Genomic DNA, 57671 nt, shown 5'->3' with positions numbered 1-57671 from the left:
GACGCGGCCGCCGCCGTCCTCGGGTGCGCGCATCTTGTGGGCCAAGTGGAGCAGGAAGAGCATCTGACCGTCCGAGGTCGCGGGGAGTCCCGGCGCGAAGCGGCCGTAGGGGCCGGCGGAGTCGCGCTCCTCCTTGACCGCCTTGGCGTACTGCTTCCAGTCCACCCCATAGGGCGGGTTGGACATGCAATAGTCGAACTGACGGCCCTTGAAGGCGTCGTCGGTGAGCGTGTTGCCGAAGGCGATGCTGGTCGCGTAGTGGCCCTTGGCGAGCAGGTCGGACTTGCAGATGGCGTACGACTGCGGGTTGTACTCCTGACCGTACAAGCTCAGCTTCGCCCCGGGATTCTGGGCGAGCAGGTGCTCCTCTGCCAGGGAGAGCATGCCGCCGGTGCCGGCGGTGGGGTCGTACAGCGACCGGATGATGCTGCCCTCACCAAGGTCGACGTCCTTCTCCGCGAAGAGCAGGTCAACCAGCAGCCGGATCGCGTCGCGCGGCGTGTAATGGTCTCCGGAGGTCTCGTTCGCGGCCTCGTTGAACTTGCGGATGATGTATTCGAAGGCGTCGCCCATGTCGGAGTTCGACACCACATCGGGGTGGAGATCGACGGCACCGAAGGACTTGACGATCTCGCGCAGAAGCCCGGCCTTCTCCAGGGCCAGGATCTCCTTCTTGAAGTCAAAGTACTCGAACACGTCCACGTCGGCGGAGAACCGGTCGATGTAGTCAGCGAGGTTGTCCGTGAGCCCATCCGCATCGGCCAGCAGGTTCGAGAACTCGTAGTTGGAGGTGTTGTAGAACGTCCGCCCCGTGGCCTTCTTGACCTCAACCTTGAGCCGGTTCGGGTTCTCGTACCTCGCAGCCAGCTCCCGTACCGCAGCGCGGTCCGGCTCAAGTACGCAGTCGAGCCGTCTCAGGATCGTGAACGGGAGGATCACTGTCCCGTACTGGTTGGGGCGGTAGGGGCCCCGAAGCTGGTCAGCGATTGACCAGATGAAGCTACCGAGCGTGCTCACAAAGGTTCCTCACGAGAAACGTCTAGCAGTGGCGATCACTTTGCCAGAGGCAGCAGCCAGCGTCCCGTGCTTCAGCTATCGGCCCCCCTCCAAGGGCTGAAGCGCTGACCTGTACCACCATCTCCGGGCTTCCTGGCGTTGATCCAGTCATCCCGGAACTTGACCCGCCGGAGCCTGCCGCCCTGGGGACCTAGGAGGACGTGACCGTCACAGCCAGGCTTGGCGTAAGCGTCCAGGTGACGTTTCACGTAGGGCAGCAGTTCGGTCGGGAACGTAACCGGCGGACACCGTGCGCATCGGTGGTCTCAAAGTCGATAGCAGCCCAGGTGTCGCTCAAGGGATGCCTTCCCCGGATGCCCTCCCCTGACATGGGCAGGTTCCGTGAGAATAGCGTTGCGAACGGTCGCTTCGAGCAACGGGGCCATGAGATCGCGCATCAGGCCTTCTTGAGGCCCATCGGAGCCAGCGCTGCCCTTGTGGACCATCCGTGGACAGGCGCCAACTGTTTCGCGTCAATCAAGCCTCTGACCAGCATTTTGTCTGTGAGGCAATAAGGCCTCCGGAGCCGTGTGCGCAGGTTCGAATCCTGCCGGGGGCACCCTGTATGAGGTGCCCAAAGACCCCGTCATCAGCGGAAACGCTGCGGTCGGGGTCTTCGCGTTTGTGACGGCGTATGCGGCGCTGAGCCACCCTGGGGCGGGGTCTGTGCACTGTTCGTGGACAGGATCTTGGGGCAACCGTCCAGGTCAATCTGGAGTATCGCGATTGGCAGCCGGCCGCGAGCACGGGCCGTCATCGCCCCAGGGGCGGGCGTCCGTGGTTCCGGGCACTGTTCGTTCTCGGCACGCAGCCTTGTCGACCACCGCCAGAGATCGGGCAACTGCTGGGGCGAACAGGCAAGATCCTCGCGCGTGGCGAGCACACGCCGGAGGAGATGTGCGCCGAATCCTCGACGAGGTCGTTCCCGAGCAGCCCTCAGCTCACCCAGAACTGGGGCACCCGGCACACCCCCTCCGGCAAGACCATCGGGGCCCAGCAGCGGCGCTCTGAGCGGGCGAGCGGCGTGGGCATGCCTAGCCGAACCCGGGCCGACCAGGATGCCCCGGCTGTCGGTCCCAGTGATGTGCCTCCTCGCCGGGGAGCAGTTCCGCTGCCTGGTGCTGGGTGTGTGCGGCTGCTATTTGGGCCTCTGCCACTACGTCTCCGCGTTCGCGCACCAGGTCTTCATATATCGGCAGGTGCTCGTTGTTGGCGGGCGTTCGTGTCACTTTGCCGTTCCTCCGCTGGGTAATGCCGTCAGGACCTGTTCAGCCGGGCGGCAATTCCGTGCCCCAGCGCCAGATAGAGGACGGCCGGAAGACCGTAATTGAGGACGACCCGTAGCCCCTCTGTGTCCATCGTGAAAATGTCCTGTGCCCATCCGGAAAGCAGGTCGGCGGAGCCGTGGACGAACTCCACGAAGGCGTTCCCCTGGTTCGCTTCGAGCAGGTACAGCGCGATCCACAGGCCGAGCAGACCGGCCGCGACATCGGCGATCGTGCAGATCGTCAGGGCCGCTCTCCGCGCCGTGGCCTGGTTGCGCGCGGAGCGGTCGGGGGCCTGTGCGTGTGCGTGCTGGTCATACGGCTGGTATCCGGAAACCGGGTCGGTGTTCACGAGAAATCCGATCTGACGCGTTACTGGGGACGACAGGTCGCTCCACGGTGCCGGGAATTCGGCTTTGGTGGGGTGACTCGCTTCTGTCTAGTTCTGCGCCAGAGGAACGTGGCCGTGTTACACCACGTACCGGGGTGTCCCAAATATGGCGGCCTATTAGGGCACTTGCCTAAATGTTCATGCCCGAGGGCACATTTGCGGATGCAGCGCCGCGGGAAGGGGACCGCTGGGCTCAGACCTGCTCGCCGGTCGGCAGCATCGCCCAGACCGTCTTGCCCATCGGGTGCCGTCGGGTCCAACCCCAGTGCTCGGACAGGGCGTCGATGATGCGCAGCCCGCGGCCGTGCTCGTCGAGCGGGTCGCTGGTGTGGGGGTACACGGGTGGGTGGTCGCTCGGGTCGATGACCGCGCACACCAGGTGGGCGGGGCGGCGGAGGCTGAGCTTGAGCCAGACCTCGGGCTCGGCCGAGGGATGCGGCCCCGAACGGGCCGGGCAGTGCGGTACGGCGTGCAGTACGGCGTTGGCGAGCAGTTCGGTGACCACCGTGAGGGCGTCGGGGCCGCAGTGGTCCAGCTCCCAGGCGTCCAGAGTGCGACGGACGAAGTCGCGGGCCTGACCGCAGCCCTGTTCGGCGCCGACGAGGCGCAGGGCGACGGCGCGAGGTGAGGTGCGCGGGGCTTCGGACCTGGTGAGGTGACGCGGGCCCGGAGTGCCGCGGTGCGCTTCCGGCGTCACGGTCGACCCCGCAAGCGGCGCAGCGCCACTGGGCAGTCGGAGGCCTTCGTACGCAGGTAAGGACACGACGTCTCCCTGATACACGGTCAGGACGGGGCGTCTGCGCTGCACTTGACGCCGAGGGCTATTATCCACGCCGATGGCGTCTCCGTGCAATTTCACGGGAAATTGCGCGAGTGGTGTCGACGCAGAGCACGTGGTGCGGTCCGGGTCCGCTGGGGCGACGGGGCGTACGCGTGGCGGAACGTGAGCAAGGAGAGTGCAGTGCCAACAGCATCGAACGGCATGCGGGCCAGCTCGTTGGGCGTCCGCTGGATCAAGAGCCGGCACAGCAATGCCGAGGGCAACTGCGTCGAGGTGGCCGCCCTGAGCGACGGCAGCGTCGCGATGCGCAACTCCCGCCACCCCGACGGACCGGCCCTCGTCTACACGCCCGCCGAGATCGCGGCCTTCCTGGCGGGCGCGAAGGAAGGGGAGTTCGACCACCTCGTGTGAAACAGGGCGCTCGCCCGGGAAGATGCGACCGGCGAGGGCGAAACGCCGCCGCCAAGCGGAAGTTGAGCCTTCCACTTCCCGCGGTTGCGGCGGCACGGGGCGGCGGGATGCGATAATGCGGTCTGTCGTATGCCGGTCTACGGGGAGTCAGGATGTCCGCCGAGTCACCTCGCATCTCCCGCCTCGAACCCTATCTGGACCGGACCGAGCCCGCGCCGACCCTGCTGAAGATGCTGGTCGGCGTCCAGTTGGCGGGTATCCGCGAGGACCTCGGTCTGTCCCAGGACCAAGCGGCGCGCGCCGTGGGATTCAGTCCCGCGAAGCTGTCGCGCATCGAGGCGGGCAAGAGCCGTCGGCCGCCCACGGAGGCGGACGTGCGCTCCCTGCTGGAGCACTACCGCGCCGAGGAGTACGAGGCCTCGGTGCTGCTGCAGTTGCTGCGCCGAGCCGGTGAGCCGGGATGGTGGCAGCGCTATGACAAGCGGCTGATGCCCGAGTGGTTCGACCGGCTGGTCGGGCTCCAGGAGGCCGCGTCGGCCATCCGTACCTATGAACTCCAGCATGTGCCGGGCCTGTTGCAGACCGAGGACTACACCCGGGCCGTCGTCGAGCGCGGACTGCCGAACGCGCCGGCGCGTGAGACACAGCGGCGGGTGGAGCTGCGGATGCGGCGACGGGAGCTGCTGCACCGTCCGGACGCGCCTCAGCTGTGGGCGATCGTCGACGAGTCGGTGCTGCTGCGGGTCCTGGGCAGCCGTGAGGTGATGCGGGCGCAGCTGGAGCACCTCGTGGAGATGGCCCAGCGGCCCCATGTGACCGTACAGATCGTGCCGCTGGACGTGACCAACGCCATGGCGCCCGCCATGCCGGTCACCTATCTCCGGTTCGGCGGCATCGAGCTGCCCGACATCGTGTATCTGGAGCACATCAAGAGCGCGGCCTTCCTGGAGGACCGCGACGAGACCGAGGAGTACCGGCTCGCCCTGGACCGGCTGGGCGACGAGGCCCTCAACCCGCGCGAGTCACTCGACCGAATGCGCGCGACGATGGAGCGGTACTCCCCCGCGGCTACCTGAGCGCGGTACTTCCCGGCGGCCTCCTGAGCGCCGTACTCCCCCGCGTCGCTAGGGGAGTCGGCCCACGCCGCCGAACTCGATCCACTCCTGGGTGAGCTGGCGCGGTGCCACCTCGGTGTCGGGGCGCCAGGTGGACACCTCCACCAGGCCGGGTTCCAGGATCTCCAGGCCGTCGAAGTACTCCGCGACGTCCTTCTCCTCGCGCACCCGGCCCCAATGCCCCTGGGTCGCCTGGTTCATGAAGTCGGTGACGAAGTCGCGGACCTTGGGGTCCTCGCTGACCAGCTGGCACATCACCATGAAGCTGCCGGGCGCGAGGCGCTCGCGCACCCGGCGGGCCACGGCGAGCGGACCGTCCGTGTCGCTGTCGGGGATGCAGTGGAACACCGAGTTGAACAGCACCGCCACCGGCTGCGAGAAGTCGATCAGGCGCTCGGTGTCGGCGTGGGAGAAGATGCCGTCGGTCTGGCGCATGTCGGCGTGGATGACGGCGGTGTTGTCGTTCTGGTCCAGCAGGGCGCGGCCGTGGACCAGGACCATCGGGTCGTTGTCGACGTACACCACGCGCGAGGACGGGTCGATGGCCTGCGCGACCTGGTGGACGTTGTTCTGGGTGGGCAGGCCTGAGCCGTGGTCCAGGAACTGGCGGATGCCGTAGTCGCCGGCCAGTGTCCCGACGACCCGCTGGAGGAAGCGCCGGTTGTTCAGCGCGAGGGCGCGGGTGCTGGGGACGACCTTGTCCAGCTCCTCGCAGGCGGCACGGTCCGAGGCGTAGTTGTCCTTGCCTCCGAGGTAGTGGTCGTACATGCGCGCGGCGGTGGGGACCGTGGCATCGATCGACGTGGACAGCTTTCCAGGCTCCATGGCTTCCCCCAGGGGCAGGACGGCCGAGGAGATCACCTGGCCGACAACACATCCTAGGGAGAGGGCAGTTGGTGGGCCAGTCCGTCGGTCAACCACCACACGAAAGACACCCCTGACGGGGAGTCCACCCGGGTCAGTTGTCCGAGACCGTGATCATCGATGTGTCGTCAATTGTTCGTAGGTGTCTACGAGGTGCACGCCACGTGTTCCGGTTTGGTGTATACGACAAGCCATTTCGAACTAGGGTTGTCGACCGGAAGCCACATTCGACGGGGGTACGCACGTGGCCGAAGCGGCGCGCTCGCAGGACGACACCGCGCACGAGGGGGGCAGGGCCGGCCGGTTCACCGGCATGGGTCCCTTCATGCTCGTCTGGAGCGGGCAGGCGGTATCCCTGGTCGGCAATTCCGTCCTGAGGTTCGCCTTCGTCTTCGAGACCTGGTCGGCCACCGGCCGGGCCACCGCGCTGACCACGCTCTCGCTGTGCGCGCTGCTCCCCCAGGTGCTGCTGAGCCCGCTCGCCGGAGCCTTCGTCGACCGCGTCAGGCGGCGTACGGCTCTGCAGCTCGCGGACGGTGGCGGACTGCTGGTCGTGGCGCTGCTCGGCGTCCTGCACTTCACCGGCGGACTGCACACCTGGGAGGTCTACGGGGCGGTCATGCTGCTCGGCTGCGCAGCCGCCTTCCAGTTCCCGGCGCTGGGTGCCGCCGTGCCGCTGCTGGTGGACAAACGGCAACTGCAGCGGGCGAACAGCCTGTTGGCGAGCGCCAAGAGCACGGCGGACGTCGGCGGTCCGGCGCTGGGCGGCCTGCTGGTGGCGCTCTCCGGGCTCGGCTTCATCATCGTCGCCGACCTGGTGAGCTTCGCCCTCGCGCTGGCCGCGATCCGGTTCGTACGGCTGCGGGGGGACACCGGTCCCGGGCAGAAGCCGGCCGGCGCCCCGCGCAAGAGGCTCCTCACCGAGGCCGTCGAAGGGATGCGCTTCCTCTTCCGCCATCCGAGCCTGCGCGATCTGATGCTGGCCTTCTGTCTGGTCAACCTGGTCATGGTGTTCGGCTTCGCCGCCGTACAGCCCATGGTGCTGGCCCGGTCCGGCGGCGAGACCTCGGCGCTGGCCAGCGTCAACACCGCGATCGGGATCGGCGGAGTCGCGGGCGGGCTGCTGATGGCGGCCTGGAGCGGGCCGAAGAACCGGGCCCGGGGGATGCTGCTCGGGATCATCGGCATGTGCCTGTCCGCCCAGGTGGCGATGGCGCTGGCGGGCGGGGTGGTCGGCTGGTGCGCGGCCATCCTCGTGGGCGCGGCGCTGATGCCGATGATCAACGGCGTGATGCAGGCGATCGTGCAGACCAAGGTTCCGCAGGAGTGGCACGGCCGGGTCTTCGGTGCGGTGGTGTTCCTGTCGCAGATCTCCGTCCCGCTGGCCACCGCGATCTCCGGACCGCTCGCCGACCATGTCTTCGAACCGCGGGCCGCGGACGGCACCGGCATCTTCGTCGTGCTCGGGCCGCTGGTGGGGGACGGGCCGGGCAGCGGGATGGCCGCCATGCTGCTCATCGCGGGCCTGTGCGGCATCACGGTCGCGGTGCTGTGCATGTCGCGGCGCACCGTACGGGACATCGACTCGCTGCTGCCCGACGCGGCGGCCGACTCCCCGGAACCCACCGACTCCGACGAAGACTCCGGGCGCCCCGGCGATCCCGAGACCCCGGAGAACCGCGACAAACCCGACAACCCCGAGAACAAAGCACTCGTGGAGGGCTGACCGTGACCACCAATCCGTTCGAGGACGAGAACGGGACCTACCTCGTTCTCACCAACGCCCAGGGCCAGTTCTCGCTCTGGCCCGACGGGATCACCGTGCCGGACGGGTGGGACGTGGCGCTGACCGCGAGCAGCCGCGCCGACTGCCTCGCCTTTGTGGAGGACCGCTGGACGGACATATGTCCCACCCGCACGGCCGCAGATGCCTGACAAGGGGGCAACGGGGGCGTTGCACGGGGTGCATGAACTCTTCGAGGAACAGGTTCGGCGCACACCGGCGGCGACCGCGCTGGTGTCCGCTGACGACCGGCTGAGTTACGGCGAACTGGACGCCCGTGCCGCCCGGTTGGCCGCGCTGCTCCGGGAGCACGGGGTGCGGCCGGGGACCCTGGTCGGCGTGCATCTGGAGCGGTCCGCCGAGATGGCGGTGGCGCTGCTTGGCACGCTCAAGGCCGGCGCCGGCTACGTGATGCTCGACCCGGACTTCCCGGTGGAACGGCTGCGCGGGATGGCGGCCGACGCCGGGGTCGGCGTGGTGGTGTCCCGGCGCGGCAGCCGTCAACCGATCGACGTCGCCGAGTCGATCGAGGTCGAGGACGCCGAGCGGGTACGGCCCCTGCGGTCCGGCCAGGTGGCGATACGACCCCACGACCCCGCCTGCGTGATGTTCACCTCCGGCTCGACCGGCCGCCCCAAAGGCATCGTCGCCTCCCACGCGGCGATCACCGGGACGCTGACCGGGCAGGACTTCGCCTACTTCGGGGCCGGCGCGGTGTGGCTGCAGTGCTCCCCGGTGTCCTGGGACGCGTTCGCGCTGGAGCTGTGGGGCCCCCTGCTGAACGGCGGCCTGTGCGTACTGCACCCGGGGCAGCGCCCCGACCCCGTGGTGATCGCCGGCCTGGCCGCCCGGCACGCCGTCACCTCCGTCTACCTCTCCGCGTCCCTGTTCCACGTGATCGTCGACGAGTACCCGCGAGCCCTCGCCGGCGTCCGCGAACTGATCGTCGGCGGTGAGCCGATGTCCCCCGCGCACGCGGCCCGCACCTTGGAGCGCCACCCCGGGCTGAGGCTGAGCAACGGCTACGGGCCCGTCGAGGGCATGGTCTTCCTGACCGTCCACCAGGTCACCGCCGAGGAGTTGCGGAACGGCGGGCCGGTGCCGATCGGCCGCCCGCTGGCCGGCAAACGGCTCCGGGTGCTGGACACGCGGCTGCGGCCCGTCGCGGACGGCGAGACGGGTGAGCTGTACGCCGCCGGGGCGGGTGTCGCGCTCGGCTACCGCGGCCGGCCCGGGCTGACCGCCGAGCGCTTCGTGGCCGACCCGTACGGGCCCGCCGGTGACCGTATGTACCGGACCGGGGACCTGGTGCGGCGCCGGGCCGACGGGGTGCTGGAGTATCTGGGGCGGGCCGACTCCCAGGTGAAGATCCGCGGGTTCCGGGTGGAGCCCGGCGAGGTGGAGACGGTCCTCGCAGGGCATCCCGGCGTCCTGCGGGCCGCCGTCGTCGCGCGCCCGGACGTCACCGGTGACAAGCGGCTCATCGCCTACGTGGTTCCCCGCGAGGGACATCAGCGGTCCCTCTGCGAGCGGGAGTTACGCGAGCACGCCGCGCATGTGCTGGCCGACTACCTGGTCCCGGCCGCCTTCGTGCTCCTGGACGCCCTGCCCCTCACCGCCAACGGCAAGCTGGACCGCGCCGCCCTGCCGGAGCCCGGCCCGGTCACCGGCTCGCTCGCCTCGCAGGCCGGACGGCAGCCGTCGGGCGCGGTCGAGGAGGCGCTGTGCGGGCTGTTCTCCGAGGTGCTGGGGGTGGCGTCGGTGGGTCCCGAGGACGACTTCTTCGCGCTCGGCGGCAACTCCCTGATGGTGGCGCGGCTGCTGGGGCGGATCCAGCTGACGCTGGGCGCGCGGGTCGGCGTACGGACGCTGTTCGAGTGCCGGACACCGGCGGCGCTGGTGCCGCACGTGGACAAGGCCGAGCGGGACGAACCGGTCGATGTGCCCGCACCGCCCCGGGACGGGGCCGCGCTGCCCCTGTCCCACGCCCAGCGCCGCCTGTGGTTCCTTGACCGGGTCGACGCGGGCACCGCGTACACCCTTCCGGTGCTGGTGCGGCTGCGCGGCGCGATCGACGCCGAGGCGCTGCGGGCGGCCCTCGGGGATGTGGCGGCCCGGCAGACGGCGCTGCGAACCGTCTTCGAGGAGAGGGACGGCGAGCCGGGACAGCGGGTCCTGGACGGCCCCGAGGCACGGCCTCGACTGCGGCAAGTCGACGTCGAGTCAGGTGAGTTGACGAGGGCCGTGACCGAGGCCGCCCGGCACCGCTTCGACCTCTCCGCCGAACTCCCCCTGCACGCCGTGCTCTTCAGTGTCCTCGACCGGCCGGACGAGCACGCTCTGCTGCTCGTGCTGCACCACATCGCGGGCGACGGCTGGTCGCTGCCCCCGCTGTTCCGGGACCTCTCGCGCGCGTACGCCGACCGGACCTCCGGTGCCGTACCGCGGCTCGCCCCGCTGCCCGTGCCGTACGCCGACTTCGCGCGCCGTCAGCGGCGGCGGCTCGGCTCGGCGGACGCACCGGGGTCACTCGCCGCGACCCAGCTCGCCTTCTGGCGCAAGGCGTTGGCCGAACTGCCGGCCGGCGGCCCGCTGCTCCCCCGGCGTCCCGGACGGCCCGCCGTGCCGGGCAAGGACGCCGCCACCGTCGTACGACGGCTGGACGCGGCGGCGCACGCGCGGATCGTCGAGGCGGCGCGGACGGAGGGCGCGACGCTGTTCATGGCGCTGCATGCCGCCCTGGCCGCGGCGCTGGTGCGGGCGGGGGCGGGGGAGGATCTCGCGGTCGGGTCGCCGATCGCCGGACGGGGGCACGACGGCACGGTGGACGACGTCGTCGGGTTCTTCGTCAACATGCTGGTGCTGCGCGCCGACGCCTCCGGCGACCCCACCGGACGGCACCTGCTCGCCCGGGTCCGGGAGGCGGCGCTGAACGCCTTCGCCCACCACGACGTGCCGTTCGAGGAGGTCGTGGACGCGCTCAACCCGGTACGGCAAGCGGGGCGGCAGCCCTTCACCGAAGTGGTGCTGGCGTTGCAGAACAACGCCCGCGCCGAGGTGGACCTGCCCGGTGCCGAGACCGGTGTGGAGCCGTTGCGCACCGGCACCGCGCGGTTCGAGCTGCTGGTGGACGTGACGGACGACCACGGGCCGGCGGGCGCGCCGGACGGCATGACGCTGGTCTTCGAGTACCGGACCTCCTGTCTGGCGCCGGAGTTCGCCGAGTGGCTGGCGGACGCGGTCGTCGAGGCGCTGCGGGCGGCGGCCGCCAAGCCGGACGTGCCCCTGTCCCGGCTCCCGCTGCCCGAGCCTCCCCGGCGTGCGGACGCGGCCCGGGACGCGGTGCTCGCCCCGGCCCGCACCACCGGCGGCCCGGTGGACTCCGCCCTGCACCGGGAGATCGCCGCCGTCTGGTCCGACGTCCTCGGCGTGGAGCACATCGGGCCCCACGACGACTTCTTCCGGCTGGGCGGCAACTCCCTGCGCGCGGTGCGGGTCGCGGCCCGCCTCACCGGCGCGGGGCGCACGGTGACCACCGCCCAGCTGTTCGCCTCGCCCACCGTCGCCGCCCTCGCCGCCGAGCTGGAGCGGGCGCCGGCCGAGGCACCCGCGGCACCGGCGCCCATTCCGCGCCGGCCGCGTGTTCCCCGGCAGCCCCGCCCCGACGGCCGTACCGACTCCACCCGGAAGGAGGTGCCATGGACCTGAGCGTGATGTTCTTCGGCGCCGACACGCCCGCCGGCTCCCCGGCCGGCGGCCCGCCGCGGCACAGCGAGGTCTACGACGACATCCTCACCGTCGCGCGTACCGCGGACCGGCTCGGCTTCCACGCGATCTGGACGCCGGAGCGGCACTTCCAGCAGGTGGGACAGGTGTTCCCGAGTCCGCCGGTGCTCAGCGCTGCGCTCGCGGTGGCCACCGAGCGGATCAACATCCGGGCGGGCAGCGTGATCCTGCCACTGCACCATCCGCTGCGGATCGCGGAGGACTGGGCGGTCGTCGACAACCTCTCGCGCGGGCGGATCGGGCTGTCGGCGGCGACGGGCTGGCACTCCGCCGACTTCGTTCTCGCACCCGGCAACTACGAGGACCGCCGTGAGCGGACCCTGCGGGACATCCCGCTGCTGCGGCGGCTGTGGGCGGGCGAGCCGGCCGAGTTCACCGACGGCACCGGCGCCTCGGTCGCCGTGCTGCCGCAGCCCCGGCCCGTGCAGGACACCCTCCCGCTGTGGCTGACCAGCTCCGGCAACCCGGCGACCTGGGAGGCGGCCGGACGGCTGCGCACCGGGGTGCTCGGGGCGACCGTCGGGCAGAGCCGGGAGGAACTGGCCGAGAAGATCGCCCGGTACCGGGCCGCCTGCGCCGCCGCCCCCGACCAGGGCGGCACCGACGCGCACGGCCGGGTGACGCTGATGGCGCACACGTTCGTCGGCGCGGACGACGAGGAGGCGCGGCGGCTGACCGCCGTACCGCTGAAGCGGTATCTGCAGTCGTATGTCCGGCAGACCACGGCCAACCGCACGGCCGACAAGGCGACGGCGGAGCTGACCGACGAACAGACCGCGCTGCTCGCCGAGTTCGCCTTCCACCGCTATCTGACCTGGGGCAGTCTGCTCGGCTCCGCCGGGACCTGCCGGAAGATGCTCGCCGATCTGCGCGAGCTGGGCTGTGACGAGGTCGCCTGCTTCGTGGACTTCGGCCTCGGCCGTGACGAGGTGCTGGCCGGGCTGCACCGGCTGGCGGAACTGCGGGAGGACGTGGCATGACCGCCCCTTCGGGCGCATCGATGGCGGACCGCTTCAGCGCGCTCAGCGGTGAGCAGCGCGTCCGGTTGATGCGGCGGCTCGTGGAGTCCGGGCAGGCGGGGCTGGTCCCGGCGGTCGTACCGCCGCGCGACGGGGACGGACCGGTGCCCCTCAGTCCGGCGCAGCAGGACCTGTGGGTGTACGAGTCGCTGTATCCCGGCACTCCCGCGCTCAATCTCTGCTGCGCCTACCACTTCGAGGATCCGGTCGAGCCGGACCTGCTGGAGCGGGCACTGACCCAGGTCCGGGCCCACCACGACATCCTGCGGGCGCGCATCGGCGGCGAACCGGGCGCCCTCGGCGTCACCTTCCCGCCCGAGGACCGCTTCCGGCTGGAGCGGGAGGACCTGCGGGGCTCCGGCACCACCATCGCCGAGGCCTTCGAGACCTTCCGGCGGCGCCCCTTCGACCTGGCCGGCGAACCGCTGATGCGGGCCCGGTTCGTCACGGTCGACGACCGGCGGACCACCCTGATGCTCAGCCTGCACCACGTCATCGCCGACTGGTGGTCCTTCGACGTGCTCCAGGCCGAGTTCGCCGAGGCCCACCGCGCGCTGCGCGCCGGAACGGAACCGACGTCGGCCAGGCCCCGCATCCAGTACGCCGACTTCGCGTCCTGGCAGGGCGAGTTGGAGGAGGCCGGTGTCTTCGAGGCGCGGCTGGACTTCTGGCGCCGCTACCTCGCCGAGCCGCCTGGTGCGCTGACCGTGCCGGGCGGCGGGACGGGCCTGGCGGAGGGCATCGCACAGGTGCCGTTCAAGGTCGACGCCCCGACCGCCCGGGCCGTACGGGCCCTGGCCCGGGAGCGCGGCGCCTCGGTGTACGTCGTCCTGATGGCGGCCTTCGCGGTCCTGGCGCACCGCCTCACCGGCGCCGACGACATGGTGCTCGGCACCCCGACGGCCAACCGGGCCGCCAAGGGCCTGGAGCGGGTCATCGGGTACGTCATGAACGCCATCCCGACCCGCTGGCGGATCCGGCCCGGGGACTCCTTCGCCGATGTACTGGCCCGGTTCGCGACGGACTTCCCCGAGCTGATGGCCAACGCCGATGTGCCGGTCGGCCGGATCGTCTCCACGGTCGCGCCGGACCGCAGCGCCGGGCGCTCCCCGCTGTTCCAGTGGGTGTTCATGCACCTCACCCAGCAGCGCAGCGTGGCCGCCCTGCGGGAGTTCAGCGAGCCCGAACGGATCCACACGGGCGGTGAGCACGACCTCGTGGGCATCGTCCGGGACGCCGACGACGACACGATGGACGGCAGTTTCGAGATCCGTACGTCCCTCTTCGGCGCCGGCGCCGTACGGCACTGGACGGATGCCTATCTGGAGCTGTTGCGGCGCTTCACCGCCGACCCGGAGGTGCCGCTCGCCGAGGTCGGTCTGGTGTCCGAGGCGGGCGGGAAGCGGCTGCTGGAGCTCGGCCTCGGTCCGGCCGCCCCCGAGCCGCTGACTCTGCCCGACCTGGTGGCCCGGCAGGCGGCCCGCACCCCGGACGCGCCCGCGTTGGAGGGCGCGGCGCCGGCGCTGACCTACGCCGAACTGATGGACCGGGTCGACCGGTTGGCCGCGGCGTTCGCCGAGCGCGGGGCGGGGCCCGGGGAGGTCGTGGCCCTCGCGCTGGGGCGCACCGGGGCGATGGTGCCTGCGGCGCTGGCGGTGCAACGGGCCGGTGCGGCGTATCTGCCGATCGACCCTGGCTATCCCGCGGAGCGGATCTCGCTCGCGCTGGAGGACGCGGCTCCGGTGCTGCTGATCGTCGGCGAACGGGGCGTGCCGGTCGATACGGATGTGCCGACGTTAGTGCTGGGCGCTTCGCTGGAATTGCCACGACATGGCGTGGACCGTCTGCCGCGCCATCGTGGCTGGTCGCGCAGTTCCCCGCGCCCCTTCAGGGCGCTTGAAGCGGCGTACGTCATACACACCTCCGGATCCACCGGCCGTCCCAAAGGCGTCGTCGTCCCCCACACCGGTCTGGCCGCCCTCGCTCAAGGGCTCGTGGGCTCCATGGCGTTGGCCGCCGACAGCAGGGTGCTGCAGCTCGGGTCGCCCGCGTTCGACATTTCCGTGGCCGAGATGTGCATGGCGTTCGGTTCCGGCGGCACTCTTGTCGTGCCGCCCGAAGGGCCGCTCGCCGGGGCGGAGTTGGCCGGTGTGCTGACCGGGATGCGGATCAGCGCCGCGATGATGCCGCCGTCCGTGCTGGCGAGCCTGCCCGCCGGGGAGTACCCGGAGCTGCGGTCGCTGGCGGTGGGTGCGGAGGCATGTCCGCCGGAGCTGGTGGCCCGGTGGGCGGTCGGCGGGCGTCGGTTCCACAACGCCTACGGGCCCACCGAGTTCACCGTCGCCGCCACCGTCTCGGGCCCGCTGACCGGCGACGGCACTCCCCCGCCGATCGGCGCCCCGATCCCGGGCACACGGGCGTACGTGCTCGACGAGCGGCTGCGGCCGGTGCCGCCGGGGGTGTGCGGGGAGCTGTATCTGGCGGGGCCGGGACTGGCGTACGGCTATCTGGGCCGGCCAGGGGCGAGTGCCGAGCGGTTCGTCGCCGACCCGTACGGGGCGCCCGGCGAGCGCATGTACCGCACGGGCGATCTCGCCCGACGCCGGGACGACGGGCAGTTGGAGCACCTTGGCCGGAGCGACGACCAGGTGAAGATCCGGGGCCACCGCATCGAGCCGGGCGAGATCGCGGCCGTCCTCACCGGGCACCCTTCGGTGCGGCGCGCGGTGGCCGTCGTACGGGAGGACCGGCCGGGCAGGCCACGGCTCGTCGCGTACGTCGTCGGCGGTCCGGGCGCCGCGCCCGCGCCGGACGCGCTGGCGGCGTACGCCGCCGGTCGGCTGCCCGCCGCCATGGTGCCGGCCGACGTGGTGGTGCTGGACGAGCTGCCGCTGACGCCGAGCGGCAAGCTGGACCGGGCGGCACTGCCCGCGCCGGACAGCGGGCCGGGCGTGGAGGGGCGGGCGCCGGAGGGTGGACGTGAAGTCACGCTGTGCGCCCTGTTCGAGGAGGTGCTGGGTGTCGAGCGGGTCGGCGCCGATGCGGACTTCTTCCGGCTGGGCGGCGACAGCATCATGGCGATCCAGCTGGCGGGACGGGCGTCGGGGGCGGGGCTCGGCATCACACCGCGTGACGTCTTCACGGCCCGTACTCCTGCCGCGCTCGCGCTGACCGCGCGGGAGGTGACGGACGTCGGCCTCGGTGAGGACTCCGGCACCGGGCGCTTCCCGCTCACGCCGGTCATGCACTGGTGGCGCGATCAGGGCGGGGACGCGACGGCGTTCACGCAGTCGATGGTGTTTCCCGTGCCGTCGGGCGTGGATCCGAAGCGCGTCGAAACGGCCGTGCGGGCGCTCGTCGAGCGGCACGGGGTGCTGCGGATGCGGCTCGTGGACGGGGAACTGGAGGTTCCCCAGGCCGTCCCCGACGCGGTCGTCGGGCGTGTGGAGGTGGCCGTCGGAGCCGATCCGCGGGAGACGGCGGACGAGGTGGCGGCTTCGGTGCGGCTCGACCCGGAGCAGGGGGAGATGCTGCGGGCCACCTGGCTCGATCCGGGCCCCGAGCGGCCGGGGCTGCTGCTGCTGACGGTGCACCATCTCGCGGTGGACGGGGTGTCCTGGCGGCTGCTGGGCCCCGAGCTGGCGGCCGGGCTGGCGGGGCAGCGGCTGCCGCGGGACCCGGGCACGTCCTTCGCGCGCTGGGCGCGGCTGCTGGCGCGGGAGGCGGTGCGGCCCGAGGCGGCGGACGTGGAGTACTCCTGGTGGGAGCGGGCGCTGAGCGGCCCGGACGCGCGGATCGCGGGCGGGCGGGGCGTCGGTGCGCAGCGCTGCGTGCTCACCGTCGAGCTGACGCCCGAGGTCACCGAGGCGGCGCTGTCGGAGGTGACGCGGGCCTTCCACTGCGGTGCGGACGCGGTACTGCTGACGGCCCTGGCCGCGGCGGCCGTACGGCGCCGGGGCCAGGGCACCGGTCTCCTGGTCCATCTGGAGGGGCACGGCCGTGAGGGTCTCTCCCGGCCGGCCGATGTCGCCGCCACCGTAGGCTGGTTCACCACCCAGTACCCGGTCCGGCTGGACGCGGGCGCCGTCCTCGGCGCGGACTTCTGGCAGCCAGCCCAGGACGCGGCGGGCGAGGCCCTCAAGCAGATCAAGGAGCAGCTGCGGGCGGTCCCGTCCGGCGGCCTCGGCTGGGGTCTGCTGCGGTACCTCAACGCGGACACGGCCCCGAAGCTGGCCGCACTGACGGCCCCCGACCTGCGCTTCAACTACCTGGGCCGGTTCTCCGGCGGCGACACGGCCGATGGTGAGCTGCTCGGCATGGCCGCGGAGGCGCTGCCGCTCGGGCATGCGGTGGAACTGGACGCGCTGGTGCTTCAGCGGGACGGTGGGCGGCCGCAGCTGAGCGCCGGGTTCTCCTACGCGCGCGGGGTGCTCGGCGAGGACGAGGTGCTGGAGCTGGCCCGGCTGTGGTGCGAGGCGATCGAGGTGCTGGTCGCGCACGCCCGCCGGGACGGCACGGGCGGCCACACCAGTTCCGACTTCCCGCTGGTCGACCTGTCCCCGGACCAGCTCGCCCTGCTGGAGGGCGACTTGGACTTCGGCGACGAGGGGGACGACTGATGGGCGGCCGTATCGCGGATGTGCTGCCGCTCTCCCCCGCCCAGGAGGGCCTGCTCTTCCACGCCCTGCACGATCCTAAGCGCCCGGACCCGTATCTGGTCCAGGCCCGCTTCCGGATCGGCCCGGACCTGGCGCCCGAGGCGCTGCGGGCCGGGGTGAGCGCGCTGCTGGAACGGCACCCGAATCTGCGGGCGTGCTTTCGGCACGAGCACGTCGAGCGTCCGGTGCAGGTGATCCCGCGCGCGGTGCGGCTGCCGTGGACGGAGGCCGACCTCACGGGTCGCACGCCGGACGAGACGGAGGCGGAGCTCACGCGGCTGATGGCCGAGGACCGGGCCCGCCGCTTCGATCTGGCCCGTCCGCCGCTGGTACGGGCCATGCTGATCCGGCACGACGAAGGCGCCGACCTGCTGCTGACGCTCCACCACATCCTGCTGGACGGATGGTCGTTGCCGCTGCTCGCGCGTGATCTGGAGGCACTGACGACGGGGGCCGCAGAACTGCCGCCCGCCGTGCCCTTCAAGCAGTACCTGGTCTGGCTGAACGGCCAGGACCAGAGCCGGGCGGAGGCCGCTTGGCGCGAGGCCCTGGACGGACTGGCTCGGCCCGCACCGCTGCCGCCGGACGGATCCGACGGCCCGGAGGACACCGTCGATGTCGCGCTGTCCTGCGAGCTGACGGCCGCGATCACCCGCCGGGCGGCCGACGCCGGCGTCACCGTCAACACCGTGGCGCAGACCGCCTGGGCGCTGGTCCTGGCCCGCCTGACCGGCGCCGAGGACCTGGTCTTCGGCGCGGTCGTCTCCGGTCGGCCGCATGATCTGCCGGGCGTCGAGCGGATGGTGGGGCTGTTCATCAACACGCTGCCCGTGCGGATCCGGCTGCGCTCGGAGGAGGGCGTCGACGAATTACTGGCCCGCGTACAGCGGGAGCAGCTGCGGCTGGCGCCGTATCACCACATACGGCTGTCCGAGGTGCAGCGGGCGGCCGGGGCGGGCGAACTCTTCGACACGGTCCTGGCGTTCGAGAACTTTCCGCGCACCGAAGGCCCCGCCCCGGCCGTCGAGCTGGTCGAGACGCGGGACGCGACGCACTACCCCGTGACGGTCGCCGTCGTCGCCGGAGAGCGGATGCTGCTGCGGATCGGCTGCCGCCGGGGCCTGTCGGCGGCCACGGTCGGTGCCCGCCTGGTGCACGCCTTCGAGGCACTGACGTCCGCCCGCGGCACGCCGGCCGCACGGCTCGACGTCCTCCCGCCGCAGGAGCGGCGGCAGTTGCTCGCCCTGGCCGAGGGCCCGGTGCGTCCCACGTCCGGGACGCCGGGCGTCCCCGCGCGGTTTGCCGAGCAGGTGGTCCGTACGCCGGACGCGCCGGCCGTCGAGTCCGACGGCGAGGTGCTGACGTACGGCGGCCTCGACGCGGCGTCCGACCGGCTGGCGGGACGGCTGCGGGAGGCGGGGGTACGGCCCGGCGACACCGTCGCGCTGCCGCTGGCCCGGTCCGTGTCGATGGTCGTCGCGCAGCTGGCGGTACTCAAGACGGGGGCGTGCTGTCTGCCACTGGATCCGGGGGCACCGGCGGGACGGCTGGCGGCGCTGGTGGAGGCCGCCGGGGTGGCGGTCGCGGTCGCGGTGGCTGACGTACAACTCCCGGTGGCGGTACGGATGTTGGACTTCCCGGGACCGGGAGAACCGGAGCCCGCCACGCCGCCGAGCGCTTTGGTGCATGCTGAGTCCGCCGCCTACGTGATGTACACCTCGGGCTCCACAGGCGAGCCCAAAGGCATCGTCATCCCGCACCGGGCCGTCGTGGAGCTCGCCGCCGACTCCCGTTTCGCGGGCGGCACGCACGAGCGCGTCCTCCTCCACAGCCCACACACCTTCGACGCCGCCACCTACGAGATCTGGGTGCCCCTGCTGAACGGCGGCACGGTCGTGGTCGCCCCGCCCGGACCCGTCACCCCCGATCTCCTCAAGCGGCTGCTGCCCGAGGCGCGCGTCACCGCCCTGTGGCTCACCGCCGAACTCCTGCGCACCGTCGCGGAGATCGCGCCCGAGGTGCTCGGCACCGTGCGCGAGGTGTGGGCGGGCGGGGACGTACTGGCGCCCGAGGCGGTACGGCGAGTGCGGGAGCACTGTCCCGGCACCCGGGTGGTCAACGGGTACGGGCCCACGGAGACGACGGTGTTCGCCACGGCCCACCGGGTGACCGGCGAGGTCGGCGCGTCCGTGCCCATCGGGCGTCCCCTCGACAACACCCGCGCCTACGTCCTCGACCCCGTGCTGCGCCCGGTACCGGCCGGCGCCGTGGGCGAGCTGTACATCGCCGGCACCGGGCTGGCCCACGGTTACCTGAGCCGTCCCGGCCAGACCGCCGAGCGCTTCGTCGCCGACCCGTACGGGCCGCCCGGCGCCCGCATGTACCGCACGGGCGATCTGGTGCGCCGGCTTCCCGGCGGCGAGCTGGAGTTCATGGGCCGCGACGACGACCAGGTCAAGGTGCGCGGCTTCCGGATCGAGCCCGGCGAGGTGGAGGCCGCCCTGGCCGACTGCCCCGGCGTGGAGCGGGCCGTGGTCGCCGCGCGCCCGGGACCGGACGGCGGCAGGAGGCTCGTCGCGTACGTCGTGGGCGGCGATCTGAACCTCGTACGGGAGCACGCGGCGCGCACCCTGCCCGCGCATCTGCTGCCGTCGGCGTGGGCCGCCCTGGACGCCGTGCCGCTGACCCCGCACGGCAAGGTCGACCGGGCCGCGCTGCCCGAACCCGAGCCGGAGCAGGGGCACCGGGGACCCGGTCGGATCGCCCGGCCTGGGCGTGAGCAGCGGCTGTGCGCACTGTTCGCCGAGGTGCTCGGGGTGCCCGCGCTGGGCCCGGACGGCGACTTCTTCGGCCATGGCGGCCACTCGCTGCTCGCCCTGCGGCTGACCGCGAGGATCCAGGCGGAGCTCGGGACCCGTCTCTCGCCCGCCACGCTGTTCGAGGCACCGACACCGGCCGCACTCGCCACCCGCCTCGCCGCCGGCACGACGGACGGGGGCGACGAGGACGCGTACGCCCCGCTGCTCACCCTGCGCCGCGAGGGCGACCTGCCCCCGCTGTTCTGTCTGCACCCGGGGCTGGGGCTCGGCTGGGCCTACGCGGCGCTGCTGCCGCACCTCGCCCCCGGGCGGCCGGTGTACGCGCTCCAGACGCCGGTGCTGCACGGCCAACGACTGCCGCGCACGCTCGGCGAGTTGGCGCAGGACTATCTGCCGCGCATCCGGGCGGTTCGGCCACACGGGCCGTATCTGCTGCTGGGCCGTTCCTTCGGTGGGCCGCTCGCCCATGAGCTGGCGGTCCGGTTGCGGGCGGCCGGCGAGGAGGTCGCGCTGGTCGCCGTCCTGGACGCGATGCCGAAGCCGCCCGAGGTGGCACGGGTGCCGTTGGACCCGGCGGTGGTGAAGCAGGCGGCGCTGGGCAACCTGCTGCGCAACGCGCTGCCCGGGGTGCCGGCCGGGCCCGGCCGGCTGGAGCGCGCCGAGGTCGTCGCACGCGTCCACGCGCACAGCGCGCTCCTCGGCGACCTCGACGAGGAGCGGCTCGGCGCCCTGGCCGACGCCATGGGGCGGTACATCGAGATGGCCCGCGCTTGGCGGCCCTCGCCGTACGACGGCCGGGTGACGCTCTTCTCCGCGACCCGCGCCGCGGAGGCGACGACCGAGGAGAAGAGCGCGGCGTGGCGGGCCTGCGCGGCCGGCGTGGACGTACACGAACTGGACTGCGGGCACAGCGATGTGCTCACACCGGGGCCGGCCGGCGAGATCGCCGCGGCCGTGGAGGACGTACTGGCAGTACCGGCAGGCGACCGCACGGGGGATGGAGCACAGGCAGATGACCGCTGACGGCACAGGGATCGTCGGGGAGCACGAGGAGTACGAGTTCCCGACCTCGGACGCGCAGGCCCGGCTGCTCGTCCTGGACCACATGGATCCGGGCGCCGCGACCTACCACGTACCGGCCGCCTTCGTCGTGCACGGGCCGTTCGACACGGCCGCCTTCGGCCGGGCCCTCGACGCGCTGATCGCCCGGCACGAGTCGCTGCGCACGGTCTTCCGCTCCGGCCCCGGCGGGGTGCCGCTGCAGATCGTGTCCGCCGCCGGGCGTGCCGAGCCACGCGTGGAGCGCGAGGTGCCGGTGGCCGAGGTGGACCTGCGGATGCGCGCGGAGGCCGCCCGTCCCTTCGACGTGGCGACCGGCCCGCTGCTGCGCTGCACGCTGTACGCCGTGGCCGACGGCAGCCACCGCATCCTGCTCGTCGCCCACCATCTGGTCTGCGACGGCTGGTCGCTGGGCGTGCTGCTGCGCGAGCTGTCCGCCGGCTACGAGAACGAGACGAAGGGCCTGCGCCACACCCTGCCCGAACTCCCGCTGCAGTTCCCTGACTTCGCCGCCTGGCAGCGGGAACGGCAGGCGGCCGGCGCGTACGCATGCTCGGTCGCCCACTGGGCCGAGCGGCTGCGGGGCGCCCCGGAGACGGTCGCGCTGCCGCTGGACCGGCCGCGCGGGGCGGTCCGCACAGCGGCCGGCGGCACCGAGCGGTTCACGGTGCCGGCCGGGGTGCGCGAGCGGATCGCCGGAACGGCCCGGGCGCGGGGCGGTACGCCGTTCATGGGGATGTTCGCCGCGTACGCCGCCTTCGTGGGCCGGCTGTCCGGCGCCGAGGACCTGGTGATCGGCTTCCCCGTCTCCGGCCGGGACCGCCCCGAGCTCCAGGACATGGTGGGCATGCTGACCAACACCCTGGCGCTGCGCGTCGACCTGTCCGGCGACCCGTCGTACCACGAGCTGATCGACCGCCTGCGCACCGCGCTGCTGGACTCCCAGCCGTACCAGGACGCCCCGTTCGAGGCGGTCGTGAACGCGGTCGCCCCGGCGCGCGAGATCAGCCACGACCCGGTCGTGCAGGTGGTGTTCGGCTACGACGACGACACCGAGCTGACGCTGAGACTGGCCGGAGCGCGGGTCGAGCGGGTCCATGTGGGGCTGGACACAGCGAAGTTCGACTTCCATCTCCAGGTGGAGCGGTGGGGGGAGGATCTCGCCGCGTATCTGATCCACCGCAGCGCGCTGTTCGAGGCGGAGACGGTACGGCGCTGGGTGCGGTGCTTCGAGACGCTGTTGGAGGGGTTGTTGGATCGGCCGGACGCGCCCTTGTCGACAGTCGACATGCTCCCTTCGGACGAACGCGCCCGCCTCCTGGCGCAGGGGACGGCAACCCCCTCAAGGGGCGCGGGCCGTGTCGATATGCGGCTCCGCCGCGTGGGCGCGACCAGCCACAACGAACCCGCAGCCGCCCAACGACACAACGCGGCACCCCCTGCGGCGCTGTCGGTACCCGAGCTCATAGCAGACCGCGCCGCCACCCAGCCGGAGGCCACCGCCCTGGTCTGCGGCCGGCTACGGCTCACCTACCGCGACCTGCTGACCCGCGCCGACACCCTCGCGGCCCGCCTGCGCGAGCAGGGCGTACGCCTCGGCGACCGAGTCGGCCTGCTGCTGCCGAGGGGCGCCGACACGGGCATCGCCGCCCTCGCGGTGCTCCGCGCCGGCGCCGCATATGTGCCCCTGGACCCGGCGCATCCGGCTGCCCGCCTCGCCTACATGATCACCAACTCGGGCACGTCCCTGCTGCTGACGGCGACGGAGACAGCGGGCCTGGCCGGGACAGACGTACCGGAACTACGGGTCGACGAGGACACGGACACGGCACCCGCGCCGGCCCCGGTGTCCTGCGCCCCCGGTGACCTCGCCTACGTCCTCTACACCTCCGGCTCCACCGGCGTCCCGAAAGGCGTCGCGGTCGAGCACCGCTCGCTGCTGAACCTCGCGACGAACGTCCGACCCGTGTTCCCGGTGACCGGGACGGACCGCGTCCTGCAGTTCGTGTCGTTCGGCTTCGACGTGGCCGTGTCCGACCTGTTCTTCCCCTGGGTCGCGGGCGCGGAGCTGCACATCGCGCAGGAGGACGAACGGCTGGGCGAGGCGCTCCAGGCACGGCTGCGGGACTCCCGTATCACCTACGTCTTCCTGCCGCCGTCCGCCGCGATGACGCTCCCCCGTGCCCCGGGCGCCCTCCCCGAACTGCGCACCCTCGCGGTCGGCGGCGAGGCATGCCCGGCCGAGCTGGTCGAGCGGCTCGGCGAGGAGGGGCGCCGGATCGTCAACGCGTACGGCCCCAGCGAGGCCACGGTGTACTCGACCACGGCCGAGCTGCGTCCGGGCGAGCCGGTGGTGATCGGCCACGCGGTGCCGGGCACCCGCGCCCACGTCCTGGACGCGCGGCTGCGCCCGGTCCCGGTCGGCGTGACGGGCGAGCTGTATGTCGCCGGTGCCTCCCTGGCACGCGGCTACATCGGCCGGCCCGGGATGACGGCCGAACGCTTCGTCGCCGATCCGTACGGCCCGCCCGGCAGCCGTATGTACCGCACCGGCGACCTGTGCCGAATCGACGCGCACGGGGTCCTGCACTACCTCGGCCGCAGCGACTCCCAGGTGAAACTGCGCGGCTATCGCATCGAACTCGGGGAGATCGAGGCCCTGTTGGCGGGGCATCCCGACGTCACGGTGGCCGCGGCGTCCGTACACGGGGAAGGGGCCGGGCAGCGGCTGGTGGGGTACGTCGTCACCACCGCCGAGGTCCCGGACGCGGCGCTGCGCGGCCATCTGTCCGGGCGGCTCCCCGGCTACATGGTCCCGGACGTCTTCGTCCGGCTGCCGGAACTCCCGCTGAACCGCTCCGGCAAGATCGACCGGTCCCGGCTGCCGGAGCCCCCTTCCTCGCGCCCCGAGCTGAGGGAGACGTACGCCGCCCCGGGGACCGACGCCGAGCGGCGGGTGGCGGCGGTGTGGCAGCAGGTGCTGACCCTGGACCGGGTCGGCGTGCACGACAACTTCTTCGACCTGGGTGGCAATTCGGTACGGCTGCTGGCCGTGCTCGCGGCGCTCCAGGAACACCCGGAGCACCGGGAAGTGACCCTGATCGACCTGTTCCGGTATCCGACGGTCGCCGCGGTGGCGGCCCATCTCGAGAGCACGGCCGAGCACACCGCACCCCACGAGGAGGCGGCCCGGCGCGGCAGCGACCGGCGCGCCGCCCTGCACAAGCTCCGTTCCAGGAAGGGCACGACGCGATGACGACCGAGGAAGCCGCACCGCACGAGCTTGAGTCCGCGGTGGCCGTCGTGGGGATGGGCGGACGCTTCCCCGGCGCCCCCGACCTCGACACGTACTGGGCCAACCTGCGGGACGGCGTCTGCTCCCTGTCCGCCTTCACCGAGAAGGAGCTGCTGGCCGACGGGGCGGACCCGGCGGAACTGCGCAACCCCGCCTACGTCCCCGCCCAGGGGTATGTGGCGGACGCGGACCGCTTCGAGGCCGAGCTGTTCGGCTTCGGCCGCGGTGAGGCGGCGGCGCTCGACCCGCAGCACCGCGTGCTGCTGGAGACCGCCTGGTCCGCCCTGGAGGACGCCGGGTACGCCCCGCTGGACGCCCCCTCCCGCACGGGCGTGTACGTGGGCGGCAGCCCGACCGAACACGCGATGGCCGCCGGGACGGACCCGGCGCTCGCGGCGTCGATCGGGGCGCTTCAGGTCCGTATCCTCACCGACCGCGAGTTCCTGGCGCCGTGGATCTCCTACCGCCTGGGCCTTCAGGGCCCGAGCATGACGGTCCAGACGGCCTGCTCGACCTCGCTGACCGCCGTCCATGTCGCCGTACAGGCCCTGCTGCTGGGCGAGTGCGACATGGCGCTCGCGGGCGGCGTGTCCATCGGCAGTGTGCGCCGGCAGGGCTACGTCCACTACCAGGGCGGGATCTTCTCCCCCGACGGCCGCTGCCGCCCCTTCGACGAGAAGGCCGCCGGCACGGTGCCGGGCAGCGGGGCGGGCGTGCTGGTGCTTCGCCGGCTGGAGGACGCGCTGGCCGACGGCGACCCGGTGCGCGCGGTGATCCGGGGCACGGCGGTCACCAACGACGGTGCGGGCAAGGTCGGCTTCACCGCTCCGGGGGTGGACCAGCAGACGGCCGCGATCACGGAGGCGTGGGCGGCGGCGGGTCTGGAGCCTTCGGCGGCGCAGTACGTGGAGGCGCACGGGACCGGGACGGAGCTCGGGGACCGGATCGAACTGGAGGCGGCTAGCGCGGCGTTCGCGGGCGGCACCGCGGCGGGCGGTGGACTCGGCGTCGGCATCGGCATCGGCTCGGTGAAGTCGAACATCGGGCACGCGGACGCGGCGGCCGGGGCGGCGGCGCTGATCAAGACGATCCTGATGCTGGAGCACGCGACGCTGGCACCGACGGTGGACGTCACGCGCCCGGTCGCCGCTCTGCGGAACTCCCCGCTGCGGCTGGTGACCGAGGCGCGCGAGTGGCCGAGCAGAGCGGGTCTGCCCCGGCTGGCGGGCGTGACGTCGGTTGGCATCGGCGGCACGAACGTGCATGTGGTGGTGCAGGAGGCGCCGGAGCGACGGTCGCGCGCGAGTGCCGCGCCCCAGCCGGTCGTACTGCCGCTGTCGGCGCGGACCGAGACCCAGCTGTCGCTGCTGGCCGACCGGTTGGCGACGCGGCTGCGCGAGGCGGACGCCCCGTCGGCGGCGGATGTCGCGCACACCCTGCGGACCGGCCGGGTCCGGATGCCCGTGCGTGCCTATGTCGTGGCCGCCGGCCCACGGGAGGCGTCGGACAAGCTCACGGCGCTGGCCGAGGGCCGCCGGGACTCGACGGTCGACCCCCTGGGCGAGGCCTGGCTGAGGGGTGAGGGGGTGACCTGGCCGGCCCTCGACGGCGAGGTACGGCGGGTGCGGCTCCCGGCGTACCCGTTCGCGGGCGAGAGCTACGGGGCCCTGACGCTGCGCGGCGCTGCGCCGATCCCGTCCGTACCCGAGGACCCGTCGCCGTCGCCGTCGCCGGAGAGCGAACTGGAGACGAAAGTGGCCGAGTTGGTGATCGAGGCGCTGGATCTCGACGGTGCCGGCGGCCTCGCGCAGACATACTTCGAGGCGGGCGGCGACTCACTGACGGCCGTGCATCTCGCCGGACGGCTCCGCGACGACTTGGGCATCGAGGTGCCGATCCAGCTGTTCCTGGAACCGATCACACTGAAGGACATGACGACACACATCGTGGAGATGAAGCAGAACGGCGACGCGGACGGCGCCCTGGACGCCCTCCTCGCCGAGTTCGAGGCGGAGGCATGACCGTCCCCCGCATCCGCACCAGCTGGTTCAGGGGCGTGAGCGCGCCCGGCGCGAAGATCCGCCTGCTGTGCTTTCCGCACGCGGGCGGCGCGGCGGGCTCCTTCCAGGACTGGGCGACCCTGACGCCACCGGAGATCGAGGTCCTGTCGGTGCAGTACCCCGGCCGCCAGGACCGTCTGTCCGAGCCGTGTCCGCCCACGATGGACGAGCTGGCGGACGCGATCACGAAGGCCCTGCTGGACGAGTCGGCCGACGACGTACCGCTGGCCCTGTTCGGGCACAGCATGGGGTCGGCGGTGGCCTATGAGGTGGCCCGCCGGCTGGCGGAGGTCCCCGGCCGCACCCCCACCCGGCTGATCGTGTCGGGCCGGACCCGGCCCCGGCTCTCCCAGGAGCTGGCGCCGCGCCCGGTCCCGAGCGACACCGAGATCCTGGACCACATCCGCAAGCTGGACCCCGACGGCGCCGCGCTCTACGAACAGCCGGCGCTGCGGCCGGTGATCATGCCGTCCCTGCGGGCGGACTTCGGGCTCCTGGCGACGTACCGCCCCACTCGCCTGCACCGCCTGACGGTTCCCGTCACGGCCTGCGGCGGCGACCGCGATCCCGTGTGCGCGGTGGAGGACCTGGCGGCGTGGTCGGACGTCACGACGGAGGAGCTGGACGTCCGGGTCTTCGAGGGCAACCACTTCTATCTCAACCCGAGGAAAGAGGAGTTGGTCGGGTTCATCGCCTCGCAGCTGCTGTGAGACGGGCCGCGGCGACGCGAGGCGGTCGCGCCCTGCGCAGGTGCAGGGCGCTCGCCGCCACCGGCTACGCGGTGCGCTTGCGTGAGCTGGTCTTCTTGGCCGTCGTTTTCGCCGTGGTCTTCTTCGCCGTGCTCTTCGCCGTGCTCTTGGCCGTCGTCTTCTTCGCGCCCTGGGCGGACTTCGACGTCGACTTCTTGGCCGAGGCCGTCGTCTTCTTGGCCGCCGTCTTCTTCGTGGCGGCCGTCGACTTCTTGCCCGCCGTCTGTTTCGGGGCCGCCCGGGCCGACTTGCGCTGGGGCAGGCGGTGGACCTCGGCCTCGTCCTTCGGCTGCTCGCCGCGCGACTCCTTGGCCGCCCGCACGCTGCTCTCCAGTGCCGCCATCAGGTCGAGGACCTTGCCGGCCCGGGCGGGTTCGGGTGCCTCGGGCGGGGCCTCGCCGGCGGCCTTCGCGGCGACGACCTCCTCCAGGGCCTCGCGGTATTCGTCGTGCAGCTCTTCGAGTTCGATCTCGCCGAGGGTGTCCATCAGGGCGTCCGCGAGGTCCAGCTCCTTGTCGTTCACGGTGACGTTCGTGTCCGGCGCGACCCCCTCGGGCGCCCGGACCTCGTCCGGCCACAGCAGCCCGTGCATGGCGATGGCGTCCTCGACCACCCGCAGCATGCCGAGCCGCTCACGGCCCCGCAGCGCGAACTTCGCGATCGCCACCTTCTGGCTGCGCTTCAGCGCCTCCCGCAGCAAGGTGTACGGCTTGGCCGCGGGCGCCCCGCCCGCCGCGAGGTAGTACGCGCTGTCCATCTGGAGCGGGTCGATCCGGTCGACCGGCACGAAGGCCACGATCTCGATCGTCTTCGCGGTCGGCAGCGGCAGATGGGACAGGTCCTCGTCCGTGATCGGGATGATCGTGCCGTCGGCGTCCTCGTACCCCTTGCCGATCTCCGCCTGGGTGACCTCACGGTCCTCCAGCTCGCAGACCTTGCGGTAGCGGATACGGCCGCCGTCCTCCGTGTGGATCTGCCGGAAGGCGATCGAGCGGTTCTCGGTGGCGTTCACCAGCTTGATCGGGATGCTGACCAGGCCGAACGAGATGGCGCCGTTCCAAATGGATCGCACGTGCAGCACCCTTTCGATCGGCCTGGTGATATTCGCCCGGACATTCACCCTAATATCTGGAATTCTCATCGTATGACGCCGATCACAGAGGTGGAGGGGCGACGGCTCGCGCTCAGCAATCTGGAGAAGGTGCTGTATCCGGCGACCGGCTTCACCAAGGGTGAGGTGCTGCATTACTACGCCACCACCGCCGATGCGCTCTTGCCTCATCTGCGGGATCGGCCGGTGTCCTTCCTGCGCTATCCCGACGGGCCGGACGGCCAGGTGTTCTTCACCAAGAACGTGCCGCCGGGCACCCCCGACTGGGTCACCACCGCCGAGGTGCCCCGTGTGGAGGGGCCGGCCCGGATGGTGTTCGTGCAGGACCTCGCGAGCCTGATGTGGGCCGCCAACCTCGTCACCGAGTTCCATACGCCCCAGTGGGTGATCGGCGCGCCCGGCGAGGCCGACCGGCTGGTCTTCGACCTCGACCCCGGCCCGCCCGCCACGGTGGTCGAGTGCTGCGAGGTCGCCCTCTGGCTGCGGGAGCGGCTGGCCGCCGACGGCATCGAGGCGTACGCGAAGACCTCCGGCTCCAAGGGTCTCCATCTCGCCGCGGCGATCCGGCCGGCCTCCTCCGAGCGGGCCACGGAGTACGCGAAGGAACTCGCCGTGGAGGCCGAGAAGGCCATGCCCCGGCTGGCGATCCACCGGATGACCAAGAGCCTCAGGCCCGGAAAGGTCTTCGTCGACTGGAGCCAGAACGCCGCCCGCAAGACGACGGCCACCCCCTACACCCTGCGCGCCCGCCCCGAACCGACGGTGTCCGCCCCGGTCGGCTGGGATGAGGTGGAGGACTGCCGCTCCCCCGCCGCCCTGACCCTCCTTGCCCCTGATCTGGCGCCACGCCTGCAGGACTACGGCGACCTGCTGGCTCCGCTGCTGGACGCGGACCGCGCGACCGAGCTGCCCTGACCGGGGCCTTCCCGTGCCGGACCGTCACCCCGGCCGACACCGCTCAGCCGGCGCCGGCCCACACCCCCCGGTCCCGGGCCATCGCGTGCAGCGCCTCCACATCCGCCGGCTTCAGCACCCCGCCCGTCCGGGCCAGCCCCTCCACCTCCGTGTCCCGCACCACCCGCACCTCACGCACCGACCCGGTGATCGTCACATCGGCCGGGGCGACCAGGGCGAGGACTGGACGGACCTCTGCGGTCAGGGCGTAGGAGGCACGGTCGGCGTCGGCGCGGACGCGGCGCAGCAGCGGGGAGGAGTCCCGGCGACCCAGGGAGACCGTGGGGTCGGCGATGGTCACCCTCTGCTTACGGGCGTACAGGGAGTACAGCGCGAACAGCCCGCCCGGCCCGATCGCCAGATGGTGGATACGGTCCCCGCCGGGCAGCGGCACGGAGTGCAGCGTGTGCCAGCCGGCGCGGTCCAGCCGGTCCAGCGCCTCCCCGACCGTCTGCTCCGCCGTCAGTGCGCGACGGCGCGGGTCGGGCCGCAGCCGGTGCGCGGGTCCCGGATCCCGGTCCAGGTCGATCAGAAGCGCCTCGCCGGGACGGTTGGGCGCCAGGTCGTCGTCCGGATGGAGGGTCAGCCGGGCCAGCTCGGCAGGGGTGGGCACCGGGGGCGGGCCCACCGTCACCGTGCCGGTGATGAAGGGGCCGAGCGCCTCCAGGACGTCCTCCCTGCGCTCGTCGCTGAGCAGGTTGACCCGGCCCGCCTCACGGTCGTACCAGGCGAGATTCCGCCCGTCGGTGTGGCAGACGTAGAGCCGTTCCTGGCCGTGCCGCCAGGTCGGTATGACGCGCAGTCCGTTCATGCACCATCACCCCATGACCATGGGAACAGGCGGGGTGCTGCGGGGGCAAGAACCCGGTTACCTTTGAGAGGAGTTGGGCAGCCCCCCCGCTAGGGCCTGTTCTGAGTGTCCCCGTCGTCCGTGCGGAGCACGGGCGCAGCGGCGTTCGGTGCGTGCCCTCGGCGTGCGGCGTCTCTGGTCATGTGGCGGAGCCACCTGTCCAGGGGCGGCGTGCGCCGAGGGTGCGTGCCGGGCGTCGGGGCGCAGGCGGGGACACTCAGAACAGGCCCTAGGGGTGGTTGGGGAGGCGCCGTTGCGTACCCGCAGGAAGCAACCCGACGTACCTGCTCCGGACAGCCCGTGGAGCGAGATCGTGCCCGGCCTGTGGATGGGCGGGCACGAATTCCGGGGGCGCTCGGGGCAACTGGAGTTCGCCGTCGTACGGGACGAGTTCGATCTCGTGCAGACGCTGCTGCGGCTGCCCGGACACGGACCCGATTCCGGTGTCGAGCACCATGTCTGGCCGATCCCCGACGGACCGCTGGACGGCACCCAGCTCGCGGGGGTGATACGGCTGGCGGAGGCCGCGTGCGAGGCGCTGGACGAGGGCCACAGGGTCCTCGTCCGCTGTTATCACGGGTACAACCGCTCGGGTCTCGTCGTCGCCCACGCCCTGGTCCGCCGGAGCCACTCCGCCGAGCAGGCGATCCGGCTGATACGCTCCCGCCGCTCTCCGTGGGCCCTGCACAACGAGCTGTTCGTCGACTACCTCCGGGCCGGCCTGTCCACCGCCCGGCTGCTCGAGGAGCTCGCCGAGTAGCCCGTCGCCCGTCCGCCCACCGGGTGCGCAAAAAGGACTTCCGTACGAATAGTGTGTACGGGCCGACCACCACCCGAGCCCCAGGAGAACCGTGCCTCCCAGCCGCCTCACGCGCGCCGCCGCGCTCAGTGCCCTTGTCGCACTGCTGCTGTCGGCCGCGACGGCCTGCGGGGATGCCGGGGGCCTCCAGGGCGCGGGTCCGACCGAGACCGCGGTCAGCCCGGACAAGCTCTGGCCGAAGCTGACGCCGGCGTCCCGGCCCGCCTATGAGATCGGCGAGGTGAACCGGGAGGTCGTGAAGGGCGTCGCGGCTCCCGGCGGCGACATCCGCGACGTGAACCCGGTGGTGGTCGTACGCAGGGAGATGGCCAAGAGCCGGGGGGACTACGAGGGCAAGGACGCGCAGTACCGCGAGACCGGGCGCCTGATGACCCACTGCTCCGCCGGCGCCGGACACGGGCAGTGCCCGGTGCTGCGGCCGTACTACCGGGATCTGACCGGTGACGGGCGCCCCGAGCTCACGCTCGGCTTCCGGCTGATGCCCGGCAAGACGACCGCGGTGCGGGTCTACACCGTCGAGAAGAACCGGCTCGTGCAGGTGATGAGCTGGGACGACGCCATCAGCGGCGTGGAACTGGCCGGGCGGTCGGTGATCATACGCTCGCCGTCCGAGGTCGCCGGGTACGAGTACCGGCTGCAGTGGACCTGGGACGCCGACCAGAAGGCGATGCTGCTCACGCACGACGAGATGCTGCGCACCGGGGGGCGCAAGACGACACCGCACCCCTCGCCCTCTTCCTCGCCCTCTTCTTCGCCCTCCTCCTCGCCCTCCTCCTCCCCCTCGGCCTCGGCGAGCACGCCATGAGGCTCGCGCTCCCCCAGTGGGCCGGCACGCTGGCCGTGAAGGCCGCCGTCTTCATCACGGTGATGTGCTGCGCGCTCGCCGCGCTGCTCGGCATCCTCGTGCATGTCTCGGTGACCAACCAGACCGTCGGCCAGGCCCGCGATCTCGCGCTGTCCCGGCTGGAGGACGCGACGGCGGCGTTCGAGGCCGGGGACCCCCTGGGACACGGCGTCGGCCTCGACCCGCCGGAGCTGCCCGAGTCGCTGCGGGAGGTCGCGGTGGCCGGGGAACGCGGCACGATGGTCGCCGACCACCACGGCCGCCCCACGATGTGGGCGGCGGGCCCCGCCGACGGCGAGCGCGCGCTCGCGGTCGAGGTGGACTACTCGCAGCAGGCCCGCACCATCGACGGGCTCGACCGGGCGATCGTGTGGTCGTCGGGCCTCGCGATCGGGGTGACGGTACTGGTGGGCGCGTTCGCGGTGACCCGGGTGACGCGGCGGCTGCACGCCACGGCCCGGGTGGCGCGGCGGATCAGCGGCGGCGACCTGGACGCACGGGTGGACGACCCCCGCACGAAGGACTCCACCCGGCCGCCGGACGAGGTGGCCGCCGTCGCCGCGGCACTCGACTCGATGGCGTCGTCGCTGCAGGGCAAGCTGCTCGCCGAGCAGCGCTTCACGGCGGACGTGGCGCACGAACTGCGCACACCGCTCACCGGGCTGCACGCCGCGGCCGAGCTGCTTCCGCACGGGCGGCCGACGGAGCTGGTGCAGGACCGGGTGGCCGCGTTGCGCACGCTGACCGAGGATCTGCTGGAGATCTCGCGGCTGGACAGCGGGCGCGAGCGCTCGGAGCCGGACGGTGAGCCGCTCGGGGCGTTGGCCGAGCGGGTGGTGCGGGCGTCCGGGACCGGGACCGAGGTCGTGGTCCTGCGGGACCTGGTCGTGGAGACGGACCGGCGACGGCTGGAGCGGGTGCTGGGAAATCTGGTGGCCAACGCGCACAAGCACGGGCGCGGGCCGGTGTCCTTGACCGTGGACGGGCCGGTGGTCACCGTGCGGGACCACGGTGACGGCTATCCGGAGTACCTCGTCGCGCACGGCCCGCAGCGCTTCCGCACCGAGTCCGGGGCGAAGGGGCACGGGCTGGGGCTGACCATCGCGTTGGGGCAGGCCGAGGTGCTGGGGGCGCGGTTGACGTTCTCGAACGCCGTGGACGGCGGCGCCGTGGCGCAACTGACCCTTCGATAGAACAGACCCCGAGGGCGGAGCGGCACGCCGCGCACCTGCTGAGCCGTTAGGCACACAAGACTGACTATTTGGGTAAGTTCCGGACATGACCAAGGCCGGAACCAACCTGGTGACAGCGGACGCCCCCGCTCCCGCCGTACCGCTCCCCCGGCGCCGTGGCATCGAACTGGCCCTCATCGTCGTGGCCGTCCTGCTCTCCGTGTACGGCTACTGCGCGGTCGGCCTCGCCAGGACCGGCACCGTCCCGCCCGGCGCCGCCGGCTACGGCGCCGGGCTCGGCGTCCTCGCGTTGGTCGCCCATCTGGCGGTGCGTCTGCGCGCCCCCTGCGCCGACCCCCTGCTGCTGCCGATCGGCGTGCTGCTCAACGGCCTCGGCCTGGTCCTGATCTACCGGCTCGACCTGGAGACCCCGGGCGACCGGGCGGCGCCCACCCAACTCGTGTGGTCCACGCTGGGGGTGGCCCTGTTCATCGTGGTCGTCCTCCTCCTGCGCGACCACCGCGTGCTCCAGCGCTACTCCTACGTCTGTGTGGTCGCCGCACTCGTCCTCCTCACCCTCCCGATCTTCTTCCCGTCCGTGAACGGCGCCCGCATCTGGATCCGGATCGCCGGATTCTCCATCCAGCCCGGCGAGTTCGCGAAGGTGCTGCTCGCGGTGTTCTTCGCGGCGTATCTGGCCGCCAACCGCAGCGCGCTGGCGTACACGGGCCGACGGGTCTTCGGCAGCGAGCGGCTGCAGTTGCCCACCGGGCGCGTCCTCGGCCCGATCGTCGCCATCTGGCTGCTGAGCGTCGGCGTCCTCATCCTCGAACGCGACCTCGGCACCTCGCTCCTCTTCTTCGGCCTGTTCGTGGTCCTGCTCTACGTCGCCACCGGCCGCACCGGCTGGATCGCCGTCGGTCTGCTGCTCGCGGCGCTCGGCGCCGTGGCCGTGGGGGAGCTGGAGCCGCATGTGCACGGCAGGGTCGAGGACTGGCAGCATCCGTTCGCCTCCATCGAGGCGGGCGAGGGCCCGAACCAGCTGTCCCAGTCGCTGTTCGCCTTCGCGGCGGGCGGCACGCTCGGCACGGGACTGGGCCTCGGCCACTCCATCCTGATCGGCTTCGCGGCCAAGTCGGACTTCATCCTGGCGACGGCGGGCGAGGAGCTGGGCCTGGCGGGCCTGTCCGCCATCTTCCTGCTCTACGGCCTGCTGGTGGAGCGCGGCTACCGGGCCGGCCTCGCGCTGCGCGACCCCTTCGGCCGGCTGCTCGCGGTCGGGCTCGCCTCGATCGTGGCGCTCCAGGTGTTCGTGATCGCGGGCGGGGTGACGGGCCTGATCCCGCTGACCGGCATGGCGATGCCGTTCCTGGCCCAGGGCGGCTCGTCGGTCGTCACCAACTGGGCGATCGTGGCGCTGCTGATCCGGGTGAGCGACAAGGCGCGCAGCCGGCTAGGCGTCCCCAAGAGCGAGGAGGCCGCCCGGATGACGGGATCCGACGACCGCGCGGAGAGCGTCCGATGACCCGGCACATCCGGCACGCCGCCTTCTTCTGCGCCCTGCTGCTGGTCGCGCTGCTCGTCAACGCCACCCGCATCCAGGTCTTCGAGGCCCCGGCCTACGACGACAACATCGCCAACCGCCGCACCACCATCGCCCGTTACGGACAGCCGCGCGGCGACATCGTGGTCGACGGCGAGCCGGTCACCGGATCCCACGACACCGGCGAGCACCTCCGCTACGAACGGACGTACACGAACGGCCCGATGTACGCCCCCGTCACCGGCTTCGCCTCGCAGGAGTACGGCACCACGCTCCTGGAGCACTCGCAGGACGGCGTCCTCGCCGGTACGGACCCGCTGCTCTCCCCGTTCCCGTGGAGCGGAGCCACCCGCGACCTGTACCCCGGCGGCGACGTCGTCACCACACTGCGCAAGGCCGCGCAGGAGGCGGCGTACGAGGGGCTGGACGGCCGCAAGGGCGCGGTGGCGGCGATCGAACCGTCGACGGGACGGATCCTGGCCCTGGTCTCCGCACCCTCGTACGACCCGTCCGCCCTGTCCGGGAACGGCGCCTCGGTGAGCAGGTCCTGGTCGTCGCTGAACCGGGACGCGGACAAGCCGATGCTCAACCGGGCGGTGCGCAAGACGTATCCGCCGGGGTCGACCTTCAAGGTGGTGACGGCGGCCGCGGCGCTGGACGCGGGTGTGGTCGAGGACCTGGACGAGCCGACCGACTCCCCGGACCCGTACACCCTGCCGGGCACCAGGACCAAGCTGACCAACGAGTCCGAGGGCTGCGAGGACGTTCCGCTGCGGAAGGCGTTCGAGTGGTCGTGCAACACGGTGTTCGCACGGCTGGGGGTCAGGGTCGGGGTGGACCGGATGGCGTCGGCGGCGGGCGCATTCGGCTTCAACGACGCGAAGCTGAAGATCCCGTTCTCGGTCGCGGAGTCCACCTTCGACACGAAGGTGGACAAGGGGCAGCTGGCCCTGTCGTCGATCGGGCAGTACAACACCCGCGCCACCCCGCTGCAGATGGCGATGGTCGCGGCGGCCGTGGCGAACGGCGGCCAGGTCCGCTCGCCGTATCTGGTGGAGCGCACGACCCGCGCGAGCGGCGCCACGGTCTCGACGGGCGGGTCGCGCCCCGTCCGGCAGGCGATGCGGCCGTCGACCGCGAGGCTCATGAAGGAAATGATGGTGGACGTGGTGCGAGAGGGCACCGCCACCAACGCCTGGATCCCGGGTGCGACGGTCGGCGGCAAGACCGGCACGGCCCAGCACGGCCTCGGCAACTCCGGAACCCCGTACGCCTGGTTCGTCTCCTGGGCGAAGGGCGACCGTGACCTGGAGCCCAAGGTCGCGGTCGCGGTGGTGGTGGAGGACGCGGACGCGGACCGGGGCGAGATCAGCGGGGGCGGCGACGCGGCGCCGATCGCGCGGGCGGTGATGGAGGCGGTGCTGAAGTCACGGGCACCCGGGGACAGTTGACGCGGGCGACCATGCCCACCCACTGAGACACCCGCTGCGCCCGGCGGCCCGACCGACCTATCGTTCGGTTCATGACGACATCAGCCGCACCGGAAGCCGCCTTCGAGCTCGCCCAGGTCAACATCGCCCGCCTCAAGGCCCCGCTGGACTCCCCGCAGTTGAAGGACTTCGTCGACAACCTCGACCCGGTGAACGCCGACGCGGAGGCCGCCGACGGCTTCGTCTGGCGGCTGAAGGGCGACGCCGGCGACGCGACGGACGTGAGCGTCTTCGGGGACGAGTGGCTGATCATCAACCTGACGATGTGGCGCGACACCAACGCCCTGACCGCGTACATGTACCAGGGCCGCCACCGCGAGATGCTGGCCCGCCGCCGCGAGTGGTTCGAGCGCGTGCAGGAGGCGATGACGGCCCTGTGGTGGGTCCCGGCGGGCCACCGCCCCACGGTCGCGGAGGCGGAGTCCCGCCTCCTCCACCTCCGCACCAACGGCCCGACCCCCTACGCCTTCACCCTGCGCACGTCGTTCCCGCCACGGGGCGCCGAGCCGGTGCTCGGCGAGGTGCCGGACGGACTGGGCTGCTCGGTCTAACCCTCGGCGCCGGCCTCGATCGCGTCCTGGACCTCGGCCACCCGATCCCGCTCCTCCACCGCGAAGCGCTCGGCGTCGAGCTTCTCGGCGATCTCCTCGTCCTGCGCCATCAGCAGATCCAGATTGGAGTCGCCCATTTCCAGGACCCCCATGTCGACATAGGCCTGCTGAAGGCGCTTGCCCCACAGCCCGATGTCCTTCACACAGGGGACGATGCGCGAGAAGAGCAACCGGCGGAACAGCTGGAGAAATTCGGACCGCTCGCTGAGCTCCTCCGCCTCGGTCTTCGGAATGCCGAAGTTCTCCAGGACCTCGACCCCCCGCAGCCGGTCCCGCATCAAATAGCAGCCCTCGATGACGAATTCCTCGCGCTCGCGGAGTTCGGCATCGGTCAGCTGCTTGTAGTAGTCCCGCAGCGCCATTCGCCCGAAGGCCACGTGCCGCGCCTCGTCCTGCATCACATAGGCCAGGATCTGCTGGGGCAGCGGCTTGGTGGTGGTGTCCCGGATCATGCCGAAGGCGGCCAGCGCGAGACCCTCGATCAGCACCTGCATCCCGAGGTAGGGCATGTCCCAGCGGCTGTCCCGCAGCGTGTCGCCCAACAGCGCCTGGAGATTGTCGTTGATCGGATAGACCATCCCGATCTTCTCGTGCAGAAAACGCCCGTAGATCTCGGCGTGCCGCGCCTCGTCCATCGTCTGCGTCGCCGAATAGAACTTCGCGTCCATGTCCGGCACCGACTCCACGATGCGGGCGGCACAGATCATCGCGCCCTGCTCGCCATGCAGAAACTGACTGAACTGCCAGGACGCATAGTGCTTCCGCAGCTCACCCTTCTCCCGCTCGCTCATCTTCGCCCAGTACGGCGTCCCGTAGAGCGCCATCGCCTCCTCCGGCGTACCGAGCGAGTCGAACGGATCGACCTCCAGGTCCCAGTCGATCCTGCGCTGCCCGTCCCACTGCTTGTCCTTGCCCTTCTGATACAGGGCCAGAAGCCGTTCGCGCCCGTCGTCGTACTCCCAGCCGAAGCGTGCCGCGCCGGCCGCCGGCACCTGCCAGAGAGGTTCTCCCGGATCGTTGGTGTACAGGTCGTATGTCGGCATGCTCCGCAGGCTCACACGGGGTAGACGCGGGGTCAACAAGTACTGCGCAAGGGATTGACGACCTTGCTGACAGGCAGTCTCATAAGACGCGGACGACGTACCCCCGGTAACAGAGGTGAGCGACCGATGACGACCCTGACGGAAGCCGACGCGCTGGACGGGCTGCGCGACGCACTCGGCCTGCTCAAGGACCGCGAACAGGTGGCCGAACGCCTCCTGGCCTCCTCAGCCAAGCACTCCTTCGACCCCGACAAGGAGCTGGACTGGGACGCCCCCTTCGAGGAGGGCAAGTGGTTCTGGCCCCCGGAGCTGGTCTCGCTCTACGACACCCCGCTCTGGAAGCGGATGAGCGAGGAACAGCGCATCCTCCTCTCCCAGCACGAGTCGGCGGCCCTGGCCTCCCTCGGCATCTGGTTCGAGATCATCCTCATGCAGCTCCTGGTCCGCCACATCTACGACAAGGCAGCCACGAGCGCCCACGTCCGCTACGCCCTCACCGAGATCGAGGACGAGTGCCGCCACTCCAAGATGTTCGCCCGTCTCATCTCCCAGGGCGGCACTCCGTGGTACCCCGTCAGCCGCGCCCACCAGAACCTGGGCCGCCTCTTCAAGACCATCTCCACCACCCCCGGCTCCTTCACCGCCACGCTCCTCGGTGAGGAGGTCCTCGACTGGATGCAGCGCCTGACCTTCCCCGACGAGCGCGTACAGCCCCTCATCCGCGGCGTCACCCGCATCCACGTGGTCGAGGAGGCCCGCCACGTCCGCTACGCCCGCGAGGAACTCCGCCGCCAGATGGTGACGGCCCCGAAGTGGTCCCAGGAATTCACCCGCGTCACCTCAGGCGAGTTCGCCCGCGTCTTCTCCGTGGCCTTCGTCAACCCCGAGGTCTACGAGAACATAGGCCTGGACAGGCGAGAGGCCATGGCCCAGGTCAAGGCCAGCGGCCACCGCCGCGAGGTCATGCAGACAGGCGCCAAGCGCCTGACCGACTTCCTGGACGACATAGGCGTACTGCGCGGAGTCGGCCGCCGCCTGTGGAGGTCGTCCGGCCTGCTGGCATAAAACGCGCACCCCCACGCACCGCGAGCCGCGTACGGCGCGAAGGGGCCGTGCCGGGGGGTGTCCGCCCGCAGCGGCGGGCGTCAACGCAGCGCACCTTTCCAAGTCACGGCAACCGCCCGACCGAGGACGGACACCCCCCGGCACGGCCCCGACCCCCAAACCACCCGCAGGCGCTGCACAAGCCCCCACCGAACCCGCACAGGCCGCCGCAGGCATCCCGCCCCACCACCGGAGGTCTACGCTGCTGGTCATGACGCCCTCGACCCCCACCCCCGCCTACCGCCGCCTGAGCGTCGAGGAGCGCCGCACCCAACTCCTCGACGCCGCCCTCACCCTCTTCGCCCACCGCACCCCCGAGGACGTCTCCCTGGACGACGTGGCAGAAGCGGCAGGCGTCTCACGCCCCCTCGTCTACCGCTACTTCCCCGGCGGCAAGCAGCAGCTCTACGAGGCCGCCCTGCGCTCGGCCGCGGAAGAACTCGAGCAGTGCTTCGACGAACCCCACGACGGCCCCCTCCTCCAGCGCCTGGCCCACGCCCTCGACCGCTACCTCGCCTTCGTCGACGAGCACGACACCGGCTTCAGCGCCCTGCTCCAGGGCGGCAGCGTCGTGGAGACCTCCCGCACCACCGCCATAGTGGACGGCGTACGCCGAGCCGCGGCCGAGCACATCCTCAGCCACCTGGAGGTCCCCGACCCCGGCCTCCGTCTCCGTATGACCGTACGGATGTGGATCACCGCGGTCGAGGCGGCCTCCCTCATCTGGCTGGACGAGGGCAAGCAGCCACCCGTGGCGGAACTGCGGGACTGGCTGGTCGAACAGTTCGGCGCCGCTCTCGCCGTCACGGCGGCCCGAGATGCCCAGACGGCCGAGCTGGCCGAGCGGCTGGCCGCCGGCCGGCCGCCGGGATGACCGACACTGGTGCCGTGAAGAGCGAAGACACCCCGTTCGAGGGCGGCCCCATGGACGGCCGCGTACTCCCCGTCCTGCTGGGCATCACCGGCCACCCGCCCAAGACGTACCGCATCCCGGTGCCCGACCCGCAGGGCGGCCCGCCCACGGTCGTCGTCTACCGCCGCGTACCACGCAAACAGGGTGCCCGCCCGGGACTCACGCAACGCTGGAAGTACGAGTACGCCCCTGAGGGCGAGCCGAGCCGCCGCCTGAACTGGCCCTGGTCCAAGCCCGACGCCAAGCCCGACACCACGCCCGACACCACACCGGACGCCACGCCGCCCGGCAAGCCGCACGACCCGGACGAGTGACCGCACTGCGCCGAACCGCGCACACCCACCGCGCGAACCCGGCGCCGTCGTCCGATGCTCTCGGTGCGGAGCAGAGAGCCTCTCCGCACCGGAGGTGATGACGTGTCAGGACGGCTTCTGCGTCTGGCGTGTACGGCGGCGGCGACGGCCGCGGCCACCACCGCCACGCTCCTCGCGCCGGCCGCCCCCGCGACGGCGGCCCCCGCGCCCCCCGAACCGCAAACCCGCTCCACCACCGATCTCCTGACAGACCTTCAGCGCCTGTACCGGGAAACCGAACAGGCCACGGAGACCTACAACGCCACCGAGGAAGAGCTCAAGAAGCAGCGCACCGAGGTGACCCGCCTGGACGCCGCCCTGTCCCGCGCCCGTCTCTCGCTGCACGACAGCCGGGGCGCCGCCGGCCGCCTGGCCCGCCAGCAGTACCAGAACACGACCGACATCTCGCCGTACGTCCGGCTGCTCCTGGCCCAGGACCCCCAGCACGCCCTCGACCAGGGCCATGTCATCGCCCGGCTGGCCCGCGAGCGCGCCGAGACGGTCGGCCGGCTGACCGGCACCGAACACAAGGCCGCGGAGCTGGCCCGCAAGGCCCGCACGGCTCTCGACGCGCAACTCGCCCTCGCCGAACGCCAGAAGAAGAACAGGGACGCCGTACACGAGCGTCTGAAGAAGGTGGAGGAACTCCTGGCCTCCCTCACCGCCGAACAGCTCACCGCGCTGGCCGAACTGGAGGAGAAGGACACCGCCAAGGCCCAGCGGGACTTCCTCGCGTCGGGCGCCCTCACCAAGGACGACCACAAGCCGTCCCGCGAGAGCGCCCGGGCGATCCGCTACGCCGAGCGGCAGCTCGGCAAGCCGTACAAGTGGGGCGCGGAAGGCCCCAAGTCCTACGACTGCTCGGGCCTGACGTCCGAGGCCTGGGCCCACGCGGGAACCCGCATCCCCCGCACGAGCCAGGAGCAGTGGGAGCAGCTCGACCGCATCCCGCTGACGGAACTGCGCCCCGGCGACCTGGTCATCTATTTCCCGGACGCCACCCACGTGGCCATGTACCTGGGCAAGGGCAAGGTGGTCCAGGCACCGCGCACCGGCGACAAGATCAAGGTCTCCCCGATCGCCTCGAACCCGGTACTGGGAGCCGTACGCCCCCGCATCAAGCCCCGGAAACCTCGGCAAGATACGCCCCGGTCTTCTCCGGGTCATAGAAGAAGTTCTCGAAGTCAGCCGGATCATTGAAGCCGTTGGCGAACCGATCGGCCGCCGGCTGCAGCTGCCCGGCCGCGCCGATGAGATTGAGGATGTGCTCCGGCGGCGGCGCCAGCATGGCGTTCGTCCACTTGGTGACGTGCTGCGCGGTGGCCCAGTACCGGTCGAAGGTGGCGCGCATCCAGGCCTCGTCGAACTCCTTGTCCCCGTGTTCGAGGATCGAGGCGAGATAGGCGGCGGCGCACTTGGACGCGGAGTTGGAGCCCTGTCCGGTGATGGGGTCGTTGGCCACGACGACGTCCGCCACGCCCAGCACGAGTCCGCCGCCGGGAAGCCGCCCGATGGGGTTGCGCACCGTCGGCGCGTACCGCCCGCTCAGCACACCGCCCGCGTCCGTGAGCTCGGCCTTGGTCGCGCGCGCGTGCTCCCAGGGTGTGTACCGCTCCATGAGTTCCAGGGTCAGGGAGAGGTGTTCGGCCGGGTCCTTCACTCCGTGGAAGGCGTCGAGCGGGCCGCCGGGTATGCCCTCCCAGAAGAGGATGTCCGCGCGTCCGGAGGTCGTCAGGGTGGGCATAACGAACAGCTCACCGACACCGGGGACGAGGTTGCAGCGGACGGCCTCGGTGTCCGGGTGCTCCGGGCGCGGGCCGAGGCCGTGGACGTACGACACGGCCAGCGCCCGCTGCGGCTCGCTGTACGGGGAGCGCTCCGGGTCCCGGCCGAACATCTGGACCAGCTCGCCCTTGCCCGCCGACACCATGACCAGGTCGTACGTACGGGCGAAGTAGTCGAGGTCGCCGACCGCCGCGCCGTGTATGACCAGTTGTCCGCCGCGCTGGGCGAACGTCTCCATCCAGCCGGCCATCTTCACCCGCTGGTCGACGGACTGGGCGAAACCGTCGAGGTGCCCCAGCCAGTCGATCGCGCGCGCCGCGGGCCCCTCGCCCCAGGAGCCGGGGGCCGCCACCGAGACGCCGAGTCCTTCGATCTTCGGGGCCTGGGACTCCCAGAAGTTCAGCTGGAGATCGCGCTCGTGCTGCAGTGCCGTGTGGAACATGCACTGGGTGGACATGACCCGGCCGGAGCGGATCTCGTCCGCCGTCCGGTTGGACATCAGGGTGACCTCGTACCCGTTCGACTGGAGTCCGAGGGCGAGCTGGAGTCCGGACTGGCCGGCTCCGACGACGAGTATCTTCCGCATCCGGGGCTGTTCTCCTACTCGGGGGTTTCGTCGAGCGCGTGACCTACGAGGCTCAGGAGAGTCTCGATCACCGAGATCCGGCGGCGCGCATCCATGATCATTACAGGTATGTGCGCCGGGATCGTCAATGCCTCACGCACGTCCTGCGTCTCGAACAGCTCGCTGCCGTCGAAGTGGTTGACCGCGACGACGTACGGCAGTCCGCAGCTCTCGAAGTAGTCCAGCGCCGGGAAGCAGTCCTTCAGCCGCCGGGTGTCGGCGAGCACGACCGCCCCGATCGCGCCGCGCACCAGGTCGTCCCACATGAACCAGAACCGCTGCTGGCCCGGCGTGCCGAACAGGTAGAGCACCAGGTCGTCGTCGAGCGTGATCCGGCCGAAGTCCATGGCCACGGTGGTGGTGAGCTTGCCGGGCGTGGCGGTGAGGTCGTCGGTGTCCTCGCTCGCCTCGGTCATCAGCGCCTCGGTCTGCAGGGGCGTGATCTCCGAGACGGCGGTGACCAGCGTGGTCTTGCCCACGCCGAAACCGCCCGCCACGACTATCTTCGTGGCGACGGGGGCCCGGGTGCGGTCCGTCTGCCAGGACCGCGGGTGCTCCTCCTCAGCGGGGAGCGGGGTGACGCCGAAGGAGGTGGCGGCGTCAGAGACGACGGAGTCCACTCAGCACCCTTTCCAGCAGAGCGCGGTCCGGCCGGCCTGTGCCATGGCCGGTTCCGGTGCCGTACACACGGATCTTTCCCTGGTCCGCGAGATCGCTGAGGAGCACGCGGACCACGCCGAGCGGCATCTTCAGCAGCGCGGCGATCTCGGCCACCGTGCGCATACGGCGGCAGAGTTCGACGATGGCCCGCATCTCCGGCATGACACGGCTGGAGAGGGACCCGTTCGTCAGTTCCTTGCGCTCCTGAGGCGCCTCCAGGGCCGCGACGAAGGTCTCGACGAGGAGGACGTGGCCGAAGCGGGTACGGCCGCCGGTGAGCGAGTAGGGGCGTACGCGGGCGGGTTTGCGGTCGCCGCCGCGTACGGGGAGATGGGGCCTGCTCTTCGGGGCGTTGCTCATCGGGTACTCCCTGCCGACGCGGCCTCGACGGATTTCCGCAGCTCGCTGCGGAGTTCGGGGGTGAGGACGTGGCCGGCGCGGCCGACGAAGAGCGCCATGTGATAGGCCACCACGCTCATGTCGCAGTCCGCGGAGCCGTGCACGCCGAGCAGCGAGCCGTCGCTGATGGACATGACGAACAGGCTGCCCTCCTCCATCGCGACCATCGTGTGCTTCACCCCGCCGAACTGCATCAGCTTGGCGGCGCCGATGGTGAGGCTGCCGATGCCGGAGACGATGGTGGCGAGGTCGGCGGAGGAGCCGCGGGGGCCGGCGGGCCGGTCGTTCCTCGCCTCCCGGGCCGCCTCGTTGCGGGCGTGGTCCGAGGAGAGGAGGAGCAGGCCGTCGGAGGAGACGACGGCGACCGACTGGATGCCCGGCACCTCCTCGACCAGATTCGTCAACAACCAGTGCAGGTTGCGGGCTTCACTGCTCAGTCCGAAGGTACTGGGCGCGGTCAACTGCTTGCCTCCTCGACTGTGCCCCCCGTGGCTGCTTCGGACTCGGTGGTTCCTGCGGTCGGTGCCTTGCTCTGACCGGTCTGTTCGGCGATCTCCGCCTCGACGTCGCGATAGCCGGCCTCCGCGCCGCGACGGAAGCCGCCGAGCCGTTTGCGCAGGGCCTCGGCGTCGACGCCGCCGGTCCGCGGCCGCGGGGTCTCCGCGGGGGTGGTGATCTTGGGAGTGCGCTTGGGCAGGCCCTTGTCGGTGACGCGGTCCTCCCCCTGGTCCCCGTCGTCCCGGGCCCGCTCATGGGTGTCCGGTCCGATGGCGTAGGGGTCTGCGGCCGGGAGTTCAGGCTCCTCGGCGGGCGCCGGGATGAGAAGTTCCATCGTGGTCTCGGCAGGCGTCGCCTCGGGCTCGGGACGACCGGCCTCGACGGGTTCCGACGCCGTACGGTCGTCCGACTCGTCCTTGGCCGCGTCCTCCTGCGCCGTCTCCCGTACGGCCCGCTCCGCCAGCGCGACCAGCGGGTCGTCGTCCTTGGCGCGGCCGCGCAGCACGTTGGAGTTGGCCTCGGCGTCGGCGCCGGGGAGGGAGAAGGCGTGGGGGGAGGCGTGGTGCGGGGTGTCCGAGGGGACCGCGGCGGCGGGGGCCTGCGCCAGCAGGGTTCTGGGCAGGACCGCGACCGCCGCGATGCCGCCCTGCTTCTGCTCGCGCAGCTGGACGCGGATGCCGTGGCGGTGTGCGAGGCGGGCGACGACGTAGAGGCCGAGGCCCAGGCCGTTGTCGCCCTCCTGGTCGTAGGACGCCTCGGGGTCGAAGTCGGCCAGGCGGGCGTTGAGGCGGGTCAGACGATCGCTCGTCATGCCGATGCCCTCGTCCTGCACGGAGAGCATGACCTCGCCGTTCTCCAGCAGCCAGCCGGAGATCTCGACGGGCAGATCGGGCGGGGAGAACGAGGTGGCGTTCTCCATCAGCTCGGCGAGGAGGTGGGAGAGGTCGTCGGCGGCGAAACCGGCCACGTGCGCGTGCGGCGGGAGCGCGGCGATCCGCACCCGCTCGTACCGCTCGATCTCGCTGACCGCCGCGCGGACCACGTCGACCAGCGGGACCGGTCCGGCGTGCTGCTGGACGTGCTCGGTGCCGGCCAGCACGAGGAGGTTCTCGCTGTGCCGGCGCATGACCGTGGCGAAGTGGTCGAGCTTGAAGAGCGTGGCGAGGCGCTCGGGGTCCTGCTCGCGCTCCTCCAGGCCTTCGATGACGGCGAGCTGGCGCTCCACCAGGCCGAGGGTGCGCAGGGCCAGGTTGACGAAGGTGCTGCCGATGCTGTCGCGCAGCCGCTCCAGCTGGCCGGCGGACGCCGCGAGTTCGGCGCGCAGCCCCTCACGGGCATCGGCCATCTTCTGCCGCTGCCCGACCAGGTGCTTGCGGTCGGACTCCAGGGTGGTGATGCGCTCGTGGAGGGCGACGGCGTGCGTGTGCAGGGCGTTGACGGAGTTGACGACCTGCGCGAACTCGTCCTTGCGCCCGGTGAACCTGACGGGCTCTTCGGCCGCCGGGTTCTCGGCCTGCGCGAGCCGTGCGGAGCCGAGCCGCAGGACGGCGAGGGGCCGGGTGAGGCTGCGGGCCATGCCGGTGGCGACGCCGACGGCGAGCAGCACCAGGGCGCCGAGGATCGCGATGCGGATCTCCAGCGCGGTGACGTCGTCGTCGCGCAGCTGTTCCAGGGCCTTGGTGCGGCGGTCGTAGAGGGCGGACTCGGCGCCGCGCATCAGATCGACGCGGGCGGAGAGGGCGGCCTCGGCCCGCTCGGTGTTCGTGGCCAGGTCCCGGTCGGAGAGCGTGGCCTGGTCGGTGAGCGCCGTCAGATACCGCTCGGCCGTGTCGACCTCGGGGCCGGTGACCGTGGAGTCGTACGAGGTGCGCGCGCTCTTCTGGGCGGTGTCGTGGAAGTCGGCGAGCGCCGCGTCGGAGCGCAGGCGGGCCTGCTGGGCGGCGGCGCTGAGCTCGGCACGCTGCTTGGCGTCGGCGCCCGAGGAGGTCTCCTGGGTGCTCGCGATGCCGGTGACGGGGTCGATGACGGTCTCGGTGGTGGTCGGCACGCTGAGCGCGGCGAGCAGCAGCCCGCGCACCGCGGCGGCCTGCTGTACGGCGGAGTCGAGTTCGGCGAGGGCGTAGGCGCCGGAGCCCGCGCGGGGCGGCATCTGCTCGGCCAGCCGCTCGGCGAGCCGGTGCAGTTCGGCGATGGCGGCGGAGTACGCCTCGTGGGCCTGGAGCGCGCTGCTCTTGCCCGTGAGCGCGGAGCGGCGCAGGGCCGCGATGCCGTCGAGGTCGTCGTGCAGCGAGGCGGGGGCGTCGGTGTCGGCGCGCAGCTCCTCGACCTGCCGGTCGACCCGGGCGCTGCGCTGCTCGCTGGGCGCCTTGGACTTGGGCCGCCCGGCGGCGATGTACGACGTCACCTGATCCCGCTCGTCGGCGAGGGAGTGCGCGAGCGTGAGCGCGTCCTCCGTCTGCCCGGCGAGGGTCACCAGCTCCTGGGAGTCGTTCAGCTGCCCGGAGGCGGCGACGATCGAGGGGACGCCGGCCGCGGCGATGGCGGCGGCCACCACGGCCACGGCGACGATCAGCCGGTTCCGTACGTGCGTCGGGCGCCCCTTGCCGGCGGGTGTGACGTCGGTGGTGGTGCCGGGAGTGGGTTGCGTGCCCCCTGCGGAGGCCGTCTGCTTGCCTGAGCGACGAGGCCGCATCTTCTGCACCGGTGCTCGCATTCCTGACTCGTGATACCCATGGGTCCGGATGACGCTTCGTCAACTACCGCCGACCGTACGTACACCCCTCCCCCAAGCTCGCGGGACTTCGCTGAAGCAGGGGGTGCCCTAACCGGTCCCCGACCCTCCCAGTGCCGGTGGGCAACGGTCGCGCATCACCTGACCCGCCACCCGAAGGAGTGAACCCCGGAGGGGAGTTGGCGGGCAAGTTCCTCCGGCTCGTGCACAGGCCTTGTACGGCATGCCGGTTGGACGTCTGCGGCAGGCGATGGCAGTATTCGCCGCCACGCCCCCGCGGAGCGAACGATTCCACCCCAAATCAGGCGCCTGACCTGCGCCGCTGCACCCAATCGACGACCAATGAGACCCCTTCGCGAACGTTGTGAAGGGCTCGTGCAGACTGGCCGAATGCGAACAGAGCTTGTTTCGGAGTCCGGTGATCCGGCCCGCCCCAACGAGGACTTCGCAAGTGTCGGCCTCCCCGCCTCGGGACAGGGCGGCGCACTGGTCGTCCTGGACGGAGTCACCCCACCGAGAGGCGAGACAGGCTGTCTGCATTCCGTCCCCTGGTTCACCGCGCGACTCGGCGGAGCCCTGACCGAACTGACCCTTTCACTCCCCGATGTTCCCCTCGCCGACGTGTTGGCCCGCGCCATTGCGCGTACCGCCGAGGCACACGCGCAAACCTGTGACCTTTCTCACCCGCGCACCCCACAGGCAACCGTGGTCGTGGCGCGCTGGTCGGCGGGGACGGTGGAGTACCTGATCCTCTCGGACTCGGCCCTGCTCCTGGAGTCGCCGGACGGCAGGATCACGCCACACCTGGACGACCGTCTCGCCCGCCTCCCCCGGGCCTCCCTGGCCACGGACGCCATGATCGACGCCCACATCCGCAATCAGGAGGGCGGCTTCTTCACGGCCGCCGCGGATCCGTCGGTGGCTCAGCGGGCGGTGACGGGAGTGCTGCCACGAGGGGAGGTCCGGGCCCTGGCCGCGCTGACGGACGGGGCGAGCCGGTGGGTGGAGAAGTTCCGGGAGGGGGACTGGACGGACTGCTTCGCCTTCGTGCGGAAGGAGGGGGCGCGGGCGCTGGTGGAGCGGGTGCGGGCGCTGGAGACGGCGGACGCGCAGGAGCGGACGTATCTGGGGCGCAGCAAGACCCACGACGACGCGACGATCGTGTACACGGAGCTGTGAGCCGGACGCCGGGGCGCAACGTCTGCTTCTCCGCCCCTCGGCTCAGTTACTTCTCCATCCCCCGGTTCAACTGATTCAGCAGCCGGGCCAGCTCGGCCACTTCCTGCCGGTCCCAGTGCGACAGCTGCTCGACATAGCGAGCCCGCCGGGCCTCGCGCACCTTGGCGACCCGGCCGCGTCCCACCTCGGTGAGGTGGACCAGCCAGGCCCGCCCGTCGGCGGGGTCGGGCTCGCGGGCGACCAGACCCAGGTCCTCCAGGGCGCGCAGCTGGCGGGACATGGTGGCCTTGCCGACGCCGATGTAGGCGGCGAGTTCGGTGGCCCGCTGGCGGCCGGCGTCATCCAGACGGACCAGCAGACCGTACGCCGCGGACTCCAGGTCCGGATGGACCTCGCGGGCCATCTCGCCCTGCTTGGCCCGGGCGCGTCGGAACAGGACCGTCAGCTCACGTTCCAGGTCCAGGAATTCGGGCCGGCCCAGACCACCACCGGTCACTCCTCCAGAGGGGGCACCCCCGGATTCGACTCGGCGCCCGGCACCGTTTCCGTCTTCGCGCACGTCAGCCCCTGCCTCGTTCTTCCCGGTCGTGAAAGTTTCCGCCAACCGCCGTCATCGCCGCTGCTCCGCCAGTATTTCGCAGGCTTAGACCAACGGCAGCCTCCGGACCCCCTTCCACCTGCTGTTCCGGCCGCATAACTTCCCTGTCGAACCGTGATGGCATGCCCACGCCACACGCACTCCGGCGTCGGCCGCGTCACGGGACACGCACAACTCCCCACCGAGCGTCACCGAGCCTTCGGAGGCACGCTATGCCCGTGCACAGACCCGAACTGCTCCGCAACCGGCGCCCGCACCTCGCCGGGGTGCTGCTCGCCGCCGCCCTGCTCCTTCTACTCCCCCTGTCCGCACCCGCATCCGCCGACGACCCCCCGCCCCGCGGCTCGGCCCACATGGGCATCGGCGTCATGGCCCACGACGGCGTGGACGGCGCCCCCGTCTCTGACCTGGCCGCCGAGACCGAAGGCGTCGACGTCGCCAGCCATCAGGGCAACGTCGCCTGGTCGACGCTGTGGGGCAACGGCGTGAAGTGGGCCTATGTGAAGGCCACCGAGGGGACCTACTACACGAACCCCTATTTCACCCAGCAGTACGACGGCTCCTACGACATCGGCATGATCCGCGGCGCCTACCACTTCGCGACCCCGGACACCACCAATGGCGCAACCCAGGCGAACTATTTCGTCGACCACGGCGGGGGCTGGTCCCGCGACGGCAAGACCCTGCCCGGCGCCCTCGACATCGAGTGGAACCCGTACGGGGATGCCTGCTACGGCAAGACCCCGGCCGCGATGGTCACCTGGATCCGCGACTTCGTGAACCAGTACAAGGCACGCACCGGCCGCGACCCGGTCATCTATACGGCCACCAGCTGGTGGAAGCAGTGCACCGGCAACCACAGCGGATTCGCCACCGCCAACCCGCTGTGGGTCGCCCGGTACGCGGCGGCGGTCGGGGAACTGCCGGCGGGCTGGAGCTACTACACGATGTGGCAGTACACGTCCTCCGGACCGACCGTCGGTGACCACAACAAGTTCAACGGGCCCCTCGACAGGGTCGAGGCGCTCGCCAACGGTTAGTACGGCGAAGGCCCGGGCCTCCCTCACGGGACCCGGGCCTTCCCTATCCGGTCACGTCCGTCACGCCGCGACCGGAACCTCCGGCGCCGCGCCATTGGTGGCCGGCGACAGCGCCAGTTCCAGGACCTGGCGGACGTCGGTGACGGCATGGACGTCGAGCTTGTCCAGCACCTCCGCCGGGACGTCGTCCAGGTCGGGCTCGTTGCGCTTGGGGATGATGACGGTCGTGACGCCCGCGCGGTGGGCCGCCAGCAGCTTCTGCTTCACACCGCCGATCGGGAGCACCCGGCCGGTCAGCGAGACCTCGCCGGTCATCGCCACGTCCGTGCGGACCAGCCGGCCGGACAGCAGCGAGGCGAGGGCCGTCGTCATCGTGATGCCCGCGCTCGGGCCGTCCTTCGGCACCGCGCCCGCCGGGAAGTGGATGTGCACCCCACGGTCCTTCAGATCGGCGACCGGCAGCTCCAGTTCGGCACCGCGCGAGCGGAGGAAGGACAGGGCGATCTGAGCGCTCTCCTTCATCACATCGCCCAGCTGACCCGTCAGCGTCAGGCCCGCCGCGCCCGTCTCGGGGTCGGCCAGCGACGCCTCCACGAACAGGACGTCACCGCCCGCGCCGGTCACCGCCAGACCCGTCGCCACGCCCGGCACCGCCGTACGGCGCTCCGCCGGGTCCTGGGCGGACTCGGGGACGTGGTGCGGTCGCCCGATCAGGGAGCGCAGGTCGCCGTCGTCGATGGTGAACGGCAGCTTCCGGCGACCCAGTTCGTGCTCGGCCGCCACCTTGCGCAGCAGACGGGCGATGGACCGCTCGAGGTTACGGACACCCGCCTCGCGGGTGTACTCGCCGGCGAGCCTGCGCAGGGCGCCCTCGTCGATGGCGACCTCGTCCTTGTTCAGCCCGGCCCGCTCCAGCTGGCGCGGGAGCAGGTGGTCACGCGCGATGACGATCTTCTCGTCCTCGGTGTAGCCGTCGAGGCGGACCAGCTCCATACGGTCGAGCAGGGCCTCGGGGATGGCCTCCAGGACGTTCGCCGTGGCCAGGAAGACGACGTCGGACAGGTCCAGTTCCACCTCCAGGTAGTGGTCCCGGAAGGTGTGGTTCTGGGCCGGGTCCAGGACCTCCAGCAGGGCTGCCGCCGGGTCGCCCCGGAAGTCGGACCCCACCTTGTCGATCTCGTCGAGCAGGACCACCGGGTTCATCGACCCGGCCTCCTTGATGGCGCGGACGATACGGCCGGGCAGCGCGCCCACGTACGTCCGCCGGTGGCCGCGGATCTCCGCCTCGTCCCGGACACCGCCGAGGGCGACGCGGACGAACTTGCGCCCCATCGCGTGCGCGACGGACTCACCGAGCGAGGTCTTGCCGACGCCGGGCGGGCCGACCAGCGCCAGGACGGCACCGCCGCGCCGGCCGCCGACGACACCCAGGCCGCGGTCGCTGCGGCGCTTGCGCACCGCCAGGTACTCGGTGATCCGCTCCTTCACGTCCTCCAGGCCCGCGTGCTCGGCGTCCAGCACGTCCTTCGCGCCCTGGATGTCGTAGGCGTCCTCGGTGCGCTCGTTCCACGGCAGTTCGAGGACGGTGTCCAGCCAGGTGCGGATCCATGAACCCTCGGGCGACTGGTCGCTGGACCGCTCCAGCTTGTCGACCTCCTTGAGGGCGGCCTCGCGGACCTTCTCGGGCAGGTCGGCGGCCTCGACACGGGCGCGGTAGTCGTCGGACTCCTCGCCGTCCTGCTCGCCGTTCAGCTCGCGCAGTTCCTTGCGTACGGCTTCGAGCTGGCGGCGCAGCAGGAACTCTCGCTGCTGCTTGTCGACGCCTTCCTGGACGTCCTTGGCGATGGTCTCGGCGACGTCCTGCTCGGCGAGGTGGTCGCGCAGTTGCTGGGTGGCGAGCTTGAGGCGGGCGACCGGGTCGGCGGTCTCCAGCAGCTCGATCTTCTGCTCGGTGGTCAGGAAGGGGGAGTACCCGGAGTTGTCGGCGAGCTGGGACACCTCGTCGATGGCCTGGACGCGGTCGACGACCTGCCAGGCGCCGCGCTTGCGCAGCCAGGCGGTGGCAAGCGCCTTGTACTCCTTCACCAGTTCCGCGACCTGTCCGGGCAGCGGCTCGGGCACGCTCTCGTCGATCCGGGTCCCCTCGACCCACAGCGCGGCACCCGGCCCGGTCGTCCCGGCGCCGATCCGCACCCGGCCGCGACCGCGGATCAGGGCGCCCGGGTCACCGTCGGCCAGCCGGCCGACCTGCTCGACGGTGCCGAGCACACCGGTGCCCGGGTAGGTCCCGTCGATGCGTGGCACCAGGAGCACCCTGGGCTTTCCCGGTGTGGAGCGGGCGGCGGCCTGGGCGGCCTCCACCGCGGCGCGTACATCAGCGTCGTTCAAGTCCAGCGGGACCACCATCCCGGGCAGCACGACATCGTCGTCGAGCGGCAGCACGGGCAGGGTGAGCGAAGTGGACGTCGAAGCCATGATCTCCCCTTAGGCAGTCAAGTTGAGTTATGCCGACTCAATGCTTGGGAGAGTGGGAATGTTCCCCGGCCGCCGTTCGCTGTGAGCGATCAGCTGAGGCACGGGGTGTGACCTCGCCATTCATGGTGAACGGCGGCCGGGGCTCAGCTCTTCCCGACCCTTGACCGCAGGTGCCCTATCGCGGCCCAGGAGCCGGCCACGTGACTGCCCGGGGCGGGTTACTCGGGCCGTCGCCAGCGGCGCACCGCCGGCCACAGCCCGATCCCGATGACCAGGGCGATCAGATGCCCCCAACCGGTCAGCGGATCCGTGAGGTTCAGCAGGTCCTGGATCAGCATCCCGCCGAACGGCACCAGCACCGGCCACCGCAGCCACGGCCGCAGCAGCCCGGTCAGCGCGCCGATGCTCGTCGCGACGCCGAAGCTGACGCCGTAGTCGAGGCGGTGCAGCGAGCTGTCGGGGAGGTGGCCGACCAGTACCGCCAGCCCCACCGGGACCTCGGTCGCGAGCGTGGCCAGGACGTGCCCGGCCAGAAAGACGACGGCCGTGCGCGCGCCTCCGATGCGCCGCTCCAGCGCGGTGAGCACGAGCACGAAGCAGAGCGTGTACGGCGCCAGGATGCCGCCGGCGATCCACAGCGCGCTGGCGAACAGCACCAGCGCGGGCGTGCGCACGAGGTGGGCCACATCGGTGCTGGAGCCCTGGTGCAGGGCGTGCACGAGAGAGGAGTCGGCGTAGGTGACGACCAGGGAGGTTGCGGCCAGTACGGCGGCGTAGCCGAAGGTGAACGGGGTGCCGGTGGGGGTGGGGAGCAGACGCCAGGGACGGAAGGCGCGGGCGCGGGTACCGGGCGCGGCCGTGGCCTCGGAGGTGATCGGTGCCGGTGACGGAGACGCGATGGCGTTCGTCGCGGTGGCGCCCACCGGTCCGCGCTGGCGCGGCATCCCGTCCAGCAGCTCGGCCGCATCGGGCAGGCCCGCCTCACCGGGCACCGGTACCGGGTCCGTCGCACCCCCAGCCGCAGTCCGTTCCAAGGTGAGGCGCTCCTTCCGTTTCCCCCACCTTTCGCCCGCGGCCCGAGCATGTCTGTGACCGGCGCCACTCGGGAGCTGATTCTCAGGAACCTCTCAACCAGGTCACCGGTCCACCGGCAGCCCCGCCCCCGTGAACGTGAGCGCCCGCAGCAGCCGGTCCACGTACACCCTCAGCCGCCCACCCATGTCGAAGAACTTCGCCGGCCGGTTCCTGGCAGGCGGGCCGGCTCGCCGAAGCGGGCCCCTTCCTCCGGTACGGCACCACGGAGCTGGTCGCCGGCCGTCATCTGACCCACTTCAACCTGCTGGGGCAGGGCGGCGCCCGTGAGATGGCCGAGTGGGCCAACCGGCCGACCCGGGCCGCGCCTTCACCGACAATCCCGGAGCGTCCTTCGGCTCCGGCGACGTCTCGGCCTGGCCGGAGCCGCTGGGGCCGGCGGCGGTCGGGGACGCGGAGCTGGTGGAACGGTTCTCGGACACCGTCCGGCGGGAGTACCTCGCGGTCGGCTTCCGGGTGGCGCTGCACCCGCAGACCGACCTGGCGACGGAGCCGCGCTGGTCACGGCAGTCGGGGACGTTCGGTTCGTCGGCCGAGGCCGCGAGCGAGCCGGTGGCGGCGTACGGGGCGGGCTGCTCGCAGATCATCCCGTACTACGGCCAACCCGTCGGCACCGACTGGGAGGAGGTCGGCTTCGGCTTCAACAGGGGCGTCCTGACCGCCCTGTTGCGCGAGCCCCTCGGCTTCACGACCAGTTCGGCGGGGAACAGTGCCCCGAGGTGATCGTGGAGTTGGTGCGCACCGGGCGCGTCCCGGAGCGCCGGATCGACGACTCCGTACGGCGGCTGCTGCGCGAGAAGTTCGTACTGGGCCTCTTCGAGAACCCGTACGTCGATCCCGACCGGGCCGAGGAGACCGTCGGCGCGAGCGAGTTCACGGCGCTGGGCGAGGCGGCACAGCGCGGGGCGCTGACGGTCCTGACCAACCACGCCCTGCTGCCGCCGCGCGGTAGGCCCGATCTCTACGTCCAGGGCGTCGGCGAGCAGGCGGCCCCGGCGTACGGGAATGTTGTCGGTGATCCGGCGGACGCCGAGGTGGCGATCCTGCGGCTGCGCACGCCCCACGAGCAGCGGCCCGGTGTCTTCGAGTGCTTCTTCCCCGAGGACGAGCCGAAGGAGATCCTGCGGCGGCTGGACACGGTCCCGATCCTGGTCTGCGTCAACCTGGAGCGGCCCGCCGTACTCCCCGAGATCGCCGACCGGGCGGCCGTCCTGATGGCCGATTTCGGAGCGAGCGACAACGCCCTCCTGGACGTCGCGTTCGGGCGGGCGCGGCCCGAGGGGAGGCTGCCGTTCGAGCTCCCGCGCTCGATGGCGGCGGTGGCCGCGTCAAGGCCGGACGTGCCGAACGACACGGAGAATCCCGTGTTCGGGTACGGGCACGGGCTCGCCCTCTGAGGCAATTCCCTCGGCCGGACCGTCCGGAGCTGCGAGGATGACCCGATGCCCACTTCGTACGACCTCCCTGAAGTCCTGGACCGTCACGAAGGCCCCCACGGCGAGATCGTGCTGCGGCGGCACGGCGAACTGCTGCAGATCATCGCGAACGGCTGTTTCCTGATGGACACCTCCGACGGGCGTTCGGAGCGGCTGCTGGTCGACTCGGCGCTCGGCGCGCTGCCCGGCCGGCCGCGGCCGCACCTGCTGATCGGCGGCCTCGGCGTCGGCTTCTCGCTCGCACACGCCGCCGCCGATCCACGCCCCGGAAGGATCACCGTCGTCGAGCGCGAGAGCGCGATTATCGGCTGGCATCTTGACGGACCCTTGTCGCACTTCTCCGCCCGCGCCCTCGCCGACCCGCGCACCGGGATTCTGGAAACCGATCTCGTGGCGTACGTGCATGAGACTTCCGACACGTATGACGCCCTGTGTCTCGACATCGACAACGGGCCGGGATGGACCGTCACCGAGGGCAACGACAGCCTCTACTCACCGGCCGGACTCGCGGCCTGCGCACGGGTGTTGAGGCCGGGTGGGGTACTGGCCGTATGGTCTGCCCAGCCCTCTCCGGAATTCGAAGAAACCTTGTGTAATGCCGGATTCCAACAGGTGCGTACCGAAGAGATCCCCGTTGCCCGGGGCGTTCCGGACGTCGTACACCTTGCCGTACGACCTGGATAGCCGTGGCGCGGTGACTCCCCGTACTCTGCTCACCTGACGCGGATCATTCAAGCGTCAATCGCAAGCATGAGCAGGCATAGCCAGTCAGAGGAATCACCCCACGGATTCCGGAAAGCAACTTTGGGGCGGGCGATGGAGCAGACACACACCTCCCACAACGGCACGGCGGCGACGCCGGGCGCACAGCGCCGGGTCCTCGTGGTCGAGGACGATCCGACGATCGTGGACGCCATCGCGGCCCGCCTGCGTGCCGAGGGATTCCTCGTGCAGACGGCGGGCGACGGTCCTGCGGCGGTCGACACGGCCGAGGCCTGGCAGCCCGACCTGCTGATCCTCGACATCATGCTGCCGGGCTTCGACGGCCTGGAGGTATGCCGGCGGGTGCAGGCCGCGCGGCCGGTGCCGGTGATGATGCTGACCGCGCGCGACGACGAGACCGACATGCTGGTCGGGCTCGGGGTCGGCGCCGACGACTACATGACCAAGCCGTTCTCGATGCGGGAGCTGGCGGCACGCGTGCATGTGCTGCTGCGCCGCGTCGAGCGGGCCGCGCTGGCCGCAACGACGCCGCGGTCGGGCATCCTGCGGCTCGGCGAGCTGGAGATCGACCACGCGCAGCGACGCGTCCGGGTCCGGAGTGAGGATGTTCACCTCACTCCGACCGAGTTCGATCTGCTGGTGTGCCTGGCGAACACCCCGCGCGCGGTGCTCTCCCGTGAGCAGCTGCTCGCCGAGGTGTGGGACTGGGCGGACGCCTCCGGCACCCGGACCGTCGACAGCCACATCAAGGCGCTGCGCCGGAAGATCGGCGCCGAGCGGATCCGTACCGTGCACGGCGTGGGCTACGCCCTGGAGACCCCGACGCCATGAGCGACGGGCCGGCTCCGCGGAGAGGCCCCGGGGAGCCCTGGGGCGGCGTAAGTCCGTTCTCGATCAAGACCAAGCTGGGCACGCTGGTCGTCATCGCGGTGCTGATCACCACCGGCCTGTCGATGATCGCGGTGCGCACCCAGACGGAGCTCCGCTTCATCACGGTCTTCTCGATGATCGCCACACTGCTCATTACGCAGTTCGTGGCGCATTCGCTCACCGCGCCGCTGGACGAGATGAACACGGTGGCCCGGTCCATCTCGCAGGGCGACTACACACGCCGGGTGAAGGACAACCGCCGGGACGAGCTGGGCGACCTGGCCGAGACGATCAACCTGATGGCCGACGAGCTCGAGGCCCAGGACCAGCAGCGCAAGGAGCTGGTGGCGAACGTCTCGCACGAGCTGCGCACCCCGATCGCGGGCCTGCGGGCCGTGCTGGAGAACGTGGTCGACGGCATCGCCGAGGCCGACCCCGAGACGATGCGCACCGCGCTGAAGCAGACCGAGCGGCTGGGCCGGCTCGTGGAGACACTGCTGGACCTGTCCCGCCTGGACAACGGCGTCGTACCGCTGCGCATGCGGCGCTTCGAGGTGTGGCCGTACCTGTCCGGTGTGCTGAAGGAGGCCAACATGGTCGCCTCGGCGCGCGGCGGCATGGCCTCGGGCTCCGGCAGCCACACCCGTACGGACGTCCATCTGCACCTCGACGTCTCCCCGCCCGAGCTGACCGCGCACGCCGATCCCGAGCGCATCCACCAGGTCGTCGCCAACCTCATCGACAACGCGATCAAGCACAGCCCGGCGCACGGCCGCGTGACGGTCAAGGCGCGGCGCGGGCCCTATCCGGAGTCGCTGGAGCTGGAGGTCCTGGACGAGGGGCCGGGCATCCCGAAGTCGGAGTGGCACAAGGTCTTCGAGCGCTTCAACCGGGGCGCCGTCCGCCGCCCGCACGGGCCCGGCAGCGACGGCGGTACGGGGCTGGGGCTGGCCATCGCGCGCTGGGCCGTGGATCTGCACGGGGGCCGGATCGGCGTGGCCGAATCCGAGCGGGGCTGCCGGATTCTCGTCACGCTCCCGGGGCAGCCGTCCGTTCAAAGTTGACGTAAAGTTCGAAGCGGAGCCACAAGATCCACGTCGGTCCCGCCAGGCGGACACGTGTGATCAGGTCCAGACCTGCGCAATCCCGGCGCCGGGTCGCGGCCTCGCCTTCCCATCTGAAGCGGAACCACGCTTGTTTCCCGCCATTTCCAGGCACGAAACACACTTTCTGATGTGACTTACGCGACGATGACCTTGCTCGGCCTGACCTTCCCGGCCATGGAGGCGTAGCCTTTATTCCCGCTGTCCATCACCTTGTGAAGCGGAAGAGGGCGGTTGCCGCCGTGTCGCCACAGTCCCCCAGTAACTCGAGCATCTCGACCGACACCGACCAAGCGGGCAAGAACCCCGCGGCTGCGTTCGGTCCGAACGAGTGGCTCGTCGACGAGATCTATCAGCAGTACCTCCAGGACCCGAATTCGGTAGACCGAGCCTGGTGGGACTTCTTCGCCGACTACAAGCCCGGCGTCGGTGCCGCGGCTCCGGCGGGTACTGCGGCCGCGGGGGCTGCAGGGACCTCCCCATCGGCCTCCAAGCCCGCGCCCGCCGCCCCGGCTGCTCCGGCCGCCCCGTCGGTGCC

The 57671-nt window shown here is 71.6% G+C and carries 45 protein-coding genes (1 of these 45 running past the window's edge); 30 read left to right on the top strand and 15 right to left on the bottom strand.

All coding sequences use genetic code 11. The annotated features are described in order from the left end of the window. The 3 genes from ACFQ6S_RS26570 to ACFQ6S_RS26560 all read right to left on the bottom strand — a co-directional run. A protein-coding gene (locus ACFQ6S_RS26570; protein WP_383414681.1) for an N-6 DNA methylase crosses the window boundary here: on the bottom strand, positions 1-1017 show its 5' portion. The gene continues 729 nt to the left of window position 1, outside the view; 1017 of the gene's 1746 nt are visible here — the first part of the coding sequence; its start codon is at positions 1015-1017; the stop codon falls past the left edge of the window. A 1296-nt stretch (positions 1018-2313) separates the two neighbouring features. Next, positions 2314-2673, bottom strand: coding sequence for a hypothetical protein (locus ACFQ6S_RS26565; protein WP_383414678.1), 360 nt, complete (start codon positions 2671-2673; stop codon positions 2314-2316). Between the two features lie 232 nt (positions 2674-2905). Further along, on the bottom strand, positions 2906-3409 hold the full coding sequence (locus ACFQ6S_RS26560; protein WP_383414675.1) for an ATP-binding protein: 504 nt from the start codon (positions 3407-3409) through the stop codon (positions 2906-2908). A 285-nt stretch (positions 3410-3694) separates the two neighbouring features. Here ACFQ6S_RS26560 and ACFQ6S_RS26555 point away from each other — a divergent pair, with 285 nt between their 5' ends. Together ACFQ6S_RS26555 and ACFQ6S_RS26550 are read left to right on the top strand one after the other, a co-directional pair. Further along, complete coding sequence (locus ACFQ6S_RS26555; protein ID WP_383415834.1) at positions 3695-3904, top strand: DUF397 domain-containing protein; 210 nt, start codon at positions 3695-3697, stop codon at positions 3902-3904. 152 nt (positions 3905-4056) lie between these two features. Next, positions 4057-4980, top strand: coding sequence for a helix-turn-helix domain-containing protein (locus ACFQ6S_RS26550; protein WP_383414673.1), 924 nt, complete (start codon positions 4057-4059; stop codon positions 4978-4980). 48 nt (positions 4981-5028) lie between these two features. Here ACFQ6S_RS26550 and ACFQ6S_RS26545 read toward each other — a convergent pair whose 3' ends face one another. Further along, complete coding sequence (locus ACFQ6S_RS26545) at positions 5029-5844, bottom strand: SAM-dependent methyltransferase (RefSeq protein ID WP_383414670.1); 816 nt, start codon at positions 5842-5844, stop codon at positions 5029-5031. Positions 5845-6127: 283 nt separating this feature from the next. On the opposite strand from ACFQ6S_RS26545, the gene ACFQ6S_RS26540 reads away from it, so the two are divergent. Genes ACFQ6S_RS26540 through ACFQ6S_RS26500 form a run of 9 tightly spaced genes read left to right on the top strand, consistent with a single transcriptional unit; the run spans position 6128 to position 27072 of the window. Then, positions 6128-7609, top strand: coding sequence for an MFS transporter (locus ACFQ6S_RS26540; protein WP_383414667.1), 1482 nt, complete (start codon positions 6128-6130; stop codon positions 7607-7609). Between the two features lie 2 nt (positions 7610-7611). After that, a complete protein-coding gene (locus ACFQ6S_RS26535; protein ID WP_383414664.1) occupies positions 7612-7818 on the top strand; it encodes an MbtH family protein in 207 nt (68 codons plus the stop codon). A 28-nt stretch (positions 7819-7846) separates the two neighbouring features. Then, positions 7847-11374, top strand: a complete 3528-nt coding sequence (locus tag ACFQ6S_RS26530) for an amino acid adenylation domain-containing protein (protein WP_383415832.1) — start codon at positions 7847-7849, stop codon at positions 11372-11374. Then, positions 11365-12432, top strand: a complete 1068-nt coding sequence (locus ACFQ6S_RS26525; RefSeq protein ID WP_383414662.1) for a MupA/Atu3671 family FMN-dependent luciferase-like monooxygenase — start codon at positions 11365-11367, stop codon at positions 12430-12432. Before ACFQ6S_RS26530 ends, ACFQ6S_RS26525 begins: the two co-directional genes overlap by 10 nt. Then, positions 12429-17090, top strand: a complete 4662-nt coding sequence (locus ACFQ6S_RS26520; RefSeq protein WP_383414659.1) for an amino acid adenylation domain-containing protein — start codon at positions 12429-12431, stop codon at positions 17088-17090. Before ACFQ6S_RS26525 ends, ACFQ6S_RS26520 begins: the two co-directional genes overlap by 4 nt. Continuing rightward, a complete protein-coding gene (locus ACFQ6S_RS26515; RefSeq protein ID WP_383414657.1) occupies positions 17090-20971 on the top strand; it encodes an amino acid adenylation domain-containing protein in 3882 nt (1293 codons plus the stop codon). Before ACFQ6S_RS26520 ends, ACFQ6S_RS26515 begins: the two co-directional genes overlap by 1 nt. Further along, on the top strand, positions 20961-24263 hold the full coding sequence (locus tag ACFQ6S_RS26510; protein ID WP_383414655.1) for an amino acid adenylation domain-containing protein: 3303 nt from the start codon (positions 20961-20963) through the stop codon (positions 24261-24263). Before ACFQ6S_RS26515 ends, ACFQ6S_RS26510 begins: the two co-directional genes overlap by 11 nt. Continuing rightward, positions 24260-26323, top strand: a complete 2064-nt coding sequence (locus ACFQ6S_RS26505) for a beta-ketoacyl synthase N-terminal-like domain-containing protein (RefSeq protein WP_383414652.1) — start codon at positions 24260-24262, stop codon at positions 26321-26323. The genes ACFQ6S_RS26510 and ACFQ6S_RS26505 overlap by 4 nt, the downstream gene beginning before the upstream one ends. Next, complete coding sequence (locus tag ACFQ6S_RS26500) at positions 26320-27072, top strand: thioesterase II family protein (protein ID WP_383414650.1); 753 nt, start codon at positions 26320-26322, stop codon at positions 27070-27072. The genes ACFQ6S_RS26505 and ACFQ6S_RS26500 overlap by 4 nt, the downstream gene beginning before the upstream one ends. 64 nt (positions 27073-27136) lie before the next feature. Here the strand turns inward: ACFQ6S_RS26500 and ACFQ6S_RS26495 are convergent, their stop codons facing one another. Further along, a complete protein-coding gene (locus ACFQ6S_RS26495) occupies positions 27137-28192 on the bottom strand; it encodes a Ku protein (protein WP_383414647.1) in 1056 nt (351 codons plus the stop codon). A 63-nt stretch (positions 28193-28255) separates the two neighbouring features. Here ACFQ6S_RS26495 and ligD point away from each other — a divergent pair, with 63 nt between their 5' ends. Further along, positions 28256-29137, top strand: a complete 882-nt coding sequence (ligD, locus tag ACFQ6S_RS26490; protein ID WP_383414644.1) for a non-homologous end-joining DNA ligase — start codon at positions 28256-28258, stop codon at positions 29135-29137. Between the two features lie 43 nt (positions 29138-29180). Here the strand turns inward: ligD and ACFQ6S_RS26485 are convergent, their stop codons facing one another. Next, positions 29181-29987: a nuclease-related domain-containing protein gene (locus ACFQ6S_RS26485; RefSeq protein WP_383414641.1), complete on the bottom strand. Its 807-nt coding sequence runs from the start codon at positions 29985-29987 to the stop codon at positions 29181-29183. Between the two features lie 292 nt (positions 29988-30279). Between ACFQ6S_RS26485 and ACFQ6S_RS26480 the strand changes: the two genes are divergently transcribed. From ACFQ6S_RS26480 to ACFQ6S_RS26455, 6 genes are all read left to right on the top strand, one after another. After that, positions 30280-30786 (top strand): dual specificity protein phosphatase family protein, encoded by a 507-nt coding sequence (locus tag ACFQ6S_RS26480; RefSeq protein WP_383414638.1) that lies wholly within the window; start codon positions 30280-30282, stop codon positions 30784-30786. 91 nt (positions 30787-30877) lie between these two features. Further along, positions 30878-31651: a hypothetical protein gene (locus ACFQ6S_RS26475; protein ID WP_383414635.1), complete on the top strand. Its 774-nt coding sequence runs from the start codon at positions 30878-30880 to the stop codon at positions 31649-31651. Next, entirely contained in the window at positions 31648-32883 is a 1236-nt protein-coding gene (locus ACFQ6S_RS26470) for an ATP-binding protein (RefSeq protein ID WP_383414632.1), read from the top strand. Before ACFQ6S_RS26475 ends, ACFQ6S_RS26470 begins: the two co-directional genes overlap by 4 nt. An 85-nt stretch (positions 32884-32968) precedes the next feature. Continuing rightward, positions 32969-34387, top strand: coding sequence for an FtsW/RodA/SpoVE family cell cycle protein (locus tag ACFQ6S_RS26465; protein ID WP_383414629.1), 1419 nt, complete (start codon positions 32969-32971; stop codon positions 34385-34387). Further along, on the top strand, positions 34384-35856 hold the full coding sequence (locus ACFQ6S_RS26460) for a penicillin-binding transpeptidase domain-containing protein (protein ID WP_383414627.1): 1473 nt from the start codon (positions 34384-34386) through the stop codon (positions 35854-35856). Before ACFQ6S_RS26465 ends, ACFQ6S_RS26460 begins: the two co-directional genes overlap by 4 nt. A gap of 71 nt (positions 35857-35927) precedes the next feature. Continuing rightward, positions 35928-36446 carry a DUF3291 domain-containing protein gene (locus ACFQ6S_RS26455; RefSeq protein WP_383414624.1) on the top strand — a complete coding sequence of 173 codons (519 nt, stop codon included), beginning with the start codon at positions 35928-35930 and terminating at the stop codon, positions 36444-36446. Here ACFQ6S_RS26455 and ACFQ6S_RS26450 read toward each other — a convergent pair. Next, positions 36443-37549 (bottom strand): ferritin-like domain-containing protein, encoded by a 1107-nt coding sequence (locus tag ACFQ6S_RS26450; protein WP_383414622.1) that lies wholly within the window; start codon positions 37547-37549, stop codon positions 36443-36445. The genes ACFQ6S_RS26455 and ACFQ6S_RS26450 overlap by 4 nt on opposite strands. 126 nt (positions 37550-37675) lie before the next feature. On the opposite strand from ACFQ6S_RS26450, the gene ACFQ6S_RS26445 reads away from it, so the two are divergent. The 4 genes from ACFQ6S_RS26445 (at position 37676) to ACFQ6S_RS26430 (ending at position 41119) form a co-directional block, all read left to right on the top strand. Continuing rightward, positions 37676-38614, top strand: a complete 939-nt coding sequence (locus tag ACFQ6S_RS26445; RefSeq protein ID WP_383414619.1) for a diiron oxygenase — start codon at positions 37676-37678, stop codon at positions 38612-38614. Between the two features lie 250 nt (positions 38615-38864). Beyond that, on the top strand, positions 38865-39527 hold the full coding sequence (locus ACFQ6S_RS26440) for a TetR/AcrR family transcriptional regulator (protein ID WP_383414617.1): 663 nt from the start codon (positions 38865-38867) through the stop codon (positions 39525-39527). A gap of 14 nt (positions 39528-39541) precedes the next feature. After that, the gene (locus ACFQ6S_RS26435; protein WP_383414616.1) at positions 39542-39880 is read left to right on the top strand and encodes a hypothetical protein; all 339 of its coding nucleotides are present in this window, start codon (positions 39542-39544) and stop codon (positions 39878-39880) included. A 102-nt stretch (positions 39881-39982) separates the two neighbouring features. Then, complete coding sequence (locus ACFQ6S_RS26430; RefSeq protein WP_383414613.1) at positions 39983-41119, top strand: NlpC/P60 family protein; 1137 nt, start codon at positions 39983-39985, stop codon at positions 41117-41119. Here ACFQ6S_RS26430 and ACFQ6S_RS26425 read toward each other — a convergent pair. From ACFQ6S_RS26425 to ACFQ6S_RS26405, 5 genes are read right to left on the bottom strand one after another with little or no spacing between them, the layout of a single operon-like run. Next, positions 41037-42290, bottom strand: coding sequence for a styrene monooxygenase/indole monooxygenase family protein (locus ACFQ6S_RS26425; protein ID WP_383414610.1), 1254 nt, complete (start codon positions 42288-42290; stop codon positions 41037-41039). The two genes, ACFQ6S_RS26430 and ACFQ6S_RS26425, sit on opposite strands and share 83 nt — an antisense overlap. Before the next feature lie 14 nt (positions 42291-42304). Next, on the bottom strand, positions 42305-42949 hold the full coding sequence (locus tag ACFQ6S_RS26420) for an ATP/GTP-binding protein (protein ID WP_383414607.1): 645 nt from the start codon (positions 42947-42949) through the stop codon (positions 42305-42307). Then, the gene (locus ACFQ6S_RS26415) at positions 42930-43349 is read right to left on the bottom strand and encodes a DUF742 domain-containing protein (RefSeq protein WP_383414604.1); all 420 of its coding nucleotides are present in this window, start codon (positions 43347-43349) and stop codon (positions 42930-42932) included. Before ACFQ6S_RS26415 ends, ACFQ6S_RS26420 begins: the two co-directional genes overlap by 20 nt. After that, a complete protein-coding gene (locus ACFQ6S_RS26410) occupies positions 43346-43849 on the bottom strand; it encodes a roadblock/LC7 domain-containing protein (protein ID WP_383414601.1) in 504 nt (167 codons plus the stop codon). The genes ACFQ6S_RS26415 and ACFQ6S_RS26410 overlap by 4 nt, the downstream gene beginning before the upstream one ends. Further along, a complete protein-coding gene (locus ACFQ6S_RS26405; protein ID WP_383414598.1) occupies positions 43846-46599 on the bottom strand; it encodes a nitrate- and nitrite sensing domain-containing protein in 2754 nt (917 codons plus the stop codon). The genes ACFQ6S_RS26410 and ACFQ6S_RS26405 overlap by 4 nt, the downstream gene beginning before the upstream one ends. A 408-nt stretch (positions 46600-47007) precedes the next feature. On the opposite strand from ACFQ6S_RS26405, the gene ACFQ6S_RS26400 reads away from it, so the two are divergent. Then, positions 47008-47796, top strand: a complete 789-nt coding sequence (locus ACFQ6S_RS26400) for a protein phosphatase 2C domain-containing protein (RefSeq protein ID WP_383414595.1) — start codon at positions 47008-47010, stop codon at positions 47794-47796. A 46-nt stretch (positions 47797-47842) separates the two neighbouring features. On the opposite strand, the gene ACFQ6S_RS26395 is transcribed toward ACFQ6S_RS26400, so the two are convergent. Further along, entirely contained in the window at positions 47843-48355 is a 513-nt protein-coding gene (locus ACFQ6S_RS26395; protein ID WP_383414592.1) for a MarR family winged helix-turn-helix transcriptional regulator, read from the bottom strand. A gap of 251 nt (positions 48356-48606) precedes the next feature. On the opposite strand from ACFQ6S_RS26395, the gene ACFQ6S_RS26390 reads away from it, so the two are divergent. Continuing rightward, complete coding sequence (locus tag ACFQ6S_RS26390; protein WP_383414589.1) at positions 48607-49434, top strand: lysozyme; 828 nt, start codon at positions 48607-48609, stop codon at positions 49432-49434. A gap of 60 nt (positions 49435-49494) precedes the next feature. Here ACFQ6S_RS26390 and lon read toward each other — a convergent pair whose 3' ends face one another. Continuing rightward, positions 49495-51909: an endopeptidase La gene (gene lon / locus ACFQ6S_RS26385; RefSeq protein WP_383414587.1), complete on the bottom strand. Its 2415-nt coding sequence runs from the start codon at positions 51907-51909 to the stop codon at positions 49495-49497. Between the two features lie 218 nt (positions 51910-52127). Continuing rightward, positions 52128-52943 (bottom strand): rhomboid-like protein, encoded by an 816-nt coding sequence (locus ACFQ6S_RS26380; RefSeq protein WP_383414585.1) that lies wholly within the window; start codon positions 52941-52943, stop codon positions 52128-52130. Positions 52944-53280: 337 nt separating this feature from the next. Between ACFQ6S_RS26380 and ACFQ6S_RS26375 the strand changes: the two genes are divergently transcribed. The 6 genes from ACFQ6S_RS26375 to ACFQ6S_RS26350 form a co-directional block, all read left to right on the top strand. After that, positions 53281-53724: a hypothetical protein gene (locus tag ACFQ6S_RS26375; protein WP_383414582.1), complete on the top strand. Its 444-nt coding sequence runs from the start codon at positions 53281-53283 to the stop codon at positions 53722-53724. Continuing rightward, the gene (locus ACFQ6S_RS26370) at positions 53721-54398 is read left to right on the top strand and encodes a glycoside hydrolase family 3 C-terminal domain-containing protein (RefSeq protein ID WP_383414580.1); all 678 of its coding nucleotides are present in this window, start codon (positions 53721-53723) and stop codon (positions 54396-54398) included. The genes ACFQ6S_RS26375 and ACFQ6S_RS26370 overlap by 4 nt, the downstream gene beginning before the upstream one ends. Before the next feature lie 45 nt (positions 54399-54443). Beyond that, a complete protein-coding gene (locus ACFQ6S_RS26365) occupies positions 54444-55121 on the top strand; it encodes a spermidine synthase (RefSeq protein ID WP_383414578.1) in 678 nt (225 codons plus the stop codon). Between the two features lie 132 nt (positions 55122-55253). Further along, a complete protein-coding gene (locus ACFQ6S_RS26360; protein WP_383414575.1) occupies positions 55254-55991 on the top strand; it encodes a response regulator transcription factor in 738 nt (245 codons plus the stop codon). Beyond that, positions 55988-57094, top strand: coding sequence for a sensor histidine kinase (locus tag ACFQ6S_RS26355; protein WP_383414572.1), 1107 nt, complete (start codon positions 55988-55990; stop codon positions 57092-57094). Before ACFQ6S_RS26360 ends, ACFQ6S_RS26355 begins: the two co-directional genes overlap by 4 nt. A 281-nt stretch (positions 57095-57375) precedes the next feature. After that, positions 57376-57671 (top strand): hypothetical protein (locus ACFQ6S_RS26350; RefSeq protein ID WP_383414569.1); only part of this gene is annotated, 296 nt, incomplete at its 3' end.

This window comes from Streptomyces sp. NPDC056479, from assembly GCF_042795335.1.
In the GTDB taxonomy this organism is placed as follows: Bacteria; Actinomycetota; Actinomycetes; order Streptomycetales; family Streptomycetaceae; genus Streptomyces.
The sequence above is the reverse complement of the archived record's forward strand: the minus strand, read 5'-3'. Positions and strand labels throughout refer to the sequence as shown.

Coding starts and splice junctions, on each gene's coding strand:
- ACFQ6S_RS26555 (WP_383415834.1), top strand. CDS start 3,695: ATGCGGGCCAGCTCGTTGGGCGTCCGCTGGATCAAGAGCCGGCACAGC.
- ACFQ6S_RS26550 (WP_383414673.1), top strand. CDS start 4,057: ATGTCCGCCGAGTCACCTCGCATCTCCCGCCTCGAACCCTATCTGGAC.
- ACFQ6S_RS26545 (WP_383414670.1), bottom strand. CDS start 5,844: ATGGAGCCTGGAAAGCTGTCCACGTCGATCGATGCCACGGTCCCCACC.
- ACFQ6S_RS26525 (WP_383414662.1), top strand. CDS start 11,365: ATGGACCTGAGCGTGATGTTCTTCGGCGCCGACACGCCCGCCGGCTCC.
- ACFQ6S_RS26520 (WP_383414659.1), top strand. CDS start 12,429: ATGACCGCCCCTTCGGGCGCATCGATGGCGGACCGCTTCAGCGCGCTC.
- ACFQ6S_RS26515 (WP_383414657.1), top strand. CDS start 17,090: ATGGGCGGCCGTATCGCGGATGTGCTGCCGCTCTCCCCCGCCCAGGAG.
- ACFQ6S_RS26510 (WP_383414655.1), top strand. CDS start 20,961: ATGACCGCTGACGGCACAGGGATCGTCGGGGAGCACGAGGAGTACGAG.
- ACFQ6S_RS26505 (WP_383414652.1), top strand. CDS start 24,260: ATGACGACCGAGGAAGCCGCACCGCACGAGCTTGAGTCCGCGGTGGCC.
- ACFQ6S_RS26500 (WP_383414650.1), top strand. CDS start 26,320: ATGACCGTCCCCCGCATCCGCACCAGCTGGTTCAGGGGCGTGAGCGCG.
- ligD (WP_383414644.1), top strand. CDS start 28,256: ATGACGCCGATCACAGAGGTGGAGGGGCGACGGCTCGCGCTCAGCAAT.
- ACFQ6S_RS26485 (WP_383414641.1), bottom strand. CDS start 29,987: ATGAACGGACTGCGCGTCATACCGACCTGGCGGCACGGCCAGGAACGG.
- ACFQ6S_RS26470 (WP_383414632.1), top strand. CDS start 31,648: ATGAGGCTCGCGCTCCCCCAGTGGGCCGGCACGCTGGCCGTGAAGGCC.
- ACFQ6S_RS26465 (WP_383414629.1), top strand. CDS start 32,969: ATGACCAAGGCCGGAACCAACCTGGTGACAGCGGACGCCCCCGCTCCC.
- ACFQ6S_RS26460 (WP_383414627.1), top strand. CDS start 34,384: ATGACCCGGCACATCCGGCACGCCGCCTTCTTCTGCGCCCTGCTGCTG.
- ACFQ6S_RS26455 (WP_383414624.1), top strand. CDS start 35,928: ATGACGACATCAGCCGCACCGGAAGCCGCCTTCGAGCTCGCCCAGGTC.
- ACFQ6S_RS26450 (WP_383414622.1), bottom strand. CDS start 37,549: ATGCCGACATACGACCTGTACACCAACGATCCGGGAGAACCTCTCTGG.
- ACFQ6S_RS26445 (WP_383414619.1), top strand. CDS start 37,676: ATGACGACCCTGACGGAAGCCGACGCGCTGGACGGGCTGCGCGACGCA.
- ACFQ6S_RS26440 (WP_383414617.1), top strand. CDS start 38,865: ATGACGCCCTCGACCCCCACCCCCGCCTACCGCCGCCTGAGCGTCGAG.
- ACFQ6S_RS26425 (WP_383414610.1), bottom strand. CDS start 42,290: ATGCGGAAGATACTCGTCGTCGGAGCCGGCCAGTCCGGACTCCAGCTC.
- ACFQ6S_RS26415 (WP_383414604.1), bottom strand. CDS start 43,349: ATGAGCAACGCCCCGAAGAGCAGGCCCCATCTCCCCGTACGCGGCGGC.
- ACFQ6S_RS26405 (WP_383414598.1), bottom strand. CDS start 46,599: ATGCGAGCACCGGTGCAGAAGATGCGGCCTCGTCGCTCAGGCAAGCAG.
- ACFQ6S_RS26400 (WP_383414595.1), top strand. CDS start 47,008: ATGCGAACAGAGCTTGTTTCGGAGTCCGGTGATCCGGCCCGCCCCAAC.
- ACFQ6S_RS26390 (WP_383414589.1), top strand. CDS start 48,607: ATGCCCGTGCACAGACCCGAACTGCTCCGCAACCGGCGCCCGCACCTC.
- lon (WP_383414587.1), bottom strand. CDS start 51,909: ATGGCTTCGACGTCCACTTCGCTCACCCTGCCCGTGCTGCCGCTCGAC.
- ACFQ6S_RS26365 (WP_383414578.1), top strand. CDS start 54,444: ATGCCCACTTCGTACGACCTCCCTGAAGTCCTGGACCGTCACGAAGGC.
- ACFQ6S_RS26360 (WP_383414575.1), top strand. CDS start 55,254: ATGGAGCAGACACACACCTCCCACAACGGCACGGCGGCGACGCCGGGC.
- ACFQ6S_RS26355 (WP_383414572.1), top strand. CDS start 55,988: ATGAGCGACGGGCCGGCTCCGCGGAGAGGCCCCGGGGAGCCCTGGGGC.